General features: G+C 53.6%; 53 protein-coding genes (2 of these 53 cut by a window edge). 19 read left to right on the forward strand and 34 right to left on the reverse strand.

Going from position 1 to position 57,671, the window contains the following annotated elements; translation table 11 throughout:
- Nucleotides 1-678, forward strand: the 3' portion of a protein-coding gene (locus GW579_RS19480; RefSeq protein WP_165061605.1) for an alpha/beta hydrolase-fold protein. 504 nt of this gene lie to the left of the window's left edge; the window shows 678 of its 1,182 coding nt (coding positions 505-1,182); its start codon lies off the left edge, out of view; the stop codon is at nt 676-678.
- 63 nt (nt 679-741) lie between these two features.
- Here the strand turns inward: GW579_RS19480 and uvrA are convergent, their stop codons facing one another.
- Nucleotides 742-3,597, reverse strand: a complete 2,856-nt coding sequence (gene uvrA, locus GW579_RS19485) for an excinuclease ABC subunit UvrA (protein WP_165061258.1) — start codon at nt 3,595-3,597, stop codon at nt 742-744.
- 326 nt (nt 3,598-3,923) lie between these two features.
- Here uvrA and GW579_RS19490 point away from each other — a divergent pair, with 326 nt between their 5' ends.
- Nucleotides 3,924-4,469, forward strand: a complete 546-nt coding sequence (locus tag GW579_RS19490; protein ID WP_152327412.1) for a single-stranded DNA-binding protein — start codon at nt 3,924-3,926, stop codon at nt 4,467-4,469.
- A gap of 85 nt (nt 4,470-4,554) precedes the next feature.
- On the opposite strand, the gene GW579_RS19495 is transcribed toward GW579_RS19490, so the two are convergent.
- Both GW579_RS19495 and GW579_RS19500 read right to left on the reverse strand, forming a co-directional pair.
- Nucleotides 4,555-5,973: an amidohydrolase family protein gene (locus tag GW579_RS19495; RefSeq protein WP_165061261.1), complete on the reverse strand. Its 1,419-nt coding sequence runs from the start codon at nt 5,971-5,973 to the stop codon at nt 4,555-4,557.
- A 96-nt stretch (nt 5,974-6,069) separates the two neighbouring features.
- A complete protein-coding gene (locus GW579_RS19500) occupies nt 6,070-6,924 on the reverse strand; it encodes a LysR family transcriptional regulator (RefSeq protein WP_165061264.1) in 855 nt (284 codons plus the stop codon).
- Nucleotides 6,925-7,170: 246 nt separating this feature from the next.
- On the opposite strand from GW579_RS19500, the gene hpxO reads away from it, so the two are divergent.
- On the forward strand, nt 7,171-8,328 hold the full coding sequence (gene hpxO / locus GW579_RS19505) for an FAD-dependent urate hydroxylase HpxO (RefSeq protein ID WP_152327409.1): 1,158 nt from the start codon (nt 7,171-7,173) through the stop codon (nt 8,326-8,328).
- A 125-nt stretch (nt 8,329-8,453) separates the two neighbouring features.
- On the forward strand, nt 8,454-10,025 hold the full coding sequence (locus GW579_RS19510) for a hypothetical protein (protein WP_165061267.1): 1,572 nt from the start codon (nt 8,454-8,456) through the stop codon (nt 10,023-10,025).
- 51 nt (nt 10,026-10,076) lie between these two features.
- Here the strand turns inward: GW579_RS19510 and GW579_RS19515 are convergent, their stop codons facing one another.
- Nucleotides 10,077-10,562 carry a hypothetical protein gene (locus GW579_RS19515; protein WP_165061269.1) on the reverse strand — a complete coding sequence of 162 codons (486 nt, stop codon included), beginning with the start codon at nt 10,560-10,562 and terminating at the stop codon, nt 10,077-10,079.
- 130 nt (nt 10,563-10,692) lie between these two features.
- Between GW579_RS19515 and GW579_RS19520 the strand changes: the two genes are divergently transcribed.
- The gene (locus GW579_RS19520; protein WP_165061272.1) at nt 10,693-12,114 is read left to right on the forward strand and encodes an aldehyde dehydrogenase family protein; all 1,422 of its coding nucleotides are present in this window, start codon (nt 10,693-10,695) and stop codon (nt 12,112-12,114) included.
- Nucleotides 12,107-13,027: an AraC family transcriptional regulator gene (locus tag GW579_RS19525; RefSeq protein ID WP_165061275.1), complete on the forward strand. Its 921-nt coding sequence runs from the start codon at nt 12,107-12,109 to the stop codon at nt 13,025-13,027. The genes GW579_RS19520 and GW579_RS19525 overlap by 8 nt, the downstream gene beginning before the upstream one ends.
- Here the strand turns inward: GW579_RS19525 and GW579_RS19530 are convergent.
- Nucleotides 13,002-13,925: a LysR family transcriptional regulator gene (locus GW579_RS19530; protein WP_165061278.1), complete on the reverse strand. Its 924-nt coding sequence runs from the start codon at nt 13,923-13,925 to the stop codon at nt 13,002-13,004. The genes GW579_RS19525 and GW579_RS19530 overlap by 26 nt on opposite strands.
- A 120-nt stretch (nt 13,926-14,045) precedes the next feature.
- Here GW579_RS19530 and GW579_RS19535 point away from each other — a divergent pair, with 120 nt between their 5' ends.
- Nucleotides 14,046-14,786: an SDR family oxidoreductase gene (locus GW579_RS19535; protein WP_152327403.1), complete on the forward strand. Its 741-nt coding sequence runs from the start codon at nt 14,046-14,048 to the stop codon at nt 14,784-14,786.
- A gap of 10 nt (nt 14,787-14,796) precedes the next feature.
- Here GW579_RS19535 and GW579_RS19540 read toward each other — a convergent pair whose 3' ends face one another.
- Both GW579_RS19540 and GW579_RS19545 read right to left on the reverse strand, forming a co-directional pair.
- Nucleotides 14,797-15,177, reverse strand: coding sequence for a tautomerase family protein (locus GW579_RS19540; RefSeq protein WP_152327402.1), 381 nt, complete (start codon nt 15,175-15,177; stop codon nt 14,797-14,799).
- A 116-nt stretch (nt 15,178-15,293) separates the two neighbouring features.
- Nucleotides 15,294-16,199 carry a DMT family transporter gene (locus GW579_RS19545; protein ID WP_165061281.1) on the reverse strand — a complete coding sequence of 302 codons (906 nt, stop codon included), beginning with the start codon at nt 16,197-16,199 and terminating at the stop codon, nt 15,294-15,296.
- 188 nt (nt 16,200-16,387) lie between these two features.
- Here GW579_RS19545 and GW579_RS19550 point away from each other — a divergent pair, with 188 nt between their 5' ends.
- The 3 genes from GW579_RS19550 (at nt 16,388) to GW579_RS19560 (ending at nt 18,542) form a co-directional block, all read left to right on the forward strand.
- The gene (locus tag GW579_RS19550; RefSeq protein WP_152327470.1) at nt 16,388-17,266 is read left to right on the forward strand and encodes an AraC family transcriptional regulator; all 879 of its coding nucleotides are present in this window, start codon (nt 16,388-16,390) and stop codon (nt 17,264-17,266) included.
- 97 nt (nt 17,267-17,363) lie between these two features.
- Nucleotides 17,364-17,894 carry a GNAT family N-acetyltransferase gene (locus tag GW579_RS19555; protein WP_165061284.1) on the forward strand — a complete coding sequence of 177 codons (531 nt, stop codon included), beginning with the start codon at nt 17,364-17,366 and terminating at the stop codon, nt 17,892-17,894.
- Nucleotides 17,895-17,918: 24 nt separating this feature from the next.
- Nucleotides 17,919-18,542, forward strand: coding sequence for a glutathione S-transferase family protein (locus GW579_RS19560; RefSeq protein WP_165061287.1), 624 nt, complete (start codon nt 17,919-17,921; stop codon nt 18,540-18,542).
- A gap of 133 nt (nt 18,543-18,675) precedes the next feature.
- On the opposite strand, the gene GW579_RS19565 is transcribed toward GW579_RS19560, so the two are convergent.
- Nucleotides 18,676-19,791, reverse strand: a complete 1,116-nt coding sequence (locus GW579_RS19565) for an SDR family oxidoreductase (protein WP_165061290.1) — start codon at nt 19,789-19,791, stop codon at nt 18,676-18,678.
- A gap of 448 nt (nt 19,792-20,239) precedes the next feature.
- On the opposite strand from GW579_RS19565, the gene GW579_RS19570 reads away from it, so the two are divergent.
- Entirely contained in the window at nt 20,240-21,091 is an 852-nt protein-coding gene (locus GW579_RS19570) for a PA4780 family RIO1-like protein kinase (RefSeq protein WP_152327397.1), read from the forward strand.
- Nucleotides 21,092-21,220: 129 nt separating this feature from the next.
- Here the strand turns inward: GW579_RS19570 and GW579_RS19575 are convergent, their stop codons facing one another.
- From GW579_RS19575 to GW579_RS19585, 3 genes are all read right to left on the reverse strand, one after another.
- On the reverse strand, nt 21,221-21,961 hold the full coding sequence (locus GW579_RS19575; protein ID WP_165061293.1) for a molybdate ABC transporter substrate-binding protein: 741 nt from the start codon (nt 21,959-21,961) through the stop codon (nt 21,221-21,223).
- A gap of 49 nt (nt 21,962-22,010) precedes the next feature.
- Nucleotides 22,011-23,099 carry an ABC transporter substrate-binding protein gene (locus tag GW579_RS19580; protein ID WP_152327395.1) on the reverse strand — a complete coding sequence of 363 codons (1,089 nt, stop codon included), beginning with the start codon at nt 23,097-23,099 and terminating at the stop codon, nt 22,011-22,013.
- Between the two features lie 111 nt (nt 23,100-23,210).
- Nucleotides 23,211-23,843 (reverse strand): LysE family translocator, encoded by a 633-nt coding sequence (locus tag GW579_RS19585; protein WP_152327394.1) that lies wholly within the window; start codon nt 23,841-23,843, stop codon nt 23,211-23,213.
- Nucleotides 23,844-23,995: 152 nt separating this feature from the next.
- On the opposite strand from GW579_RS19585, the gene GW579_RS19590 reads away from it, so the two are divergent.
- Together GW579_RS19590 and GW579_RS19595 are read left to right on the forward strand one after the other, a co-directional pair.
- A complete protein-coding gene (locus GW579_RS19590; RefSeq protein ID WP_235937438.1) occupies nt 23,996-24,802 on the forward strand; it encodes an inositol monophosphatase family protein in 807 nt (268 codons plus the stop codon).
- A gap of 224 nt (nt 24,803-25,026) precedes the next feature.
- Entirely contained in the window at nt 25,027-26,595 is a 1,569-nt protein-coding gene (locus GW579_RS19595) for a methyl-accepting chemotaxis protein (protein ID WP_165061296.1), read from the forward strand.
- 19 nt (nt 26,596-26,614) lie between these two features.
- Here GW579_RS19595 and GW579_RS19600 read toward each other — a convergent pair whose 3' ends face one another.
- Nucleotides 26,615-28,708, reverse strand: a complete 2,094-nt coding sequence (locus GW579_RS19600) for a putative bifunctional diguanylate cyclase/phosphodiesterase (RefSeq protein ID WP_165061299.1) — start codon at nt 28,706-28,708, stop codon at nt 26,615-26,617.
- A gap of 266 nt (nt 28,709-28,974) precedes the next feature.
- Between GW579_RS19600 and GW579_RS19605 the strand changes: the two genes are divergently transcribed.
- The 3 genes from GW579_RS19605 (at nt 28,975) to GW579_RS19615 (ending at nt 33,780) form a co-directional block, all read left to right on the forward strand.
- A complete protein-coding gene (locus tag GW579_RS19605; RefSeq protein ID WP_152327391.1) occupies nt 28,975-29,643 on the forward strand; it encodes a glutathione S-transferase family protein in 669 nt (222 codons plus the stop codon).
- Nucleotides 29,644-30,067: 424 nt separating this feature from the next.
- A complete protein-coding gene (locus GW579_RS19610; protein WP_165061302.1) occupies nt 30,068-31,435 on the forward strand; it encodes an NCS2 family permease in 1,368 nt (455 codons plus the stop codon).
- Between the two features lie 695 nt (nt 31,436-32,130).
- Entirely contained in the window at nt 32,131-33,780 is a 1,650-nt protein-coding gene (locus GW579_RS19615; protein WP_152327388.1) for a Na+/H+ antiporter, read from the forward strand.
- Between the two features lie 65 nt (nt 33,781-33,845).
- Here the strand turns inward: GW579_RS19615 and GW579_RS19620 are convergent, their stop codons facing one another.
- From GW579_RS19620 to GW579_RS19630, 3 genes are all read right to left on the reverse strand, one after another.
- On the reverse strand, nt 33,846-35,261 hold the full coding sequence (locus GW579_RS19620) for a trehalose-6-phosphate synthase (protein WP_165061305.1): 1,416 nt from the start codon (nt 35,259-35,261) through the stop codon (nt 33,846-33,848).
- A gap of 74 nt (nt 35,262-35,335) precedes the next feature.
- Entirely contained in the window at nt 35,336-36,523 is a 1,188-nt protein-coding gene (locus GW579_RS19625; RefSeq protein ID WP_321186216.1) for a glutamine synthetase family protein, read from the reverse strand.
- A 351-nt stretch (nt 36,524-36,874) separates the two neighbouring features.
- On the reverse strand, nt 36,875-37,759 hold the full coding sequence (locus GW579_RS19630) for a LysR family transcriptional regulator (RefSeq protein ID WP_152327383.1): 885 nt from the start codon (nt 37,757-37,759) through the stop codon (nt 36,875-36,877).
- 142 nt (nt 37,760-37,901) lie between these two features.
- Between GW579_RS19630 and GW579_RS19635 the strand changes: the two genes are divergently transcribed.
- Nucleotides 37,902-38,324 carry a CidA/LrgA family protein gene (locus tag GW579_RS19635; RefSeq protein WP_152327382.1) on the forward strand — a complete coding sequence of 141 codons (423 nt, stop codon included), beginning with the start codon at nt 37,902-37,904 and terminating at the stop codon, nt 38,322-38,324.
- On the forward strand, nt 38,317-39,006 hold the full coding sequence (locus GW579_RS19640) for an LrgB family protein (RefSeq protein ID WP_165061308.1): 690 nt from the start codon (nt 38,317-38,319) through the stop codon (nt 39,004-39,006). Before GW579_RS19635 ends, GW579_RS19640 begins: the two co-directional genes overlap by 8 nt.
- Before the next feature lie 611 nt (nt 39,007-39,617).
- On the opposite strand, the gene GW579_RS19645 is transcribed toward GW579_RS19640, so the two are convergent.
- The 8 genes from GW579_RS19645 to GW579_RS19680 all read right to left on the reverse strand — a co-directional run bounded on the left by GW579_RS19645 (nt 39,618) and on the right by GW579_RS19680 (nt 47,063).
- Nucleotides 39,618-40,379, reverse strand: coding sequence for an amino acid ABC transporter ATP-binding protein (locus GW579_RS19645; RefSeq protein WP_152327380.1), 762 nt, complete (start codon nt 40,377-40,379; stop codon nt 39,618-39,620).
- Between the two features lie 8 nt (nt 40,380-40,387).
- Nucleotides 40,388-41,497 carry an amino acid ABC transporter permease gene (locus GW579_RS19650; RefSeq protein WP_420821557.1) on the reverse strand — a complete coding sequence of 370 codons (1,110 nt, stop codon included), beginning with the start codon at nt 41,495-41,497 and terminating at the stop codon, nt 40,388-40,390.
- Between the two features lie 9 nt (nt 41,498-41,506).
- Nucleotides 41,507-42,685, reverse strand: a complete 1,179-nt coding sequence (locus tag GW579_RS19655) for an amino acid ABC transporter permease (RefSeq protein ID WP_152327379.1) — start codon at nt 42,683-42,685, stop codon at nt 41,507-41,509.
- 102 nt (nt 42,686-42,787) lie between these two features.
- Nucleotides 42,788-43,813: an amino acid ABC transporter substrate-binding protein gene (locus GW579_RS19660; protein WP_152327378.1), complete on the reverse strand. Its 1,026-nt coding sequence runs from the start codon at nt 43,811-43,813 to the stop codon at nt 42,788-42,790.
- Between the two features lie 372 nt (nt 43,814-44,185).
- Nucleotides 44,186-44,872, reverse strand: coding sequence for a CTP synthase C-terminal region-related (seleno)protein (locus tag GW579_RS19665; RefSeq protein WP_152327377.1), 687 nt, complete (start codon nt 44,870-44,872; stop codon nt 44,186-44,188).
- A 145-nt stretch (nt 44,873-45,017) separates the two neighbouring features.
- The gene (locus GW579_RS19670; RefSeq protein ID WP_165061310.1) at nt 45,018-45,203 is read right to left on the reverse strand and encodes a hypothetical protein; all 186 of its coding nucleotides are present in this window, start codon (nt 45,201-45,203) and stop codon (nt 45,018-45,020) included.
- 85 nt (nt 45,204-45,288) lie between these two features.
- Nucleotides 45,289-46,209, reverse strand: coding sequence for a kdo(2)-lipid IV(A) palmitoleoyltransferase (gene lpxP / locus GW579_RS19675; RefSeq protein WP_152327375.1), 921 nt, complete (start codon nt 46,207-46,209; stop codon nt 45,289-45,291).
- A 422-nt stretch (nt 46,210-46,631) separates the two neighbouring features.
- Complete coding sequence (locus GW579_RS19680) at nt 46,632-47,063, reverse strand: DoxX family protein (RefSeq protein WP_420821558.1); 432 nt, start codon at nt 47,061-47,063, stop codon at nt 46,632-46,634.
- A gap of 418 nt (nt 47,064-47,481) precedes the next feature.
- On the opposite strand from GW579_RS19680, the gene GW579_RS19685 reads away from it, so the two are divergent.
- Nucleotides 47,482-48,561: a GGDEF domain-containing protein gene (locus tag GW579_RS19685; RefSeq protein ID WP_165061313.1), complete on the forward strand. Its 1,080-nt coding sequence runs from the start codon at nt 47,482-47,484 to the stop codon at nt 48,559-48,561.
- Between the two features lie 66 nt (nt 48,562-48,627).
- Here the strand turns inward: GW579_RS19685 and fis are convergent, their stop codons facing one another.
- From fis to msrP, 11 genes are all read right to left on the reverse strand, one after another.
- On the reverse strand, nt 48,628-48,924 hold the full coding sequence (gene fis, locus GW579_RS19690) for a DNA-binding transcriptional regulator Fis (protein ID WP_004097144.1): 297 nt from the start codon (nt 48,922-48,924) through the stop codon (nt 48,628-48,630).
- A gap of 21 nt (nt 48,925-48,945) precedes the next feature.
- Nucleotides 48,946-49,911, reverse strand: a complete 966-nt coding sequence (gene dusB / locus GW579_RS19695; protein WP_152327373.1) for a tRNA dihydrouridine synthase DusB — start codon at nt 49,909-49,911, stop codon at nt 48,946-48,948.
- A gap of 399 nt (nt 49,912-50,310) precedes the next feature.
- Nucleotides 50,311-51,048, reverse strand: a complete 738-nt coding sequence (locus GW579_RS19700) for a carbonic anhydrase (protein WP_165061316.1) — start codon at nt 51,046-51,048, stop codon at nt 50,311-50,313.
- Nucleotides 51,049-51,195: 147 nt separating this feature from the next.
- The gene (gene prmA, locus GW579_RS19705; RefSeq protein ID WP_152327369.1) at nt 51,196-52,080 is read right to left on the reverse strand and encodes a 50S ribosomal protein L11 methyltransferase; all 885 of its coding nucleotides are present in this window, start codon (nt 52,078-52,080) and stop codon (nt 51,196-51,198) included.
- A 44-nt stretch (nt 52,081-52,124) separates the two neighbouring features.
- Complete coding sequence (panF, locus tag GW579_RS19710) at nt 52,125-53,570, reverse strand: sodium/pantothenate symporter (RefSeq protein ID WP_152327368.1); 1,446 nt, start codon at nt 53,568-53,570, stop codon at nt 52,125-52,127.
- A complete protein-coding gene (locus tag GW579_RS19715) occupies nt 53,560-53,808 on the reverse strand; it encodes a YhdT family protein (protein WP_104924224.1) in 249 nt (82 codons plus the stop codon). The genes panF and GW579_RS19715 overlap by 11 nt, the downstream gene beginning before the upstream one ends.
- Nucleotides 53,809-53,883: 75 nt before the next feature.
- Nucleotides 53,884-55,233, reverse strand: coding sequence for an acetyl-CoA carboxylase biotin carboxylase subunit (accC, locus tag GW579_RS19720; protein ID WP_101074928.1), 1,350 nt, complete (start codon nt 55,231-55,233; stop codon nt 53,884-53,886).
- A gap of 11 nt (nt 55,234-55,244) precedes the next feature.
- Nucleotides 55,245-55,709, reverse strand: a complete 465-nt coding sequence (gene accB, locus GW579_RS19725; RefSeq protein ID WP_165061319.1) for an acetyl-CoA carboxylase biotin carboxyl carrier protein — start codon at nt 55,707-55,709, stop codon at nt 55,245-55,247.
- Between the two features lie 32 nt (nt 55,710-55,741).
- Nucleotides 55,742-56,194 (reverse strand): type II 3-dehydroquinate dehydratase, encoded by a 453-nt coding sequence (gene aroQ, locus GW579_RS19730; protein ID WP_152327367.1) that lies wholly within the window; start codon nt 56,192-56,194, stop codon nt 55,742-55,744.
- A gap of 241 nt (nt 56,195-56,435) precedes the next feature.
- A complete protein-coding gene (gene msrQ / locus GW579_RS19735; protein WP_165061321.1) occupies nt 56,436-57,038 on the reverse strand; it encodes a protein-methionine-sulfoxide reductase heme-binding subunit MsrQ in 603 nt (200 codons plus the stop codon).
- Between the two features lie 16 nt (nt 57,039-57,054).
- Nucleotides 57,055-57,671: the 3' portion of a protein-methionine-sulfoxide reductase catalytic subunit MsrP gene (msrP, locus tag GW579_RS19740; protein WP_165061324.1), read on the reverse strand. 385 nt of this gene lie beyond the right edge of the window; 617 of the gene's 1,002 nt are visible here — the last part of the coding sequence; its start codon lies beyond the right edge, outside the window — the gene reads right to left on this strand; the stop codon is at nt 57,055-57,057.

Genomic DNA, 57,671 nt, shown 5'->3' on the forward strand with positions numbered 1-57,671 from the left:
CCGGGGTATACCGATGCGTCACAGCCGCTGCCGGTGCTGTATTTCTATCACGGTTTTGGCGATACCGGCCGCTCGGCGCTGGATCAGGGGCGCATTCCGCAAATCATGGATAACCTGCTGGCAGAGAAAAAAATCGTACCGATGCTGGTTGTCATTCCTGATACGGAAACCGACGCCAAAGGCGTCGTGCCGGAAGATTACGTCACCAAAGATCGCCGCAAAGAATTCTATCCGCGCAACGCTGCGGCGGCAGATAAAGAACTCACCGGGGATATTATTCCGCTGATTTCAAAAAACTTCCGCGTGCGCGATGACGCGGCAGGGCGGGCGTTAGCCGGACTTTCGCAGGGCGGTTATCAGACGCTGGTCAGCGGCATGACACATCTTGATCAGTTCGGCTGGCTGGCAACATTCAGCGGGGTCAGCACGACGACCGTACCCAATGCAGATGTCGAAAAGCGTTTCGCCGAACCCGATAAAATCAACGCGCAGCTGAAAAACTTCACGTTAGTGGTAGGTGAAAAAGACGTGGTGACGGGCAAAGATATTGCGGGACTGAAATCTGAGCTTGAGCAACGCAAGATTAAGTTCGATTACCACGAATATCCGAATCTCGGTCATGAAATGGACGTCTGGCGCCCGGCGTACGCGGAGTTTGTGCAGAAGATATTTAAATAAGTTATAGCTGGAATGTGAATTGGTTTTAGCTCCTCCCCCTGGCAGGGGAGGAAGCCAAAAACATTAAGCCGTTTTCTTCGCCTGCTGGCTGTGACGTTCCAGCAACGGTTTCAGGAAACGTGCGGTATGCGATTCTTTGCATTCCGCGACGGTTTCCGGTGTACCGGCAACCAGAATCTGACCGCCGCCTGCGCCGCCTTCCGGCCCGAGATCGACAATCCAGTCCGCGGTTTTAATCACGTCCAGATTGTGTTCAATCACCACGATGGTGTTGCCCTGATCGCGCAGCTGGTGCAGCACTTCCAGCAGTTGCTGAATATCAGCAAAGTGCAAGCCGGTGGTCGGTTCGTCGAGAATATACAACGTCTGACCAGTACCGCGTTTGGACAGCTCACGCGCCAGTTTAACGCGCTGTGCTTCACCGCCGGACAGCGTGGTCGCTGACTGGCCGAGGCTGATATACGTCAGGCCGACATCGATTAACGTCTGCAATTTACGCGCAAGGGCAGGGACAGCGTCGAAGAAATCACGGGCTTCTTCAATCGTCATTTCCAGCACTTCGTGAATGCTCTTGCCTTTGTATTTAATTTCCAGCGTTTCGCGGTTATAACGTTTGCCTTTGCACTGATCGCACGGCACATAAATATCCGGCAGGAAGTGCATTTCGACTTTGATTACGCCATCGCCCTGACAGGCTTCACAGCGCCCGCCTTTGACGTTGAAACTGAAACGCCCCGGCGTATAGCCGCGTGAACGTGATTCCGGCACACCGGCAAACAGTTCGCGAACCGGCGTGAAAATGCCGGTGTACGTCGCCGGGTTAGAGCGTGGCGTACGGCCAATCGGGCTCTGGTCGATGTCGATCACTTTATCGAAATGCCCCAGACCTTCGATTTCGCGATACGGTGCCGCTTCGGCAATCGTCGCGCCGTTCAGTTCGCGCTGTGCCAGCGGGAACAGCGTGTCGTTGATGAGCGTCGATTTACCCGAGCCGGACACGCCGGTGATGCAGGTAAACAGGCCTACCGGCAGCGTCAGAGTCACGTCTTTCAGATTGTTGCCTTTCGCGCCGGAAAGCTTCAGCACTTTGGTGGCATCCGCAGGCACACGTTGCGACGGTACTGAGATTTCACGTTTACCGCTCAGGAACTGGCCGGTCAGCGACTCTTCGTTTGCCATGATGTCTTCTGCGGTGCCTTCAGCCACCACTTCGCCGCCATGCACGCCAGCGCCCGGGCCGATATCGATAATATGGTCGGCGGCGCGAATGGCGTCTTCGTCGTGTTCTACCACGATGACCGTATTGCCAAGATCACGCAGGTGGATCAGGGTTTCCAGCAGACGTTCGTTGTCACGCTGATGCAGGCCGATGGACGGTTCGTCCAGCACGTACATCACGCCCACCAGACCGGCACCAATCTGGCTCGCCAGACGGATACGCTGGGCTTCACCACCGGACAGCGTTTCCGCAGAACGGGACAGCGAGAGGTAGTTCAGGCCAACGTTCACCAGGAATTTCAGGCGATCGCCGATTTCTTTCAGCACTTTCTCAGCGATTTTTGCGCGCTGGCCGCTGAGTTTCATATTGCGGAAGAAATCCATCGCATGGCCGATGCTGAAATCAGAGATTTCCGGCAGCGTGGTTTCTTCGACAAACACGTTACGCGCTTCTTCGCGCAGACGCGTGCCTTTGCAGGACGTACAAGGGCGGTTGCTGATGTATTTCGACAACTCTTCGCGCACGGCGCTGGATTCCGTTTCTTTATAACGGCGTTCCATGTTGTGCAGCACACCTTCGAACGGATGGCGACGGATTGATGTGTCACCGCGATCGTTAATGTATTTGAATTCAATCGTGGTTTTGCCGGAACCGTGCAGGATTGCATGGCGCACGTCGCTGCTCAGTTCGTTAAACGGCGCTTCCACATCGAAATCGTAATGCTCGCCCAGTGAGCGCAGCATCTGGAAATAATAGAAGTTACGCCGATCCCAGCCGCGGATTGCGCCACCGGCCAGGGAAAGTTCAGGGTTTTGCACCACGCGTTCCGGATCGAAGAACTGCTGCACGCCCAAACCATCACAGGTCGGGCAGGCACCGGCCGGGTTGTTGAACGAGAACATCCGTGGTTCAAGTTCGCGCATGCTGTAGCCACACACCGGACAGGCGAAGTTGGCAGAGAACAGCATTTCGTCGGCTTTCGGGTCATCCATATCGGCGACCACCGCCGTACCGCCGGACAATTCCAGCGCGGTTTCGAAGGATTCTGCGAGGCGCTGCGCCAGATCATCACGCACTTTAAAGCGGTCAACGACCACTTCGATGGTGTGTTTTTTCTGCAATTCCAGCTTCGGCGGATCCGACAAATCACACACTTCGCCGTCGATACGCGCACGGATATAGCCTTGTGATGCCAGATTTTCCAGCGTTTTGGTGTGCTCGCCTTTACGGTCTTTCACGATTGTCGCGAGCAGCATCAGGCGCTGGCCTTCCGGCTGTGCGAGCACGTTATCTACCATCTGGCTGACGGTCTGCGCGGACAGCGGAATATTGTGGTCCGGGCAGCGCGGCTCGCCCACACGGGCAAACAGCAGACGCAAATAGTCGTGGATTTCGGTGATCGTCCCGACGGTGGAACGCGGGTTATGCGATGTAGATTTTTGCTCAATCGAAATCGCCGGAGACAGACCTTCAATATGGTCGACGTCCGGTTTTTCCATTAAGGATAAAAATTGGCGTGCATAGGCAGACAGCGACTCGACGTAGCGGCGCTGGCCTTCGGCGTACAGCGTATCGAACGCCAGAGAGGACTTGCCTGAACCGGATAAGCCGGTGACAACAATCAGTTTGTCGCGCGGGATAATCAGGTTGATATTCTTGAGATTATGGGTGCGTGCGCCCCGAACTTCGATCTTATCCATTCATCATTCCCGGATTAACTTGATAGCTCACCGTGCCGGTGACCGTCGGAAAGTGTGGCATCGCGCCGGTCAGCGAATCAGGCACAGAGAAGAACGTAACGCGCAATTATGACACAAATCACAGCCCATGCCACCCCAAAACCTGAATGTATATCCAGTACTCGATGTAACAGTGGAGTGTTTACTGAACATTCTGGAAAGAATGCCACAACGTTTTACATCCGTGGTACGGAGTAATCGTTTTGTGGTTATAATGTCGCGAAGTGAGTCCCCTCACATCTAACACTGTGGTTTCAACCACGACATACATCATCAGGAGAATCCACATGGCCAGCAGAGGCGTAAACAAAGTTATTCTCGTCGGTAATCTCGGACAAGATCCAGAAATCCGCTACATGCCAAACGGCGGCGCCGTTGCTAACATGACGCTGGCAACCTCCGAAAGCTGGCGTGACAAAGCCACCGGCGAGCAGAAAGAGAAAACAGAATGGCACCGCGTTGTGCTGTTCGGCAAATTAGCCGAAGTTGCCGGTGAATACCTGAAAAAGGGTTCACAGGTTTATATCGAAGGTGCACTGCAAACCCGTAAATGGACCGATCAGGCTGGCGTAGAAAAATACACCACCGAAGTCGTTGTTAACGTGGGCGGCACCATGCAGATGCTCGGCGGCCGTACCGGCGGCGGCGCACCAGCAGGTGGCGGTCAGGCATCAGCAGGTGGCGGCCAGCAAGGCGGTTGGGGTCAGCCTCAGCAGCCACAAGGCGGCAACCAGTTCAGCGGCGGCCAGCAGGCTCGTCCGGCTGCGCAAAACAACGCGCCAGCACAGAACAACGAACCCCCAATGGATTTCGACGACGATATCCCGTTCTGATTTTGTGCCTTCGGGCGTCAAAATCTGAAACTAAAAAGCCCCTCGCGGGGCTTTTTGCTTTTCTGCGCCAGACATTCTCTGACTCTTACACTTTCTCTACCGCGCCAAACACCAGTCTTCCCTGATGGAATGTCGCTTTCACGTCGGACACCCGCGCGACTGCTTCGGCTGAACAGCTGGCGTCGACCAGAATCATCTCAGCGTTGTCGTTGAGTGTGGGCCACTGGCGTTTGCCACTGTCGTCGAGCGGCAGGACGTTGCCGGTGGCGATAGCGAGGGAGCGCGTCAGGCCAAATTCGTCGGAATTGCCGTATAGCTGGGCGTACAGGCTGGCTTTTTCCAGCATGCTGCCGGTGCCGAACGGGGACCAGTGGTCGATCACGCTGTCGGTGCCGGTCATGACGAATACGCCTTTCTGGCTCAGCTGCGGCAGCGGCATGTTCAGTTTGCCGAGCGGAATGGTGGAGGCCACGGTGAACTGCTGTTCGGACAGCCCGTTGATGACTTCATCCAGCTCCGCGCCCTGCATCATTGCCAGCGCAAAACCGTGGCTGAGTGTCACTTTACCTTTCAGTTGCGGGTTTTTCTCCACGGTCTGAATCATGTATTTCACTGCGGCGATCCCGGCAGGCGTCGTTTCATGCAGATGAATATCCACGCCTTTATTCGTGTCGAGCGCGATCTGGAACATCGCGTCCAGCGACTTTTCCATTGCGCCGTCAACGTTGGTTGGATCCAGCCCGCCGACGTACTGCACGCCCATTTGCATCGCTTCACGCATCAGGCCGTCCACTTTCGAATGCAGCAAACCGTGTTGAGGAAACGCCACAATCTCACAGCTGAAATCCTGCTGATGTTTTTCCAGCGCGATTTTCAGGTGCTCGAGACTTTTTAGGCCGCTGACCGGGTCGATATTGCAGTGGCTGCGCGCCACGGTGGTGCCTTTGGAATGCAGCAACCCGATGATCGCTTCGGCGTGTTCGACCGACGTCGGCAGCAGTTTCGGGATCAGCACCTGCTCGCGGGCAATCATATCCATGATGGTTTTGCCTTTACGCGGGCGCGGCGCTTCCCATTTGCCGCCGTAAAAGGTTTTGTCGAGGTGGATGTGCATGTCGCGCGTGGCGGGCAGAAGCAACAGCCCTTTAGCGTCAAAGGCCGGTAACGTGCTGGCCGGGGCGTCTTTTGCAGGCTGGATCGCCACAATTTTGCCGTTATTGATATCGAGATTGTACAGGCCGGTTTGCGTACCAGTCACCATGTCGCCTTCGCGCTCGAAACCTTCTTCCAACCGGACATTCCGCAGCTGGTAGTGCGTGGCCGAAATCGTTGTCGCCTGACGGGGATCGTCACAGGTTTCAATGTTCTGACCGGCGCGGACGGTAGAAGCCGAGGTCATGCCGGAGGCCAGCAGGGCACCGGTGGCCGTGACTTTTGCACTGTTTGAGAGAAAGTTTCTGCGGCTTTGTTGCTGAGGGTTTTGCACGTCGAATTCCTTATTCATGATACTCAGAGGATGCTGCTTTTCTCTTCACCCTAAAAGATCTCTCCGGTTCCGGCTGCGATTTTTCCCACTGCCTGTCAGTGGGAAACGCAATGCTCAGCTGAGCTGGCAAAACTCGCGCAATTTTCCCGCCAGCGCGATTTGCGCCGCCGTGGCGTCCGGGCGGTAAAACAACGCCAGCTCGACGTTATCCACGGTGGGTAAGCCGCTATCTGCGCCGAGAATACGGTGTTCCGGCGTGACACAGCTGGCGGGCAGAAGCGTGATGCCCAGTCCGGCGGCGCTTGCGGCGACCAGCGCGGCGAGGCTGGCACTGCTGTAACTGATCCGCCAGCTGCGCCCGATGGCGTCCAGCGCCTGGCACAATTCTTCACGATACAAACCGTTGAGCGGGAACAGCACCAGCGGCACCGGGTCGCGCTCAAAAGCCGGAAACCCGGCGCTGTCGAGCCACAGCATCGGCTCGGGGCGCGACGCATTGGCTTTCTCTCCGGTCAGCTGTTTCACCAGAATAATATCCAGCATGTCCTGCTGCCACGCGCGGCGCAGTTCGTGGCTCAGGCCGCTGGTCACATCCAGCCGGATATGCGGATGTTCACGGCAAAACTGCGCCAGCAAAGACGTGGTGGCGGCGGCAAAATCTTCCGGCACGCCGAGACGCACAATGCCGTCCGGCCACTGATCGCTCAGCGCGTCGTGCGCCTCGCCGTTGAGCGCGATAATTCGCCGCGCATAGCCGAGCAGCCGCTCGCCTTCTTCGGTGAGCTGAACCTGATGCGACGTGCGCTCCAGCAAGGGTTTCCCCAGCGCTTCTTCGAGACGCCTGACCTGCTGGCTGACCGTCGATTGCGAAAGATAAACGCGGTCGGCGGCGCGGGTAAAACTGCCGGTTTCGCAGACGGCCACAAAACTGAGCAACTGTTGCGGGCTGAACATGGGATAGCGATTCATTTCATCACTACTTCTGGTTGTGGTATTTGAAATCCGAATAGCCAGAAGAGTATCAACCTTCGCGCTCACGCACCAGACTGGCTTGTTGCGCTCCGTTTGCGCTAAAAGAGTGCCTTGTTTTAGCGCATTCCAGCCTGGCGTCGGCGGGTATTTATTTGCCTTAAGATTGTATACAAGGCTTATTGCGCAAATCCGCTTTCTGGTACAGAAATTGCTTTTTCCTTGTGAGACCTCAAGGAGAAAAATATGAAAGCGATCGTGATTGGTGGCGGTATTGGCGGGGCATGTGCGGCGATTGCGCTCAAGCGTTTTGGCATCGAAACGGCGGTATACGAGGCGGTGAAAGAGATCAAACCGGTGGGCGCGGCGATTTCTATCTGGCCGAACGGCGTGAAATGTCTGAATTATCTCGGGATGAAAGAACCGTTGCGCAAGCTGGGTGGGCAGATGCGGTTTATGGCCTACAAAGATTATCAGCAGGGCCAGACGATGACGCGCTTCTCGATGGATCCGCTGATTCAGAGCGTCGGTGAGCAGCCGTATCCGGTGGCGCGCGCGGAACTTCAGTCGATGCTGCTCGACACCTATGGCCGCGACGAGGTGCAGTTTGGCAAACGCGTTACGCACGTAGAGGAATCCGCAGACAGCGTCACCGCCTGGTTTGACGATGGGTCATCAGCAACAGGCGATGTGCTGATTGCCGCCGATGGCACGCATTCTGTGATCCGTCAGCATGTTCTGGGCTACGCCACCGAGCGCCGTTATGCCGGTTACGTTAACTGGAACGGGCTGGTGGAAATCGATGAAAGTATCGCGCCTGCCGATCAGTGGACGACATTCGTCGGTGAAGGTAAGCGTGTTTCGCTGATGCCGGTAAGCGACAACCGTTTCTACTTTTTCTTTGACGTTCCGCTGCCCAAAGGCCTGCAGGAAGATCGCGCCACGGTGCGCGACGATTTACAGCGCTACTTTGCCGGCTGGGCAGAACCGGTGCAGAAACTGATTAGCCTGATTAATCCTGACACCACCAACCGGATTGAAATCCACGATATCGAACCGTTTATGCAACTGGTGAAAGGGCGGATTGCGCTGCTGGGTGACTCCGGCCACAGCACGACGCCGGATATCGGGCAGGGCGGCTGCGCGGCAATGGAAGACGCCGTGGTGCTGGCCAATGTGTTGCAAACCAATTCGTTAGGGATTGAAGATGCGCTGCTGCGTTATCAGGAAAAACGCGCGTATCGCGTGAAGGATCTGGTACTGAAAGCGCGTAAACGCTGCGATGTTACGCACGGAAAAGAAATGGCCGTGACCGAACAATGGTACGAAGATTTAAAAACCGAAACTGGCGAACGCATTCTTTCCGGCATGTGCGAAACCATTCTGGGTGGCCCGCTGGAATAGCGCAGTGACAGCCAGGAAATAACTTTTTACAATTCCTTAAAGTTTCCTGTGGTTTTGCCGAAAATAGCATCAGAAGGATCAGGGTATCCACTGGCGCTATGGCGCAAAACAAGGGAACTATCAGGATGACAATCATTTCTGCGACAGGCAATCAGTCAGCCGCTACGCTGCTGGCCGCCACCAAAACCACGGCAACGGTGACCGCTGTCGCCAGCCAGCAAGCGGCGGCGACGCAATCGACTTCCGTGACGATCGGGCAGGCGACCAGCAGCACGCCGGTTTACGCCATCACCAAACCGGCGCTGGTGTGGGAAAATGCATCTGCCGATCTTATCTCGTCGAAGCTAGCGGGAAATTTCAGTTCTGCGGGCAATGCGGCGCGTTTTGCCGGGCTGGGTGCGGCGCTGCTGGAGCGCTTTACCACGGAGGCAGGCAGTTATTCGCAATCTGTCTTAAAGCAGACGGCGGGTCAGGCTTCCTCCGTCAACATCGCGCAATCGCAACTTCATACCAAAGCGGATAACCAGATCACCCTGAGCGTAAAAACGGCCAGCGGTGCCTTGGTAGATATTACGCTGGACAGCGATGCCGACGGTCTGGGCGTGCAGGTGAACGTCACCAAAGGCACGCTCAGCGACGCCGATCGCACGGCGCTGGCCGGTCTGGCCGACGGTTTTCAGAAAGCCATCGACGGGCTGACCGCGCAACCGCCAAAGCTTGATCTGAGCGGATTAACAAAATTCGATACCTCAGTGCTGTCTTCCGTTGATTTGCATGCCACGCTGGGCACCAAAAACAACGTTCAGACGCTGGATTTCCACGCCGACGCCAGCACGCGTTCGGTGAAATCTACCGGCGAGCTGGGCACGGTGGATATCAGCGTCGACATGAGCAAACGCGCACTTCCCGGTACCGACTCACAGCAGAAACAGGCGCTGAATCAGTATCTGAAACAGTTCAGCAGTGCGGGAACGCGGGGCAACGCCGACTCTTCGCTGATGGACATGTTCAAAGACGCATTTACTGCGCTTAACAGCAATTACGGCGCGTCGGCGACAACGTACAAAAGCAGCGGACCAGAACCGGTTCACTTCTCGCTGACTAAAACCGACAAAAACATGATGTCCGGGCTGGCCGATTTCACGGCGTCAGTGACGCAGACGCCAACGGATAAAACCAACCCGATGCGCCCTGACGAAGTGGATACTTTCTCTTATCAGGTTTCGCAGGCCAGCACGATCACCGGCGACAGCACGCAGAACCGCAATATTACGCAAAAGCAGCAGTCGCATCTGGTCGCGAGCTTCCACCAGTCATTAACACCGGGGCTTCAGCTGAATCTGACCAGTGACCGGGATTCGCAGAATTATCTCTACTATCAGATTGATGATAAAGCCGAAAGCACGATGTCGGTGCAGTACCACAAAGGGGCGCTGGTGAGTGCGTCTGTGGATCAGTCGGCCAGCACCTCAACGCATATTCAGAAGTATGTGAAAGGCTGGCTGGAATCAGACACGACGACGCCGGTGGAAACGTCAAAAACCACTGATTTGCTCGGCAAGCTGCAATCCGCGTGGCAAAACGATGCGCCGCGCATGTCGTTCCGGGATTATCTGGCGCATCAGTCGCTGCCGGATCTCAGCGGTCTGGTGTTGCTGGAATCGGACCCGGTGCAGCTGAAAAACACGTCGGCCTGAATCTGAGTCTCTCAAAGTAACAGCCTCGCAGGAGGCTGTTACTCTTTCTGCTTACATCTCAAATTTCGTTCCCTGCACGGTGATTTCTGCAAATTGCAGATGGTGCATGAACTCGCGTAAAATCAGCAATGTGGCCGCGAAATCATTGCCATCCGGCAGCCCTTCAAAGTGCGCAGGACGCCCGTTAATCACCAGTGCCAGCCGGTCAAACGTCCGTTCGACGGCGTCGAGCGACAGCGTCATCACCTCGTTTTCTGCCACACCGGCAATGCGTGCCAGCGCGCGGATGTCGTTGTCGGTGCTGAACAGCGCCGCGCCTGCGGGAATGTCGTGCCGGATACGAATAATTTCATCTTCCACCACCATAATGGCGGTTTCCATTTCGTCCGGCGTGGGCGGCGTGTGGCGGAAATAGCCCACAGACGTCAGCTGTGAGCCCAGCGTCAGCGGCAAAATCTTGTCTTCAGCCGCGGAATTTCTGACGACAATTTGCGTCTCTTCGTGGCCGATATGCAGTAATACAGCGGGTGTGGTCATCGGTTTCTCCCAATCGATAGATTTCTAACATACTCCCGGCCAGCAGGATCAGGCAATTCTCAGACAGTATTGGTCTATCTTCCTTTCGCCCGCCGGTCTTAGCATGAAGACTCACAAACCGGAGGCATTCATGAAACAGATTAATCAAATCTATATTAACGGCGAGTTCGTCACCCCGCACGGCACCGAAGTGATGGACCTGATCAATCCGGTGACTGAACAGGTCGCGGCGCAGGTTCGTCTTGCCGATGAAACCGATACCCGCCAGGCGATCGCTTCAGCAAAAGCTGCTTACGTTTCTTTCTCACGGACCAGCAAAGCGCAGCGCATTCAGTATTTACAACAACTGCATGACGCAGTACTGGCGCGGGCAGACGCGCTGGAAGCAGTGATGAGCGCCGAATATGGCGGCTCGCTGGCGATGGTGCGCGGCACCGTAGCGCGGGCGTCCGGCGCATTTTTGCAGGCGATAAAGCTGCTCAGCGAGTATGAATTTGTCCGCCAGATTGGCAGGGCGAAAGTGGTGATGGAACCGCTGGGCGTCGTCGGGCTGATCACGCCGTGGAACGCCAGCTACGGTTTCATCTGCAACAAAATGGCGACCGCGCTGGCGGCGGGCAGCACGGTGGTGATCAAGCCCAGCGAGCTGAGCGCGAGCCAGACGCAGTTGCTGACAGAGTGCCTGCATGCCGCAGGTTTACCGGCGGGCGTGTTTAATATGGTCACCGGACGCGGCGACGTGGTCGGGGCAGAAATTACCCGTCACCCTGATATCGCGAAAATCTCCTTTACCGGGTCGACGGCGGTGGGCAAAGCGATTGCCCGCGGCGCGGTAGATACCCTGAAACGCGTGACGCTGGAGCTCGGCGGCAAGTCGCCTAACATTCTTCTGCCAGATGTTAATCTCGAAAAAGCTATTCCGCTGGCGCTGGCGGTTGGCACGATGAATAACGGCCAGGCATGCATCGCCGGCACCCGTTTGCTGGTGCCGGAGGAACGGCTGGAAGAAGTGAAAGCGCATCTGGTGCGCGCGGTGGCGAACGTCAAAGTGGGCAACCCGCAGCAGACGGATACGCAAATCGGCCCGCTGGTGACGGCAAAACAGTACGACCGCGTGCAGAATTATATCCGTCTGGGCATTGAAGAAGGTGCGGAACTGCTGTGCGGCGGCGAAGGGCGTCCGGAAGATTTAAACAGCGGTTATTTCGTCAAACCGACGGTATTTGTGAACGTCACGCCCGATATGACTATCGCCCGCGAAGAGATTTTCGGGCCGGTGATTTCAGTGCTGACCTACCGCACTGTCGAAGAGGCGGTGCAGATGGCGAACGATACGGTGTACGGCTTGCAGGCGTATGTCAGCGGGGAAAATCGTCAGCAGGCGCGGGAAGTCGCGGCGCAGATTGTGGCTGGACGGGTATTCGTCAACGGCATGTATGACGCGCCTGATGCGCCGTTTGGCGGTTTCAAACAATCCGGTTTAGGGCGCGAATTTGGCACTTACGGGCTGGAAGCGTATCTTGAGCCGAAGACCCTGATCGACGATGAGTGAAGAGACTATGAATCCCCTGATGTCCCTGAGCGCGCGCGTTTTGCGCGCCTTTTCAGCCCTGCCGCCGGATGAAAATTCCTGTCCGACGGCGCTGCCGTGGCTGTCGTTTATCCGTTTCACGCATCCGACGGCGCTCAATAAAGGCATGCTTTCTCCGTCGATGTGCCTGATTTTACAGGGCCAAAAAAAGGTGCTGATTGGCGCGGAAGTGGTGGAATACGGCGCGGGCAGTTATCTGCTTTCGGCGATTGATATGCCGGTTTCCGGGCAGGTGACGCAGGCGACGGAAGAGACGCCGTATCTGGGGATCCGTATCGATCTGGATCTGAAAGAAATGGCCGATCTGATGATCGACATGCGGCTCGATCCGCTCCCGGCTACGCGATCCGGCGGCGTCACGTACGTGGCAAAATCCGATGACTGTCTGGCAGACGCCTTTTTGCGGCTGGTCGTTATGCTGGATATTCCGCAGGATTTACAGGCGCTCGGGCAACTGGTGAAAAAAGAGATTATCTACCGGCTGATCACCGCACCGGAAGGCGGCCATTTTTATCAGCATTTGCTGTCGTATTATCAGGGGAAAGGCGTGAGCGAGGCGATTGTGTGGATCAAAGCCAATTTCGCGCACCCGCTGCGGATGGATGAACTGGCAAAAATTGTCGGCATGAGCGTTTCGAATCTGCATCACCGTTTCAAGGCGCTGACGGTCATGAGCCCGCTGCAATACCAGAAACAGATCCGTTTACTGGAAGCGCGCCGTCTGCTGCTGAGCGGCAATATCGACGCGGCGACCGCGGCATTTCGTGTGGGCTACGAAAGCCCGTCGCAGTTTAACCGGGAATACCGCCGCTCGTTTGGCGCGCCGCCGTTGCAGGATATCGGCCAGCTCAGACAGCAGGGTGTAACGCTGTAGTGTGCGGCGGGCTGCGCCGCGCAAACTCCTTCACCATCCAGTCAATAAACACCCGCACGCGGGGCGAAAGCTGACGGTTACGCGGATAAAGCAGCGCTACAGGCAACGCGCCGACCGGGAAATCCGCCAGAATTTGCACCAGCGTGCCCTGCGCCAGATCGTCGGTTAACCCGTAATGCGGCACCTGCATAATGCCCATTCCGCGCCGCGCCGCTTCTTTCATGCTTTCCGCACCGTTGACCGACAAACTGGTTGGCAACATCACTTCCCGCGCTTTCCCGTTCTGATGAAAAATCAGCGGCAACAGGCCGCCGGTCGCGCTTGAGCGGTAACCAATCATCCGGTGATTAGCGAGATCGTCCGGCGTTTCCGGTATACCAAAACGCGCAAGATACGCCGGGCTGGCGCAGGTGATTTCCGACAGCGTTCCCAGCGGACGCGTCACCATATCGCTGTCTTTCAGTTCGCCCGCGCGGATCACGCAGTCGATACCTTCACGAACCAGATCGACGAAGCGGTCGCCTTCGCTCAGATAAAATTCGATCTCAGGATATTGCGCCAGAAAATCCGGCAGGCCGGGCAAAAGAAAATGCCGGGCCAGCGAACCGTGGACGTCCACCCGCAACAACCCTTTGGGCTGCGCACCGGCGAAATCCATCTCGGCATCTTCCACGTCGGCCAGAATGCGCAGACAGCGCTGATAATACGCCTCGCCGTCCAGCGTCGGGCTGACATGGCGCGTAGTGCGTTGCAACAACCGAGCCTTCAGCCGCACTTCGAGCTGCTTAATGGCGTCGGTCACCGTCGAGCGTTTCAGGTTCAGATCCTGCGCGGCCTGCGTAAAACTGCGCAGCTCTACCACGCGGGTAAACAACCGCATACTGTCGAGCTTATCCATGATGATTGTTCGCCTTTTCCGGATAGTGATAACGAATATCAGGTAATTATCCGGCACCGTCAATCGGCTACTCTTTCTTCATCGACAGCAGATCCTATTCACTTAACAAGGAAACACCTCATGACGACATCCAGACAGAAAGTCGCGCTGGTCACCGGCGCATCACGCGGTATTGGCGCAGCCATCGCAGAACGCCTGGCACGCGACGGGTTTACCGTGATAGTGAACTATTCCCGCGGCGCGGCAGAAGCCGACGCGGTGGTGAGTAAAATTGAACAGGCAGGTGGAAAGGCCATCACCGCGCAGGCCGATGTCAGTGACGCGGCGGCAGTGAGCCGGATGTTTGCCAGCGCAGAACAGGCGTTTGGCGGGGTGGATGTGCTGGTAAATAATGCCGGAATTATGACGCTTTCGGCGATTGCTGATACCGACGATGCGACGTTCGAACGCCTGATCGACATCAACCTGAAAGGCACGTTCAACACGCTGCGTGAAGCGGCGAAACATTTGCACGACGGCGGGCGGATCATCAACTTCTCATCGACTGTCGTCGGGCTGTATCAGCCGACGTACGGCGTGTATGCCGCGACCAAAGCGGCTGTCGAGGCGCTGAGCCGTGTGCTGACCAAAGAAATGCGTGGCCGTCAGATCACCGTCAACACCGTCGCACCCGGCCCGACGGCAACGGATTTATTCCTCAGCGGAAAATCGGATCAACTGGTGGAAACCATCGCTAAAACGTCACCGCTTGAGCGCCTCGGTCAGCCGGAAGATATCGCCTCCGTCGTTGCATTCCTCGCCGGTCCCGATGGCGCCTGGGTCAACGGCCAGACGCTGAAGGCCAATGGCGGGATTATTTAATCTGATGAGTTCACGCGTACTGCGCTTCGCCGTTGCCGAAGGACCAGTTTTCTTTCGGCACTTCGACCAGACTGATGAATACGTCTTCGAGGCGTAGTCCGGCTTTTTCGTGCAGACCGTACGCTACGGCGTGATAGAACGCCTTTTTCATCTCTGTCGTGCGGCCTGCGTTCAGGGTTATCTGGATAACGATGCAGTTCGGGCTGCGCTGTATATCCAGATAGTCCGGTGAAATCATCATTTCTGCCGGAGAGTGTTCGGAGATAACAATAAACTTGTCGTTTTCCGGCACACTGAGTGTGTTGCGCATGGCGTCGTACACCACATCGCCAACGGTTTTGCGGTAGGTTTCGGGTTTTCCTTCAACCATATCAATACGTACAAAAGGCATTTTATTCTCCTCATTATTTTCTGTAGGGCGCGCATCTCTCAGGATGCGGCCTTTCTGGTATGCAACACGAGGAGCCGGTCTGTCGAGCGATTTTTTGTACGCACCGGTAACCTGTTTTACACCGTAGCCGCTTTGCGCCTGAACATCTCCAGCCAGGCCGGACGGCAGAACATCACCAGATTCCCCAGCAGAATAAGCGCCAGTCCGACAATGGCATTGATATGCCACTGATAGCCTTCGTAGAAGGTGGAAACGGTCAGCGCCACCAGCGGGAACAGCAGCGTGCTGTAAGCCGCCTGACTCGCGCCGATGCGTCCGACCAGCGTGAAATACATGCCAAAAGCCAGCACCGAGCCAAATACCGAAAGATAAACCAGCGAACCGAGGTATTGCGGCCTCAGGTCGATGGCGAAGGACGCGCCCTGAACCAGACTCAGTGCGCCCATCACCGCGGTGCCGTAAAACATCGCGTAAGTATTAGTGGAAAGGACATCCAGGCCGTGGCGCTGATGGCGCGAGCTGATCATATTACCCAGTGAGAAGCCGTACGTGCCGAGCAGGCTGAGGCCGATGCCTTTGAGTAATTCCGGTGCGATATGAGTCGCGCTCAGGTCGTGCCAGAACAGGGTCACAATGCCCGACAGCCCGAGGAGGGAGGCCGGAATGACCGCCGGTGCCAGTTTCTGGCGAAAAAACAGCATGCCGTTGAAGGCGTTAAATAATACCGCCATCGAGAAAATCACCGATTCCAGCCCGCTGGTGATGTACGCGGCGGCGTGGTAGAAGCAGTAAAAGTTGAAGCAAAAAACACAGCACCCCTGCACCATGCAAAACAGATGATCTTTCAGCGCCAGAAGGCGCAAACGGCGGGCGGCCAGCAGCGCCACCAGCATAATCACGGCAGAAAGCAGGAAACGGTAAAAAATCGAAACTGTCACCGGTACAGCGCCCTGTTGCAGATAAATGGCAAACCAGGTGGTGCCCCAGATAATAATCACAGAGATATACAAAAACACATTCATGGACTTCTCTCACGCAAAGTATTGATTGAACGAGATTCTGCCGGAATATGGCGCGACGGGATTTCAGCGGCTTGCGGTGAGTTGCATATTCTTGCGCATTTTTTGCGGTTCAGTGGCAGCAAAATCTGGCTCAACCTGTATCTGAAAACGTAAACTGGATCTCCTCTTTCCTCCACTCGGTGCTCATCATGGCGAAGGTTTATCAGGCTTTCGAAACGCTGCGTAAGCATAAAGCGGTTCTGCACGACAGTGTGGCGCTGGGCTCCGGCATTCAGCTGGCGGCCTGGTCGAACAAAAACGACATCGTGACGCAGGAAAGCCCGGACCATCACACGCTGAGTCTTTACGTCGCCGACGGTTATGAGTGTTATCACAAAACCCGCGGCGGCTGGCGTAACGGCGGCGGGCCAGATCGTTTTTGCCTGATGCCAAAACACAGCATGTCGAGCTGGGATGTACGCGACGATTTGTCGTTTGTGCATCTGTATTGTTCTGACGATCATCTGCGGCATCTGGTGGAGCAAACGTGGGATCGCAGCCCGGCGTCGATTCAGGTGGAAGAGCGCACGTTTGAGGAGGATCCGCAGATTACGCTGCTGTATCGCCACTTTTTGCTCAGCAGCCAGTGGCAGGAAAACAGCAATCAGCTGATGCTGAGCAGTGCGGCAAATCTGCTGATGGCGCATCTGGTCAAAAATTACACCCATCTGCAATGGGCGCTGCCGGTAGTGCGCGGCGGGCTCGCGCCGTACATTCTCAACCGTGTAAAAGACTATATCCACGCGCACCTGGCGGAGCCGTTATTGCTGCCGGAACTGGCGCTGCTGGCGGAACTCAGCGAGTTTCATTTTGCCCGCATGTTTAAACTCAGCATGGGCATGGCACCGCACCAGTATGTGATGAATGCGCGGCTGATTCAGGCGGAAAATCTGTTAAAGAACAGTACACTGGACATCACTTCCATTGCGCTGGAATGCGGATTCAGCTCCGCCAGCCATTTCAGTAACCGCTTTAAATCGGTGCGCGGCTTGACGCCTTCGGCGCTGCGAAGCGGCATTATTGTCTGATTTCCTTTTCCGGCTAAAAACCCCTCTTTCCGACCGAACAATTCCAATGCTAAGTTAATGGTCATCGGAATAAATCAGAAAAACTCAAAGGAAAATTATGCTAATTCAGGCACCCGTTCTTGAAACCGAACGTTTGATTTTGCGCGGGCATCGCGTGGAAGATTTCGACGATATCGCCGCACAGTGGGCCGATCCTGCCGTTGTGAAATATATCGGCGGCACGCCGTCCACCCGCGAGGCCAGCTGGAGCCGTTTGCTGCGTTATCCCGGCCACTGGCAGATGCTCGGTTTTGGCTACTGGATTGTGTTTGAAAAGCACAACGATGCGGAAGGGGCGTTTGTCGGGGAAATTGGTCTGGCAGATTATCAGCGCGATATCTCGCCTTCGCTGAACGGCATGGCGGAAATGGGCTGGGTGGTTTCGCCAAAATTTCACGGCAAAGGCTATGCTTCTGAGGCCGCACAGGCGGTGCTGAATTGGGCAGAAGCCAGCCTTGATCGCCAGCTGTGCTGCATTATCGAGCCGGAACATCACGCGTCAATCCGGCTGGCGGAGAAGTGCGGTTTTGTCGCGCAAACAGACACGATGTATCACGGTACAAAAACGCGGATTTTTATCCGCCGTTAATCGTTTCCACATTGAGGGGAAGTCATGCTGAAAATTCTGGGTAAATCGCCGTCAATCAACGTGCGTAAAGTCTTGTGGACCTGCTTTGAGCTGGGACTGGAGTTCGAACAGGAGCAGTTTGGTTCGGGGTTTCAGTCCACGCAGACACCGGAATTTAAGGCGCTGAACCCGAATGCGATGGTGCCGGTGGTGCTCGACGGTGAGTTTGTGTTGTGGGAATCCAACGTGATTTGCCGTTATCTGGCCGCGCGGGAAGGGCGCGAGGATTTGCTGTCTTCCGACCCGAAACGCCGTGCTCTCACGGAACAGTGGATGGACTGGCAGGCGGGTGAGCTGAATAATTCGTGGCGTTATGCGTTTCCGGCGCTGGCGCGCAACAGCCCGCAGCATCAGGATCCGGCACTGATTGATGCCGGTGTCAGCGAATGGAACCGCCACATGCAAATGCTCGAAGAACAATTGCAGCGCAGCGGTGATTACGTGCTGGGAGATAATTTTACGCTGGCAGATATTCCGCTCGGGCTGGCGGTAAACCGCTGGTCGATGACGCCGATGTCGCGCCCGGCTTTGCCTGCGGTGGCCGCCTATTATGACCGGTTAAACCAGCGTGAAGGTTTCCGGCTTTATGGAAGAAACGGCCTGGTCTGAGCCGCTCACACCACGAAAAATACGACGCCGCAATGTCCTTCGCGGCGTCGTTGTATTCTAAACCGTTCCCTTTATCTTTCGGGCAGAGATAAAAGATAAAGGGCCGTTTGATGACTCAAACAGACGCATCGGTTTATTTAAAATCAACCCTCATCAGTTCAGATATTGTCTGACCGCGGGTGGAAGAAACACATTTATCAATATAACTTTTGAAGGCGGCGGGTTTAGGAATACCCATATTCAGCAAGCGCGAATTATCAAACTTCACATTTAATTGCGCAAAGCCGCCGTAAAGTTTAATTGCACGCAAAATTATCTTGTCATTACACGGCCCGAGCACGTCTTTAAACTGTTTACGGATACCGGTAAATTCCTGATAACTGATCTGCTGATATTCACTGATAATACGCGATGTATTATTGGCTTTTGCCACTGACGTATCTATTTCATGGAATGGCGTACACATTTCTTCACCGGAAGAAATATGATAGAAACTGTGGTTCAGTTCAGCCGCAAGGCACAATTTCACCAGCACCATGGCGCAATAATCAACCGGAATAACATCTACCTGATCGTCGAGCGTACAGGTAAATTTCTTCAGTTTAATCGCCATCATGAAGACCCAGAAAATGCTGCTCGACGGCTGGCAGCCATACTGTGTGTGACCCACAATGATTGACGGACGGGCGACCACAAACGGCAGGTTCGGGCATTCGGTACGAACCAGGTTTTCGATGGCGCGCTTGGAAGCGGTGTACTGCACCAGATCTTCGTTGTGTTCGTTGTCCGGCATGCCTTCATAGAAGACGCTGTCTTTGTCCGGCATGGATGCCATCGCGGTGCCAACGTGGACAAACCGTTGCAGGCCTTTGACCTGCGCCATGCGTTTGGCGAAAATCAGTGAACCTTCAACGTTGACACGCCACATCGCCGGATTATTACCAAATGACGCAATCGCGGCGCAGTTAATAACATGTGTGACATGATCTAAACGCGGATCCTGAATAAAGTTCTCCGGTTCAGAAAGGTCGCCGGTTAATATTGATTGCTCATTAATCGCGGCAAGTTGTTCATCCGACAATTCAAACTTTCTCAAATTGTCGATAATTCTGGCGAGTCCCGTCGCACTATCGTCAGCCCTGACTAAAAGTAATAATTGGTTTTTAGAACTTAATTGTTGACGAAGAATATATTCAACAACCGCTCCGCCCACGAAACCTGTAGCGCCGGTAATTAAAATGGTGTTCATAACGATGACCTGCAACGGGAAATTAACGGCACAGTATCACCCCTATTCTAAACGGAACGTATACCAGATTTTTCCGCAAGTAAACGCAACCTCAACAGCACGAAAAGCTTAAAATATTAAAAAAGTTCCGTTGTCATGAAAATTAAATAATCGGGCATCATTACTTACAATGGGAAATAATTATCAGGTGTGAACAAAATAATGAAGTCAAATTAACGCGGGGTGTTTATGCGCTATCGGCGGGCGCCGGTGGGCATTTTCATCGCAGAATGAGAAGAACCTGTGCGCAGAAAGTATCCACTCCTGCGCCACTACGTTAAACTGTAGCCTTGAGTATAGTGAGAAAGAAGGATTAAGAAAGGATGACGCGAACGGCGTGTCTGGTGTGTAATGCAGGGAATATTGCGCAGGTCATTCCCTCATGCGCTGAAATAAGGTACAAGGCTGCATGAAAATCCCAAATAGAATCCAACCTCTGGTGGATGACGGCCTGATCGACGATGTGGTCCGTCGTTTGAAAAGTGGCAAAGAAGCCGACGTGTACACCGTTTTATGCGGTGAAGAGATTCGTTGTGCCAAAGTTTATAAAGAAGCCACACAGCGTAGTTTCAAGCAGGCCGTGCAGTATCAGGAAGGCCGAAAAGTCCGGAACACCCGCAACGCGCGTGCGATGCAAAAAGGGTCAAAATTCGGGCGCAAGCAGCAGGAAGAATCCTGGCAAACGGCAGAAGTGGATGCGCTGTTCCGTCTGGCAAACGCCGGGGTACGCGTGCCGCAGCCTTACATTTGTCTTGATGGCGTGTTGCTAATGGAGCTGATCACTGACGCTGACGGCGTGGTTGCGCCGCGTCTGAGCGACGTTATCCTGACCGAAGAAGAAGCCGTGGCGGATTTCGAAACCATGATCCGCAATATCGTGCGCATGCTGTGCGCGGGTATCGTTCACGGGGATTTGTCAGAATTTAACGTGCTGATGGATGCCGACGGGCCGGTGATTATCGACCTGCCGCAGGCCGTGGACGCCGCCGCGAACAATCATGCCGAATCGATGTTTGAGCGCGATGTGAATAACATGACCGAATATTATGGTCAGTTCGCGCCGCAGTTGCTGGAAACGCGTTATGCGAAAGAAATCTGGGCGTTATACGAAGACGGCAAACTGACGCCGGAAACGCCTCTGACCGGTCAGTTCGCCGAAGATACGCATAAAGCGGATGTGGATTCCCTGCTCGATGAAATCATCGCCGCTGAAGATGAGTACTATGATCGTCAGCGCGCAATGAAAGAACGGGATTTATAATGCCCTTCATACTTCGAGCTGCAGATGCGTTGGTTGCACTCCGTAACCCGAATCACTTACTTGTGTAAGCTCATCGGAATTACATCGTTGGCCGCCTTCCTGCAACTCGAATTATTTGGGTATTTTTGATTATTCCTGCATCACCGAATGTTTTCCGCAAAAACCGGCATTTTGCAAAATGTGCTGGCCGGTTTCTGAAAGAATAAATTCTGCCAGCGGTTTGCCCTTTTCTGTACACGTCGCGAGTGCATAGCGCGCCCGCACGTTGTAATCGGCCGGTACGTTGAACACTTCCAGCGCATCATTTTCCCGCAACAGCGTGGCATAACTGGTATAGCCGATAAACACATCGGCTTGTCCGCTGCAAATCAGCCATTCTGCCGCCAGTTTGCCTTCCGGAACTTTGGCCGATTTCGCGCCACCGACCAGCCGCAGCGCTTTATTACGCAAAGCCTCGCCCGCGCCCGGATGACGCCGCTCAATCAGCTCAAACATCTGCCAGGTGTAATCGCCGGAAGGATCACTTTGCGGCGTGGAGGTCGCCAGACGAAAACGCGAGTCGAGCAACACATTCAGCCAGTTCAGTTTTTCCAGCTCCGGCCCTTTGCGCGCCGTCACGCACAGGTTGTTTCCGCAGAAAACGTCCACTTCCAGCGCCTTGCCATGTTGCTGCAACGCCAGCGGATGCGCGGTGTTGGCCGAGGCGAATAAATCGACTTTTTCGCCCTGTTCAATTCTTTCGCGCAGCAGCCCGGCGGGGCCGAATTCGGTCACCACTTTGCCGCCGGTTTTATCCTGAAAAGCCTCACACAGCGGTGCCCATGCGCGGCGCAGGCTCCCTGCGGCCAGCACTTTGATCGAGTTTGTCATCAGAGCTCCTTGTCACATTACCCCAAAAAAGTACGGCACCGGGATGAGGTTATTTCCCCGCGTGCGTCGCTTCTGCGGCAGGTTTGAAATCTGTCCGGTAGAAGCGCTGATAATAGGCGTCAGCCTGTTTTTGCATATCGATGTCGGCGAATTTTTGCGGATACAGTTTTTTCGCCATCCACAATTCACCAATCGCCAGCGCTTCAGGCATCGGGTAGCCCCAGGCTTTGGCGTATTCCGGCATCAGATAAACGCGGTGATTTTTGACCGCATCAATGCTCTGCCATTTCGGATCATGGTTGATCTGACCGACGACTTCCGGATACCTGTCCTGCACGAAGATCACCTGCGGATTCCAGGCGATCACCTGCTCAAGTGAAACCTGTTTGTAGCCTTTCACGGTCGCGGCGGCCACGTTGAGCGCGCCGGCATGGGACATCATCAGCCCGGTATATTTGCCGGAACCGTAGGTGGTCAGGTCAGGATTGGCCATATAAGTGCGAATGCGCTGGTCAGCCGGAACGTTTTTCAGGCGCGTGCTGGTTAACTGGCGCTGAGCAAAAGTATAGTCGATCAATGACTGCGCCTGTTTCTGGCGGTTGACCACTTCCCCGATCAGCTGGATCCCTTTCTTCAAACCTTCGGTATACGCCTGATCTTCATCCGGTAGCACCGGATTCATCTTATGTTCCTCACCTTTCGGATCATCACGTAAAGAAACGGCGACGACTGCGATGCCGGTCTGGCTGATCTGGTCGATCATTTCCTGCGGCGCATAGTTGGTGACGAATACCACCTGCGGATGCAGGGCAACCACGCTTTCCAGATTCACGCTGGTTAAATCGCCCACCACCGGCGTTTTTTCCAGAGATGGCGCGAGACGCACATAACCACTGCCCAGTTGCTGTTGCCAGTTGTTGAGCACGCCGACGATATCTTTGGTCGCATCAAGCTGAACCAGAAGATTGAGCGTCTGGTGTTGCAGCACAACCACGCGGTCAACCTGATCGGGAAGGGTTACCTGACGCCCGAGCTGATCGGTGATCTGGCGTGAGGCCAGAGCGGATTGTGAGGAGAAGCTCAGGACAAGGCCGAGCAGCAAAGCGGATGGCAGTAATTTGGATGAAAATGCGCGCACGAAGGAATTCCTCTGTTTTCGTTGTGCAGAGGATTATATAGCGTTAATAAAGGACTGAATATGACCACAGACAAAGCCGCTTTCAGAAACGGCTTTATCTGTTTTATGGCGCTATTTACGTCCTTCGAGCAGCATACGCACCGCCAGTCCGCCCAGCACCGCGCCCATAAACCAGCGCTGAAGCACCATCCACAACGGGCGACCGGCCAGAAACAGGGCAATATATCCCGCTGAGAGTGCGATCAGGGCATTGAAGGTAAAGCTGACGATGATTTGCGTGATGCCCAGCACCAGAGATTGTGTGAGGACGTGGCCTTGCTCTGGAACGATAAATTGCGGCAATAAGGTCAGGTACAACACTGCGGCTTTCGGATTCAGTAAATTGGTCACCAGCCCCATGGTAAACAGCTTTCTGTTGCTGTCGCGCGGCAAATCTTTGACCTGAAACGGCGAGCGCCCGCCGGGTTTCACTGCCTGCCACGCCATATACAGCAAATACGCCGCACCGCCGATCCGCAGGGCGTCATAGGCAAACGGCACCGCCATGAGCAGCGCGGTAATGCCGAGTGCCGCAAACAGCATATAAAACAGAAAACCCAGCACCACGCCGCCAAGGGAAATCAGCCCGGCTTTCGGGCCCTGACACAGCGAGCGCGAAATCAGGTAAATCATGTTTGGGCCGGGCGTTAACACCAGACCAACACAAATCAGTAAGAAGGGGATCCAATGGGCGGCGTCTGGCATGGTTTTCTCCGGCATCACGCTGAAAAGTTAAGCACACAGATATAGAAGGTTTTACGCTGTTTTGGCAAGCGGCAGGTTGTCATTTTTTATTCATCAATTCCGGTGCATTCTATGACCGTGTATTTTTTCTTCAGACTGAAAAATCAGGATTTATGATGACTCACACTACGATGTCCGCAAAACTGGTGTTAGCCAGCCAGATTACGGCTCAGGCGGCAGAACTGGCGCTGGGTTTTTTCAACCGCCGGGACAGTATCGAAGTCAGCAGTAAACGAACGCAGGATTTTGTTTCAGAAGCCGACGTGGCGGTAGAGCAGTTTATCCGCGCGCAGCTGGCGCAGCATTTTCCGCAGGACGCGATTATCGGCGAAGAGCTGGGCGGCGTGCTGACTGATGCGTCCTGCTGGGTGATTGATCCAATCGACGGTACGTCGAATTTCCTGCGCGGTTCGCCGCTGTGGGGCGTTTCGCTCGGGCTGGTCGAACGGAAAAAACCGGTGATCGGCGTGGTTGCGTTGCCGGTGCTGAACGAACTTTTTGCCGCAGGATCCGGACAGGGCATTTTCCATAACGGCAAACCTTTCCGCCGTGACGACCGTTTTGGCGATGTCCAGATCGTGTCGCTGGGCGACAGTTCGGATGACAAACTGGATGAGGCGTCATCGTTTTATCAGGGGCTGCGTGCGGCAGAATGGTCGGTGCATTGTTACCGCTGCACCACCGTCGGCATGGTGTTTGCCGCCAAAGGAATTATCGACGGGCATCTGCAACGCCGCACCACGCTGTGGGACATCGCCGGCGGCGCGGTGATATGTCAGGAAGCCGGGCTGGAAACTAGGGTGAATTTCACTCAGTTGCCGGACGGCACCGATAATTACCGCCACATGTCCGTGGCCGCCGGAACGGCAAACCTGCTGTCCGTGGTTCAGCCGTTATGGCCGGATTTCTCCCCGAAATAACCTTCTGGCGTTATTCTCCGCATAAATGAGCGTAACGCCAAAAATGCCTGCCACATCAAGTTTTCAGCCCCTGGGGGTAACACGAAAAATTCGTCCGGTAACCCGCGAATTACATTTTGAAAGTCAGTGTTTAACAAACTGAAATATAGTTTCATTTATCCTAAAGTTATCCCTTCGCTTGCCGTTATCAGAGTTTCAAGTCACTGAATTAACGAAGTGTCCGAATGAAAAAAATAACCAATCTCTCTGTCCTGACGCGTTTACTGGGGGCGTTCGCGCTCGTACTGGGTCTGATGCTGATCCTCGCGGCGATGTCCGCCTGGCTGCTCAACAGCAGCAATCAGCAAATTGAAAGTTACCGCGCCTACCGGCTTCCCGGCGTTCAGTATCCGCTGGTAATGCGCGGCACGCTGGCCGAACTGCGCCTGCAACAGGTGCAATACATTGCCTCACCGCAAGGTGCGCCGCGCGACGGTCACCGGAGTGAAATCATGCAGGCCGTGGCGACGTTTAAAGAAGCCGAAAACGCCTATCAGAAGCTGGACAGCGGCGGCAGTAAATCTGCGCTGTTTACGCAAATCATGAATAACTTTGCGCAGTTCTCGCTGGCGAACGACGCCGTCATTGCTGCCGTTGAGCGCAACGATATTGCGCAGGCGACGCAAATCAGCGGCGATAACTCACGTAAATACCGCACGCAGCTGATGGCTGATCTGGCGACGCTGGTCAGCGACGAGCTGGCGAACAGCGAAAAGGCCGCCGCGCAGGCCCGCAACAGTTATCACAATGCCAGTATGATGTTCCTGGTGCTGGTGGGATTTGCTTTCCTGGTTTCGCTGGCGATGGCGTTACTGCTGGCGCGTAATCTGGTGAAACAACTGGGCGGCGAACCGGCGTATGCGGCGTCGATCATGCGTGAAATCGCCGCCGGAAATCTGGCGGCGAAAATTGAGTTGAAACCGGGCGATACCGGCAGCCTGCTGGCCTCGCTGGAAGGCATGAATCAGCAGCTCAATAAAACCATTAATCAGATTATGGAAGGCAGCGAATCCATCAGTCACGCGGCGAGTGAAATCGAGCAGGGCAATACTGATTTGTCGCAGCGCACGGAAGAACAGGCGGCGTCGCTGGTGCAGACCAGTTCAAACATGCAAAACCTGACGACGACTGTCAGCCAGAACGCCGAAAATGCCCGCGAAGCCAGCGCGCTGGCGCATGAAACCTCGAAAACGGCTTCTCAGGGCGGCGCGATTGTGACCGGCATGCAGGCGCATATGCGCGATGTTTCCGGCAGTTCCCGCGAGATTATCAACATTATCAGCGTGATTGAGGGCATCGCGTTTCAGACCAACTTGCTGGCGCTGAATGCTGCCGTTGAAGCCGCCCGTGCCGGAACGCAGGGGAAAGGGTTTGCCGTGGTCGCCAGCGAAGTGCGCGTGCTGGCGCAAAAAAGCGGGCAGGCGGCGAAAGAAATAAAAGACCTGATCCAGGGGACGGTCAGCAAAATCGCCGAGGGGTCGCAGCAGGCAGATCGCGCGAGTAAAGCGATGCAGGAAATTGTCAGCTCGGTGAATAAAGTTGCCGGTATCGTCAGTGAAATTTCGACCGCGAGTTCGGAGCAGCACACCGGCATTCATGAAGTGGGAATTGCGGTCGACCAAATGGATCAGGTCACGCAGCAGAATGCGGCGCTGGTTGAACAGGCCGCTGCCGCCGCGCAATCCCTGACGGAACAGAGCATCGAGTTGCGCAATGCCGTGCGTTATTTCCGCACGGCGGCGCTTCAGGGCTGAACGTCAGGGCAGAACACCATCAGACTTTATCGATGATGTTCAGCCGGGGTTCCCAGTCAGAATCGGGATGCTGGGCAATCTGTTGTGGTGTCATCGGACGCCCCAGCAGATAGCCCTGCAACGTGTCACAACCCAGTTGCGTCAGGAAATCCTGCTGCTGGGTAGTTTCCACGCCTTCGGCCACGACCTTAAGATTCAGCGTCTGGCCCAGCGCAATAATCGCCGAAACAATGCTGGCATCTTCACTTCCGGCAATCAGATCGTTAATAAACGCGCCGTCGATTTTCAGCTCGCTGGCGGGAAGTCGTTTGAGATACAGCAAGCTGGAATAGCCGGTACCGAAATCATCAATCGACGCTTTGACGCCGTACTTCGTCAGGCGTTCGAGGATTTCTACGCTGACATCCGGGTTGCGCATCGCCGTCGTTTCGGTGACTTCCAGCGTCAGCATTTCCGGCGGGATCTGATGACGCTCAACGGTATCAATCACCATTTCCACCAGATTGGCCTGCTCAAACTGCAAAGTGGAGAGGTTTACGGCAACGGTCCAGTTTGTGTGTCCGGCAAGATGCCATTCACGCAGCTGGCGGCACGCTTCGTTAAGCACCCATTCGCCAATCGGAATGATCAGACCGGTTTTTTCCGCCAGTGGCAGGAAAACATCCGGGCTCAGCGTGGTGCCGTTGCGTTCCCAGCGCAGCAGTGCTTCAAACCCGCAAACCGGCCCGTAAGGCGCAATAAATTTCGGCTGATAATGTAAGCGCAGTTCGTGGTGTTCAATCGCCAGACGCAAATCATTGAGCATCTGTAACTGATTTTGCGCATTAGCGTTCATCGACGGCTGGAAGAAACTATGCCCGTTACGGCCTGAATTCTTGGTGTGGTACATCGCCGCATCGGCATTGAGCATCAGCTCGCGCTCGTTTTCGCCGTCGCCCGGATACACCGCAATACCGACACTGGCCGACACCAGCAATTCATAGCGGGAAACGTAAAACGGACGCGCAATCAGATGCACCAGCCGGTCGGCCAGCTGAGAAGCGTCACCCGGTTCGGTGATTTCCACCAGCAGGATAAATTCATCGCCACCCAGACGCGCCAGCGTATCCGTCGCGCGCAGCTGAGATTGCAGGCGTTCCGTCACCGAGATCAGCAACTGGTCGCCGATATGGTGGCCGAACGCGTCATTGACCGCTTTAAAACCGTCGAGATCGAGAAAAAGCACGGCAAACTGAGATTCACCGCGTGATGCTTTCTGAAATGCCTGGCTGAGACGGTCTTCCAGCAGCAAACGGTTTGGCAGCCGCGTGAGATTGTCGTGCAGCGCCAGCTGCGTCAGTTCGCGGTTTGCCTGTGCCAGCGACGACGCCAGAATGGAGGTGCGCGCCTGCATACGGCCGTCGAGAATCGAAATAATAAGCGTGATCGCCAGAATCGCCAGCGTTACCACGATCACCAGCAGCGCCAGCCAGTTGTTATCTACGCCACTGAACGCTGCCATACTGTGGCTGTCCATCGGAAATTGCGCCGCCGCCATGCCGATGTAATGCATGCCGACAATCGCCGTGCCCATGATCACCGCCGCGCTGATGCGCAACAGCCGGACATTCGGGGATTGCTGACGAAGATGAAACGCCATCCACAGCGCCGCGCCCGAGGCGACAATCGCCACAACCACGGACAGCGCAACCCACCAGTAATCGTAAACAATGGGTGGCATCATCAGCATCGCGGCCATGCCGGTGTAATGCATGGCGGAAATTCCGCCGCCCATCAGCAATGCCCCGGCCAGTAAACGCCCGGTCGGTAAATTCGGCAGGCAAACCAGCCACAGCGCAAAGACGGAAGAGATAATGGCGATGACCATGGAAAGCAGCGTAATAACCGGGTCGTAACCCATTGGCATGGCCGAATTAAAGGCCAGCATGCCGATAAAATGCATGGACCAGATACCGATGCCCATCGCAATGGCGCCCCCGCTCAACCAGAGACGGGAAGCCTTTCCCTCTGTCGTGGCAACCCGGCCCGCCATATCAAGCGCGGTATAAGAGGCAAGCATTGCAACAATGAACGAAAACATTACAAGCACATTGTTGTAATTACTGGAAAACATGTAAGGCTCCACACAGGCAGGGGGTCTATTTTAGATTCGGCGATAATGGCATTAAGATTTATTAAAGGCGAATGAAGTTACGATAATTTTTTTCGTGTAATTAAGATTAATCCGTAAGTGATTTTAATCAAATAAAAATAATTTCCGGCTTAATCTGCGGCTAATAAACCCGATAAACATCATGGTTTTTAAATGAATATGTTCCGGCTATTCAGGCCTTGTCTATAGTTAACAAATAATTAAATGAAACAGAGCGGAAGGTATTTATGATCACAGTGCATCATTTGGATAATTCACGTTCGCAGCGAATCTTATGGATGCTTGAGGAATTGAGTGTCCCGTATGAAATTCAGCATTATCAACGGGATAAAAAGTCGATGCTGGCGCCTGCTGCGCTGAAAAAAGTGCATCCTCTGGGCAAGTCGCCGGTGCTGGAAGACAACGGGCTGATCCTTGCGGAGTCCGGCGCCATCATTGAATACTTGCAGGAAGTTTATGATGAAGGCAGCACGCTTAAACCGTCGGCCTTCGCTGAACGTCAGCAATACCGCTACTGGATGCATTATGCGGAAGGTTCCCTGATGCCGTTGCTGGTGATGAAACTGATTTTCAGCCGCTTAGGCAAACCGCCGATGCCGTGGCTTATCCGTCCGCTGGCGGGCGCAATCGGACAGGGTGTGCAGAAAAATTATCTGGATAAACAAATTTATACCCATATGGATTATCTGGAGAAACATCTCGCCACCCATCCTTATTTCGCCGGGTATCAGTTCAGCGCGGCGGATATTCAGATGAGTTTCCCGATAGAAGCTATAAATGCCCGCGCCGGACTCGGACAATACCCACACTTAAATGCATGGTTATCGAATGTGACCGCGCGTCCGGCTTATCAGAAGGCGCTGGAAAACGGCGGACCTTTCACGATATTGCGTTAAGTCCGGGGTATTTTGTTGCGCTCGTGCGTGCCGTGATTGTCGTCATGAGCGCAATATCATCAGCCCGTGAAATCATCCTGTTCTTGTCCGTTTTGCTTTTGCCGTTCATCGCGGAAAAAAATTGATGCGCAACCGATACCGCACAGCAAATCGCCAGCCGGCTGAATTTACATCACAACCGCGTTTTTATTGACCGAACAACGGTAAATTGTCGTCGATCGTAGTTGAAATGTGGGGTTTAAAGGCCGGATAATCGTTTGCTTAATTTTTCAGACCCGCCATACGCGATGTGAGTTAAACGTTTGCCTTGTAGATCTGACGCTGCTTTCGGCGGTTTCAGGTTACGGGTAAGGAAGCGAACGTGCAGAAACGATTTCATAATGACCACGCCGGCTAATCAGTAAAGACATTCAGAGGATTTTCCATGTCGAGTCAACACCCTCAGACGGGCAGCGCTGTTGCGCCAAAAGGCCCGTTTGATGCATTTTTCAAAATCAGTGCGCGTGGCAGCAACGTCCGTCAGGAAGTGATCGCCGGTTTAACGACGTTTCTGGCGATGGTTTATTCGGTGATTGTGGTGCCGTCCATGCTGGGTAAAGCCGGATTTTCGCCGAGCGCGGTGTTTGTCGCGACCTGTCTGGTTGCCGGTTTTGGCTCGCTGCTGATGGGCTTGTGGGCGAATCTGCCGCTGGCGATTGGCTGTGCGATTTCACTGACGGCGTTCACGGCATTCAGCCTGGTGCTCGGCCAGCACATCAGTGTGCCCGTGGCGTTAGGCGCAGTATTCCTGATGGGCGTGCTGTTCACGATTATCTCGGTCACCGGGATCCGGTCGTGGATTTTGCGCAATCTGCCGACCGGCGTTGCGCATGGCACCGGCATCGGTATCGGCCTGTTCCTGTTGTTAATCGCTGCCAACGGCGTCGGCCTGGTGGTGAAAAACCCGCTGGACGGTTTACCGGTCGCGTTGGGCGCATTTACCTCTTTCCCGGTTGTGATGACCTTACTCGGCCTGGCGGTGATTTTCGGCCTTGAGAAACTGCGCGTTCCCGGTGGCATTCTGCTGGTGATCATCGCGATTTCCGTGATTGGTTTGATTTTCGATCCTGCGGTGAAATATCAGGGCCTGTTCGCGATGCCTTCCCTGGCGGGCGCAGACGGCAAATCGGTCATTTTCGATCTCGATATCATGGGCGCGCTGAAAGCCGCCGTGCTGCCAAGCGTTCTGGCGCTGGTCATGACGGCGGTCTTTGATGCTACCGGCACCATCCGCGCCGTTGCCGGGCAGGCAAACCTGCTCGACGAAAACGGCCAGATCATCAGCGGCGGCAAAGCTCTGACCGCGGACTCCGTAAGCAGCATTTTTGCCTCTCTGGTCGGCGCATCACCGGCAGCGGTCTACATTGAATCGGCAGCGGGTACAGCGGCAGGCGGCAAAACCGGCCTGACCGCCACCGTCGTCGGAGTTCTGTTTCTGCTGATGTTGTTCCTGTCACCGTTATCTTATCTGGTTCCGGCTTACGCGACCGCGCCAGCGCTGATGTACGTCGGCCTGCTGATGCTCAGCAACGTGACCAAACTGGATTTCAACGACTTCGTTGATGCGATGTCCGGCCTGTTGTGCGCGGTATTCATCGTGCTGACCTGTAACATCGTCACCGGCATCATGCTGGGCTTCAGCGCGCTGGTGATTGGCCGTATCTTCTCCGGAGAATGGCGCAAGCTGAACGTCGGAACGGTGGTTATCGCTGTGGCGCTCGTGGTGTTTTATGCGGGCGGATGGGCGATCTGAATGCCAGGCCGGGCATCAGGCGGCTTTGGCCGGTTGCACCGGCGGGCTGACTGAGAAAATTTCGGTTTCTCACATGCGGTGATCGCTTAACGCGCTGCGCCCAAACCGCCCAAAGGAGGAAAGTGCTTTTCCTCCTTTGGATTCCTCCTCGCTTTTTTACTTCGCGCTGTCGCTCGCTGGCTATGTTTCAGCAACCGCTGCGACAGGCTGGAAACCTTGCCGCTGCGCGGTTCCCTCTCTCGGTCCTGAAGCCCTGGGTCTTCAGGCCGCTCCGTTCGGCAAGATTTCTGAATCGCCCGCACAATCTTAAATTCAAAACCGATCTGCTTTTCAGAGAGTGAAATGGCGTGATTAAAAATTTTGCTGAACGGAGCGGCTTCGAGACCTGTGGCTCGAAGACCGAGAGAAGGAACCGCGCAGAGGCAATATTTTGCGCCACACACTAATGTACCGAGACATGTCCATCGACCCAGCGATAGCGCGCAGTTTAAAAACGCAGGATTCCAAAGGGTTTCGTTTAAAAGCCTTTGTGCCAGTTTGGGCGGCGAGCCCAAGGTTTTGACCTTGTCATAAACGTCAGTGCGTCGTAACCGCACGCATCGATTTAAATCATGTCCTCTTTTGATCTACTATTCCCTCTGTATGTGTCAGACCCCGTCTGATTGAAATCATAAAAACAAGAGTCTAAGGAAAGCATGGAAATCTTCTTTACCATTCTGATTTTGATTCTGGTGGTGTCGCTCTCCGGTGTCGTCACCAGAATGTTGCCGTTTCAGGTTCCTCTTCCATTAATGCAGATTGCTGTCGGTGCTTTGCTGGCCTGGCCGAATTTTGGTTTGCATGTGGATTTCGATCCGGAACTGTTTCTCGTCCTCTTCATCCCGCCGTTGCTGTTCGCCGATGGCTGGAAAACTCCGACCCGTGAATTCCTCCACCACGGGCGCGAAATTCTCGGGCTGGCACTGGTGCTGGTGTTGCTCACCGTCGTCGGTATCGGTTATCTGATTTATATGATGGTGCCGGATATTCCGCTGGTTGCGGCGTTTGCGCTGGCGGCGGTGCTGTCTCCGACCGATGCCGTGGCATTAGGCGGAATTGTGGGCAAGGGCCGCATTCCGAAGTCGATCATGGGCGTGCTGGAAGGTGAAGCGCTGATGAATGACGCGTCCGGCCTGGTGTCACTCAAATTTGCGATTGCCGTGGCGATGGGCACCATGATTTTCACCGTCGGCGGCGCGACCGTTGAGTTCCTCAAAGTCGCCATCGGCGGCCTGATGGCGGGTGTCGCGGTGACGTGGCTGTACAGTAAATCGCTGCGCATCATGAGCCGCTGGAGCGGCGATGACCCGGCGACACAAATCGTTTTCCTGTTGCTGCTGCCGTTCGCGTCTTATCTGATTGCTGAACACATCGGCGTGTCGGGCATTCTGGCCGCCGTGGCTGCCGGTATGACCATCAGCCAGTCGGGCATTATCCGTAACGCGCCGCTGGCTATGCGCCTGCGCGCGAACAGCGTCTGGGCGATGCTGGAATTCGTATTCAACGGCATGGTGTTCATCATGCTGGGCCTGCAATTGCCGGGCATTCTGGAGAACTCGATTGATCAGGCCACGCATGACCCGTCAATCGTCACCTGGCACCTGTTTGCGGACGTCGGGATTATCTATTTTGCGCTGCTGATCCTGCGTTTTGTCTGGCTGTGGGTGATGAAGAATTTCAGCAACCGTTTCCTGAAAAAGAAACCGCTGCTGTTTGGCAGCTACAGCACGCGTGAGTTGTGGGTGGCGTCGTTTGCCGGTGTTCGCGGGGCGATTACGCTGGCCGGTGTGCTGTCAATTCCGTTATTCCTCGCGGACGGTTCGGCCTTCCCGTCGCGTTATCAGCTGGTGTTCCTGGCGACGGGCGTCATTTTGTTCTCCCTGATTGCCGGTGTGATTGCTTTGCCGTTCCTGCTCAAAGGCGTGGTCGTGGCCGACGGAACGACCTATCGTGAAGAAGAGCGCATGGCGAAATCCATCGCGGCAGAAGTGGCGATCGAAAGCCTGCATAAGATGGAAGAACGTCTGGCGGCGGATACTGAAGAAAACATTGATGAACAGACGCTGAAGGAAATCAGTTCCCGCGTGATAGGCACACTGCGACGGCGGACGGCGAATCGCGATGATATGGAAACCGCGCTGAAGCTCGAAAACTTAGAGCGTCGCTTCCGTCTTACCGCACTGCGGGCCGAACGCGGTGAGCTTTATCATCTGCGCGCAACCCAGAAAATCAGCAATGAAACGCTGCAAAAACTGCTGCACGACCTCGATTTGCTGGAAGCGTTGCTGGTCGAAAAAGAAGTCTGAAACAACGGTTTTCCGGCGTTAATCTGCCATAAAAGGCTTCCCGCGAACGTTGCGGGAAGCCTTTTTTAATAGAGATTATGCGGGGCGTAAGTGCCGTGGTGAGACGTTCTGAACACCGTACGCTGCGGACGTTCTGCCTCAGCGCGTAAAAACGCCAGAAACTCCGTCGCCCACCAGTGGCAATCATAGCGATTTACCTTGTTCAGCAACTGGCTGTGCCGGCGCTTTCTTTCATGCAAAGGCATGGTGAGTGCGGAATGGAGGGCTTCGCTGGTCTCGTGAGCATCGTACGGATTGATCATTAACGCTTCCGTCAGCATCTCCGCCGCGCCGGTAAATTCCGACAGCAGCAAAACCCCCGGATCCTCCTTATTCTGCGCAAGAATAAACTCTTTTGCCCCCAGGCTCATGCCCTCAGAAAGCGGCGTAAACATCGCCACCCGCGCTTTGTTATAGAGCGCAAAAATCATCGCCCTCGAGCACTGGTTATTGTGGATGTAGTTGACCGGATACCACGATAAATCGCCATATTGCCCGTTAATTTCTCCGCATAGCCGCTCCAGACGCGAACTCATGTCGCCCGTTGACGCCGGATATTCGCCGGAAGGATCTGAAATCTGGAGCAAACTGACATCGCGAAGGTATTGCGGATAGAGCGCCAGAAACTTTTTCATGGCGTTCAGGCGGCAATCTACGCCGCTTATTTCATTTACGATGTCGTTGCTGATAATGATCTGCCGGTGATAATGACGAACATTCTGTATCTCCTGCTGATTTTGAAATTCGGTATTCTTATCGATACCGCACGGCAAAACGCAGACTTTAATAATCCGGCCATTCACTTTGATCGCGTCTTTCGAAATTTGTCCGGCGCGGTAATGACGTAATGCATAGGAAATAAAGTTATTAATATCGCCGGACGACTGAAATCCAATGCAGTCATAATGCAGCAATGACTGAAATAGCCAGTCGTGTTCCGGCACAGACCGTAATACATCTCCCGGCGGAAAGGGCTGATGCAAGAAGAAACCGATCTTATTCCGGTGGCTGTCTTCCTGAAGCATTTTAGCGACAGGGAGTAAGTGATAATCATGAACCCATATCACATCATCGTGCGTTATAAAGGGAGAAACCCTGTTTTTAACATCATTATTATAGTTTTTCCAGGTGATGAAATATTCTCTTTTATAGGCCGTTAGATCAGGTCTGTTATGGAAGACGGGCCACAGCACGTTGTGTATATAACCCTGATAAAAATTATCATATTCGTTAGGGGATAAATCCCATGACACTTTTCCGACGCCTTCACTTTTTATCTGACGATAAGGTTCTTTTCTTTTACGCGCAGAGACATTCCCGTTCCATCCAAACCACAGAGCAGCATGCTGTCGGGATATTTCAGAAAGGGTATGAAATAACATGTCATCCGAACTGCCGGTATAGGGTTCACAGCGATTAGATAAAATGATCAACCGGGACATAATCACCTCAGCGAAATAAATAACAGAGCGGTAGGGGCTTCATTAATTAGTCAATTGTTTAATAAAAAAAGGGTTTAATAAGAAAATACGCTTTCCTCCGGAGTGACGATACTTTCGAACCACGTCAGTTCAGAGAGTTTGGTTTGGATCCACTGTTGGGAAAATGCCTCGCCCAGCGCCGCGGTTAAATACGGACATTGCCGGAATTCATCAAGGGCGTGCTGCTGGAATAAAGGCAAAACGGGCGAGCAGGCCGTCAGATCGGCAACCGGGTCGTCCTCTATTTTTTCCAGCCCGTAAAGCATGCCCGTCAGTAGGGTGGCCATCGCCAGATAAGGGTTGGCATCCGACCCCGCCAGACGGTATTCAATGCGGCGATGCGCTTCGCCTGAACAGGGAATGCGTAATGCCGCAGAGCGCTGATTAAAGCCCCAGGAACTGAACAGCGGCTCATTGAGGTTTTTCCTCAACCGTCTGAATGAATTGACGTTGGGAGCCAGAATCGCCATAGACGCGGGCATCAGGTTAAGCATGCCGGCGAGACACAGACGCATCATTTCATTCAGGTTTTTGTCGCCGGAGGCAAAAACATTATTGCCCTGTTCGTCGTTCAGGCTGATATGAAAATGCAGGCCGCTGCCCGACATCTGCGAATACGGTTTAGCCATAAAATTGGCGTTGAATCCAAACCTTTGGGCGACGGTGCTGGTTAAGCGGCGAAGCGCCAGCACGTTCTCGCAAATGTCGACGACCTGCCCGGAGTGTTGCAGGTTTAATTCAAACTGACCGGCTTCTGCCTCACATACAATGCCCGATAAAGGCAGGTTTTGCCGCGTCGCCATCGTCTCAAGTTCTTCAATAAACGCAGTATGTTCTGACGGAACCGCCAAATGAAAACACCCGGAATTCTGAATGTTACGGTTCTGGGCGTCTTCGAGATAAAACTCAATTTCGGGTGCAATCACCGGGTATAAACCATGCTCATGGAATTTACTCAGCACGTTTTCCAGGATAACGCGCGGCTCAAGCGAATAGGGATTTCCCTGATCGTTTTTCATCGTCAGTAATATTTGTGCATTTTCAGCCGGATGATGGCCGCACGGACGCAGGGTGCCTGCGACAGGAAAACATATTCTGTCCGGCTCATTCACAGCCAGATCATCATTCAGCGTACTCTGCACTTTGCCTTCTTTATCCATGGAGTAAACTGACTGAGGAAAATACGCGCCTTTTTCCAGTGAAAGCAGCGAGGTGATATTCATCCTTTTCCCCCTGAACGAACCGTTGATATCATTAAGATAAATATCAATATGTTTCGTGTTCGGGTTGTTTGATAAATAACGTTCTGCTTCCTGACGGAAAATACTATTATTTCTCAGCGTCGTATTTTCAAGCGTCAGCTGGCTTTCATTGGCCACTGATTTTGAAATTACCGGAGAACTGAATAAAGCAGATGAGTGTTTTAATAATGAAGGCTTGAATGTCGGATTCATATTTTTCTTTCACGCATACCTTTCGGCGATAAATTGAGATTAATTTATGCGCAGAAAAAAGGATATATCGGCAACATAAAGATTAAAGTTGCCGCCGTAAAAAAAGTATAAATACCGCGTTCAGGGCTGCGGCCAGTAATCCCGGCACAGCGCAATCCACGCCTGTGCGCTGTGGGAAAGATAACTCCCCTGATGCCAGATCAGCCCCAGTTGCCACGGCATCAGCGGTTCAAGCGGCAGCCACAGCAACGTGTTTTTATCCAGCCGCTGACAGACAGGTTCCGGTAAAATCGCCACGCCCATGCCGGTTTGTACCATGGCGGCTAAAAAATCCCACTGGCCGCTGCGGGCGGCAATTTTGGGCGTAAAACCGTGTGCGGAAAAGGCGTCCATCAGCTGGCGGTATAGTGCGAAATCTTCGTTGTAAATCAGGATGCTTTCTTCTGCCAGTTCGCTGAGAGCGATGCGCGTCCGGTTCAGCCAGTGCGGCGTGCGCGGAACCACCACGCACAGCGGATGGCTGAAAAGTAGCAATGAAGCGATCGAAGGCACCGCGTCGGCGGGCAGTGCGGTCAGCGCCAGATCCAGCTCACCGGAGATGACCGCCTGCTGAACGGTCAGCCCGCCAAATTCGGAAATGATCAGCTCGATACCCGGATATTGCTGGCGGAAACTGCCGATCAGCGGCGCGATTTGAGTACCCACCATCGGCGGGATCCCCAGCCGCAAATGGCCGAGCTTAAGCGTATTAATGTCTTCCAGTTCGGCTTCGAGCTGGCGGAATTCTTCCAGGATATTTAGCCCGCGCTGGTATAGCGCCTGTCCGCTGTCGGTGAGCCGCAAGCGCCGTCCTTCGCGGATGATCAGCGTGCATTCCAGCTCTTCTTCCAGATGGCGCAGCATCTTGCTGATGGTCGGCTGCGTGACGAATAATTTTTCCGCCGCGCGGGTGAAGCTCTGCTGGCGTACCACTTCGACAAAATAGCGTAATGTGCGAACGTCCATTCACTGACTTCCCCGCTGAGATTGGTAAGTAACGAAGTATTCCAGATTGGAATTATTTTTATGATTTTAATTCATTTCTTTACCGGTTTCCTGCGAGCGTATACTGAATCTTGTCCCTTTTTTGTCCTCTGAGGTCGTTCCCATGTTGCTGGCGTTGCGCACGAAAGCGCCGTCCCTGCTGACCCGCTGTCAGATCCCCGTTCAGGTGGTGCTGTATGCGGTGTTATTTGTTATCGCCGATCGTCTTGTCACTTTCCTGCATCTGCCTTTACCGGCCAATATCGTCGGTATGCTGATGCTTTTGTTGCTGATTATGTTCCGCGTTCTGCCGGTAAAATGGGTGAAAGCCGGTTCCCGCTGGTTGCTGGCCGAAATGCTGCTGTTTTTCGTTCCGGCGGTGGTGGCCGTAGTGAATTACGCCCAGTTGCTGATGATCGAAGGCTGGAAAATCTTTCTGGTGATTGGTGTCAGTACGATTCTGACACTCGGCGCTACGGCGCTAGTTGTCGATAAAATGTACCGGCTGGAGCAGCGTCTGGCGGCGAGGAAGGCATCGCGTGACTGATCTTCTTATTAGCATTTTATGTTTCGTGATCACGCTCGGGCTGTATTACGCCAACAAAAAACTCTACCGCCAGCGCCGCACGTTGTTGCTGATGCCGCTGGTGTTTACGCCCATCGTGCTGGTGATGTTACTGGTCGTGACGCACACGTCGTATCAGGATTACATCGGCGAAACGCACTGGTTGCTGTGGCTGCTTGGCCCGTCGACTATCGCGTTTGCTGTGCCGGTCTATGAAAATATGGCAGTCATCCGCCGTCACTGGTTATCGCTGAGTGCGGGCGTGCTGACGGCCATTGTGGTGGCCGTCAGCAGTTCGGTCTGGCTGGCGAAAATACTGACGTTGCCGGAAGAAGTGCAGCGCAGCCTGGCGGTGCGGTCCATCACCACGCCGTTTGCGCTGGCGGCGGCGAAGCAAATGGGCGGGCAGCCGGATCTGGTGGCGCTGTTTGTGGTGATCACCGGCGTATTCGGTATGGCGGTCGGCGACATGTTATTCCTGCGGCTTTCGGTGAAAAGCGGTCTGGCGAAAGGCGCCGGGTTGGGTGCGGCGTCCCACGGCGCGGGGACGGCGCGCGCTTATGAATTAGGAGCCGAAGAAGGCGTGGTGGCGAGTCTGGTGATGATGCTAGCGGGGGTTGTGACGGTGGTGACGGCTCCGGTGATCGGGGTAGTGATGTGGTGATGATCTTTTGAAAAAGATCTGAAACTTTAAGTTCAAATTCAAATTCAAATTCAAATTCAAGGTCGTGGGCGTCGGCCCACACCGACCAGAGACCCGGTAACGCGCGGGCCTCTGGACTCCGCGCTTTTTTAACTGCGCGCTTCGCTCGCTGGCCATGTTTCAGGTACCGCAGCGACAGCCGCAAAATCCCGCCGCTGCGCGGTGCCCTCCGTTCGGGTTACAACCCGCGCAAAAAGACGCGCGGTTTTCCACCTCTCCTCCGGCGATATTTTGGAACCGGCCTCAACGTTAACTTCACAACCTCACTGATTTTGAATCTAAGAACGTGCGGGCGTTTCAGAAAGCTTGCTGAATGAGAGGTTGCAGACCTGAGGCTGCCATCCCGAAATGAAGGAACCGCGCAGCGGCAAGATTTCCAGCCTGTCACTGTGGTGGCTGAAACATAGCCAGCGAGCAATAGCGCGTGTTGAAAAAGCGAGGGGAAATCCAAAAGGGGAAAAGCACTTTCCCCTTTTGGGCGGTTTCGTCGGCAGCCGCTAAGCGAACAGCGCTATCGAGAAACCGAAACCTTCACCATTCCGTTCAGATGCCGGTCAAGCTGGGGCCTCAGCTTAATGAATAACCTGCGATAAGAACTCCCTCGTCCTCGCTGACTTAGGATTGGCAAAGAATTCCAGCGGCGGCGCCTCTTCGACGATCTCCCCGCGATCCATAAAGATCACCCGGTCGGCTACCGTTCTGGCAAAGCCCATTTCATGCGTAACACACAGCATGGTCATGCCTTCTTCGGCCAGTGTGATCATGGTGTCGAGCACCTCTTTCACCATTTCCGGATCGAGCGCAGACGTTGGCTCATCAAACAGCATGATTTTCGGTTTCATGCAAAGCGAACGGGCGATCGCCACGCGCTGCTGCTGACCGCCGGAAAGCTGGCCGGGGAATTTATTGGCATGTTCGGCAATACGTACGCGTTTGAGATAATGCATCGCCAGTTCTTCGGCTTCTTTCTTCGGCATCTTGCGCACCCAGCAAGGGGCCAGTGTGCAGTTTTGCAGAACGGTCAGATGCGGGAACAGATTGAAGTGCTGGAAGACCATTCCGACTTCGGTACGCACGCGTTCGATATTGCGCAAATCGTCATTCAGTTCGGTGCCGTCGACCACAATGCGCCCCTGCTGGTGCTCTTCCAGATGGTTGATGCAGCGGATGGTGGTCGATTTCCCTGAACCTGAAGGACCGCACAGGACGATACGTTCACGCGGTTTGACGCTCAGATTAATGTCTTTCAATACGTGGAACTGTCCGTACCACTTATTCACGTTTTCCAGCGTGATCATCATATTTTGTTTTTCAGTGACGTGATGGTCGCTCATGGTTTACCTCAGTGTGCGGAACGTCCGGTGTGAAAGCGTCTTTCCAGATGCTGGCTATAACGCGACATGCTAAAACAGAAAATCCAGTAGACGGCGGCGGCGAAGACGTAGCCTTCGGTCGACATGCCGAGCCATTCAGGATCGACGGTGGCTTGCTGAACGCTGCTGAACAGGTCAAACAGGCCGATGATGATCACCAGACTGGTATCTTTAAACAGCGCGATGATGGTGTTGACCAGACCCGGTATCACCATTTTCAGCGCCTGCGGCAGAATGACTAAACCCTGCGTTTTCCAGTAACCCAGCGCCAGTGATTCGGCGGCTTCGGTCTGGCCTTTCGGCAGCGCCTGCAAACCGCCGCGCACCACTTCCGCGACATACGCCGACTGGAACAGCACCACACCCACCAGTGCGCGCACCAGTTTGTCGATATTGGTTCCTTCGGTCATAAACAGCGGCAGCATCACCGAGGACATGAAGAGCACGGTAATCAGCGGCACGCCGCGCCAGAATTCGATGAAAATCACCGACAGAATGCGCACGATCGGCAGACGGGAACGGCGGGCCAGCGCCAGCATAATTCCCAGCGGTAAAGCTCCGGCAATGCCCACGGCAGCGATGATCAGTGTCAGCGTCAGGCCGCCCCACTGGCGGGTTTCGACGCGGCTCAGGCCAAAGAATCCGCCATAAAGCATGAACCAGGTGAAAATCGGGAACAACACCATCCAGCAGGCGATATAACGTCCCCGGCGTGGTGTGGCTTTAAAGAAGATTGGCGCAAGGGTCAGCAGACCGACAATCAGCGTGACGTTGATGCGCCAGCGTTGATCAAACGGATACAGCCCGTACATGAATTGCCCGAAACGTGCGTGGATAAATACCCAGCAGGCTCCGGCTTTGGTGCAGTCCGTTCTTGCGGTCCCGACCCAGTTGGCCTGGAAAATCACCCAGTTCAGCAGCGGAGGGATCACCAGCCACATCAGCCATAAACAAAACAGCGTCAGCAGGCTGTTAAACCAGCTGGAGAACAGGTTTTTACGCGCCCAGAGCACGGCGATACCCAGTGGCGTACCGGGCTTCACGGCTCTGACTCCGGGAGGAAGAGTTGTCATCGTCATGGGTTTCCCTTAACGCTCGACCAGCGCAATACGCCGGTTGTAAATATTCATCAGGAACGAAATCACCAGACTGATGATCAGGTAAACCGACATCGTGATGGCAATGGTTTCAATCGCCTGACCGGTCTGATTGAGCACCGTACCGGCGAATAACGACACCATATCCGGATAGCCAATTGCGGCCGCCAGAGAGGAGTTTTTCACGATATTCAGATACTGGCTGGTCAGCGGCGGGATGATCACCCGCATCGCCTGCGGCAAAATCACCTGGCGCAGCGTGACCGGATTCGGCAGGCCGAGCGAACGGGCGGCTTCATGCTGACCGTGCGAAACAGACTGAATGCCGGAGCGGATTACTTCGGCGATAAACGTTGAGGTATAGACCGATAACGCCAGCGTTAACGCCGCCAGTTCCGGAATAAGCACCATGCCGCCACGGAAGTTAAAACCGCGCAGTGCAGGAATATCCCAGTGCAGGGCCGGCCCGAAAATCAGGTGCGCCAGCGCCGGAAAGACAACCAGCATGACAATCGCCCACGGCCAGATATGCCAGACGCGTCCGGTGTGGATCTGGCGGAAATGGTTGTAACGTTGCAGCGCGACGATACCGAAAATGGCCAGCAGCAGGGCGATAAAGCCTGCCAGGCTGCCGGGTGCCAGTTCCGGTGACGGCAAATACAGGCCGCGGTTGCTGACGAACGCCAGATCAAATGCGTTCAGGCTCTGACGCGGGCCGGGCAGGTTACGCAGTACGGCGAAATACCAGAAGAAGATTTGCAGCAGCGGGGGAATATTACGGAAAGTCTCGATGTAGACCGTCGACACTTTACGGATCAGCCAGTTATCGGAAAGACGTCCTAACCCGATAATGAACCCGAGAATCGAAGCAAAAACGATACACAGTGCGGAAACCAGCAGGGTATTCAGCAGACCGATAACAAAAACGCGGGCGTAAGTGTCGCCTTCCTGGTAGTCGATAAGATGCTGAACAATGCCGAAACCGGCACCTTTTTCAAGAAAGGCAAATCCCGAGGTGATCCCTCGTGTAGTCAGATTGGTAATGGTGTTGTGGAGCAGGTAACCCAGACAGGCTACCAGCAACACCACCGCGAAAATTTGGTAAATCCAGGCACGTACCGCTGGGTTGGTCAGCGAGAACGAGACTTTTCCGGTTGGGCGTTGCGACATTTTAACCTCGACCTGCAGGTAAAACAGGGGAAGTGATGCACCGGGGAACGACCGGTGCATCAGCTTCCTTAAACACTTTTCAACTTCTTGTAGAAAGGATATTTAGCGGACAGGTGGTGCGTACTGGATGCCGCCTTTATTCCACAATGCGTTCTGACCACGTTTGATTTTCAGCTCGCTGCCCTGACCGACGTTACGCTCGAAGCTTTCGCCGTAGTTGCCGACCTGTTTAACGATTTTCACTACCCAGTCATTAGGCACTTTCAGGTCAGCGCCATAAGTGCCGGTTTTGCCCAGCAGGTTGCTCATGTCAGGCGTGGTTGGATTGGCAGCCAGCTGATCGACGTTGGCAGAGGTGACGCCCATTTCTTCGGCGTTGAGCATCGCGAACAGAGACCAGCGCACGATAGCCAGCCAGTCTTCGTCGCCACGACGAACAACCGGCCCCAGAGGTTCTTTAGAAATGACTTCTGGCAGAACGATGAAGTCATCCGGTTTGCCCAGTTTGATACGCAGTGCGTACAGCTGAGACTGGTCGGAAGCCAGGGTATCGCAACGGCCGGAGTCCAGCGCTTTGGCGCTTTCATCTGAACGGTCGAAGGTGACCGGAGTGTAGGTCATTTTGTTGGCTTTGAAGTAATCGGCTACGTTCAGTTCAGTATCCGTACCGGCTTGCAGGCAGACGGTTGCGCCATCCAACTCTTTCGCGCTTTTCAGACCGGCTTTCTGGTGTGTCAGGAAGCCGATACCGTCGTAATAGTTTACGCCGGCGAAAATCATGCCCATGCCCGCGTCGCGGGAAGAGGTCCAGGTGGTATTACGGGACAGGATGTCCACTTCGCCAGACTGCAGGGCGGTGAAACGCTCTTTTGCGGTCAGCGGGGTGTATTTCACTTTCTCAGAATCACCAAACACGGCAGCAGCCACCGCGCGACAGACGTCAACGTCGATACCGGTGAATTTGCCTTTGGAGTCAGCGTAGGAGAAACCTGGCAGGCCATCGCTGATACCGCATTGAACAAATCCTTTCTTTTTAACAGCATCCAGAGTGGTACCTGCGTGGGCCTGACCAGCCAGTGTCACGAAGCTTGCTGCGGCAATCAGCGTTGAGAGCAATATTTTTTTCATAAAGCGTCCTGTGAGACAAAACTGAGAATTATTATTGTGTGAGTGCCGGAGCACCCTGTCTGTTTATGGGGCAATGCCCTCTGCACCTGTCTTTGCAAAGGGAGTGCCAACATGGAAAACGCCCGATCAATCAAGTCACGCACTGGAATTGCACAGTAACATTGACGGGCGTTATAAAATTTATTGCCCTGTTTGAGTGCGCGGTCAATGTGACTGCTTTAAAAGGGGGCGGATTATTTCAATATTGGAGTGCAGATCGCGGTCTTTGAAGGTAAGGGAAATGCGGTGACATATTTGGTAAAAAAATGAGGCAAAACGGTGAGTAAATCCCTCAGACCGGATGGCCTGAGAGACATTTAGAAAAGGAATGACTCAGAGCAGGGACTTTATCAGTGCAGCTATCAGTGGCGGAAGCTGACCTTTTAGTGCGGCGCGCTCCGGCTGAAACAAGGTCGCGACAAAAAATGGATGACCGGGTAATTCGATAGCGCGAACTTCGCCGGTGGCATCGTGACCGACCATTTTCAGCGGCTGTGCGTCCAGCGCGGCCTGAAACTCAGTATTGATGCCATAGCGGCAATGGTAGCCTTCTTCCACTTCCAGCTTGCCGTAAGCGCGCGCCGGAATACTGCCCGGCACAAAGGTAATTTCGCTTTTGACTTCCACCATTTCACATGACAGCGCGCTGATGACCAGACGGCCTTCGGTGTCGGTTTCGCCGTGTCCGGCATCCTGCCAGTCCATCACATTTCGCGCGTATTCAATGATGGCGTGCTGGAATCCTCCACAGGTTCCCAGAAACGGTTTGCGATTTTCCCGGGCAAAACGGATGGCACTCAGCGCACCTTCGGTTGAGCGGTACGGGCTGCCGGGCACACACCAGAAGGCATCGTAATTCTTGAGAATTTCAGGGGTGATTGTGTCGGTTGCGATCCAGTCGGCGTGGATTTCAATGCTGAAATTTTGTGCTGCGAGGTCGATGGCAAGGGGAATGGCTTGGTGGGCAGTGATCGCGGAGTGGTAGTCTCCGACCAGCGCCAGACGTACAGAGTTTTTCATCACTTCTCTCCAGGGCAGGTAAAAAGAGAGGTTACAGAAATGTCATTACATTGTCGTTTGAAAAATTCTCATCAGGCATTTTGCCGGTACGAAAGGCATTAAAAAACCCACGCGAGGTGGGTTCGCCGGGCGCGGTTTTACATCTTCATTCGGCCTGCATTTTACTGCCTTTAATCAGTTTACGCGCGGCGGCAATCTGCTCATTGTCCGGTGCTTTCGGTTTGGCTTTATTGAGCGCTGTGCTGAGGCCTGAACGGCCCCACAGATCGAAGCTGTCGTCATCTTTGAGGTGATCAAAGATGGAAGGTGTCGCATCGGGTTTTTTAGCCATAAGAAGAGGTATCTCGCGTTGAAGGTTTCTCAAAGAAAAAGCCCGATGCGGGGGCACCGGGCCTGATATCTTATTGCGTTTGCGGCTATCGATAAAGCGAAGGTGTTCCCGCCGGTCGCGTTTTGAAGCGGCGGTGCAGCCAGAGATACTGGTCGGGCGCACGCATGATTTCTTTTTCAATGACGCGGTTCATGTAAGCCGCGGCGGCCATTTCGTCGTCAATCGGGTAATCTTCTAACTGTGGCTGAATCACCAGTTCGTAACCTTTACCGCCGGCTTTACGCACCAGAACCACGGTCACCAGCGCAGGTTTTGCCAGACGTGCCAGCATGAAAGTCCCGCTGGTCGTTGCGGCCTGATCAACGGCAAACAACGGTGCGAAGACGCTGCCGCGCGGGCCATAATCCTGATCCGGTGCAAACCAGACGGCTTCGCCCTTTTTCAGCGCGTGAACCATACCGCGTAAATCTTTGCGATCGAGCATGGCTTTGTTGGAGCGCATACGCCCCCATGTCTGCACGAATTCCATCGCTTTATTGTTGTGCGGGCGGTACATCGCCATCATCGGCTGACATAACCCCATCGCACGGCCACCCAGTTCCAGTGACATAAAATGTACGCCGATAACCAGCACGCCTTGATTGTTTTCCTGCGCCTTTTTCAGGTTATGCAGGCCGCTGACGTCAAACCAGCGTTTAACGCGGGCGTCAGACCAGAACCAGGCCATGCCGGTTTCCAGCAAGCCCATGCCGAGAGATTCAAAGTTACTAATGATCCGGGCTTCAACCTGATCGGCAGGCAAATCCGGGAAACACAGTTGCAGGTTGCGGCGGGTGATCGACACGCGGCGTTTGAGAAAGCGCATAGACGTGCGGCCAAGCCAGATGCCCAGACGGTAAAGTACCGGATAGGGAAGCTGAACCAGCAGGAACAGGACACCGAGCCCAAACCAGGTGAGCCAGTAGCGTGGATGTAAGAACGATGCACGAAAGCGAGGAGAAGTCATAAAAGCCTAATCATCTGCATAAAAAAACTGGGGGTAACGCGTAACGAGATAGCTCAGCCGCGGTACGGATTGTCTGGTAAATATTGGGACAACTGACGATCAAAAATGTTTTGAGAAAGACACAAGTTGACGCAATTTTTACTGTCTACAGACACTGTTAAAAGGCGGGATCGCGAAGCTGAAGGGCTATCCGTAGGCGTTGAGCGGGGCGAATACGACTCTTGATGTGAGTATAACATGGCGGACTCTCTAACCAGAGAGGGGAGTTGTCCTATAAACCCCCTCTTTACCGTTTTTTTACGTCCATTATTGGATGTTTCAATGAAAACCCAGTGGAAAGAAGGGGCTGGGTTTTTGGAAAGGTGAATCACATTTACAGAAACTCAGCGTGCCTCGTTAGCGAAACACGCTGAGAGAGAAAATCAGCGGTATAACGGGTTACTCATCACGGAATAACGGCCACTGCCGAACAGCGCAATAACGACGGCTGCCATGAAGTAATACACGATATCTTCAATCGCCCAGGCGCCGACCGGTGACAGCGCAAAAGTATGGTGGATGCCGACCATCAGCCACGCAACAACCATGGTGGCTGCGGCTGACAGCGCGGCAAGACGGGTGAAAATCCCTAACATCATCATGATCGGGGCAATCACTTCACCGATGATCACGCCATACGCCACGAACGCCGGAATGCCGTAGCCCGCCAGCATGCCCTGAATGCCCCCGAGCCCGTCATGTAGCTTATGCCAGCCATGAAAAATCAGCAGGCCGTAGGTGATCCTCAGCAGTAAAATGGCCACATCAGGTTTGTTCAGCGCTGTGGTAAAACGGATATAAAGTTGTTTCATCATTGTCACTCCCAGAGACGTTTTCTTGTCTCTATAAAGTAATTCCTAATCGCGAAACGAGTGGAGAATTATTCTCATTTGGGTTGATCTGGGTTAAGTTTTGTTCAGTTAATTCGCAGGCATAAAACGGCATCAGAACGAGCGGGGATTTTGCGGGGCTGGCGCACTGGGGAGGGACTAAGACTTCCGGTTATTAAGAAGCATTTTTAGACTTTCGACTTATTTATTTTTGGAATGCATATCAGAAATACGGCAGGACTATTAAATAAAACGATCGACAGGATTTAAACTATTTATTGTCATTGCAATTAATATCGATGTCTAATGCCGGGTCCCATAATTATTGTTTTTTTTGATTATTATTTTATATGAATTGGTGTTTAAAACGGAATGAAATAAATAACATGTAAAGGATTATTCAATGAATAATGATGTTTTGCCTATGATAACGAGCTCAATTCATATCATCAGCGTGGTCTATTTTGCTCTTTCAATTCCTTCTCTGTATCTGATGGCGCATAAGAAAGTTGACTCTCGAGCGTGTCAGATAGCTATTGGAATTTTCAGCGGGTTGATTGCGAACTACATCTACAAGAACACGCTCCTTAGCAGCGATGCCCTGCTGGGCCTGACGCTATGCCCTATTGTTCTCGTGTCGCTGATTTTTGGTCCGTATGCATTGTTCTTCGGCGGGTTAGTCCATCTGTTAAGGGTTGTGAATAATTCACCGCACTATACGTTATTTTTACTCTCATTTATTGCGCTGTCATTCATTTCAGAAATATGGAAGGGCAGGAAATATACAAAGTTTTTGTTAGTTATTGCGGTCTCGGACGTATTTTCAATTCTTCTGAATTGGCAGTTTTTGCACGAAAGAGAGATACTTAATTCTTCAATAATTCGGGCGCTTTTCAGTATTTTTTTCTTATCTTTGTTATATGTTTTTTTCGCGAAAATTATTCAAATATTTCTGAATATAAAGGTACTGGAGAAACGTGCGCAAACCGATCAACTGACCGGCCTGCCAAACCGTTTCGGCATTATCGATCATATTAATCATATGAAAATTGGCAGGGAGCGGTTTTATCTTTCCTTAATAGATGTCGATTTCTTTAAAACCGTTAACGATACCTACGGACACCTCACGGGCGATAAGATTTTGGTGGAGATCGCAACGCTGATTGGCGATAACATTCGCGGCAGCGATTATCTCGGACGTTTCGGCGGCGAAGAATTCATGCTGATCATAGATGCCCCGGACATGAAAACCGCGGAAAGCACGCTGGAAAGGCTGCTCAGTACCGTGCGCAGTAACGAATTCATCAACTTTGAGGGCGATAGAACTTTCCGCCTAACTATCTCCGCCGGTGTGGCATTGTGCGAAAAAACCTGTATGCCGGACACGGTGATAAACAGTGCTGATGCGGCGTTATATAAAGCCAAAGAGGGCGGTCGTAACCGGGTTGAGTTCGGTGTTTCCTGCTATCCGGTGAATCTTTGAGGTAACAAAAAGGCGCTAATCCAGTTAAGGAAAAGCGCCTTTTTTCAATAGGTTGACTGATTAGTATCAGTTCATGCCGTATTTTTTCAATTTCTTACGCAGCGTACCGCGGTTGATACCCATCATCAGGGCCGCACGAGTCTGGTTGCCACGGGTGTACTGCATCACCATGTCCAACAGTGGCTGTTCAACTTCAGCCAATACCAACTCATACAGGTCATTCACGTCCTGACCATTCAATTGAGCGAAATAGCCCTTAAGTGCTTGTTTTACCGAGTCACGCAGAGGTTTTTGAGTCACCTGGTCTTGTGAGTTTACGGTAGAAACGGTCAGTACGTCAGAATTCACGCGTTGTTCGAACATAGTTCTGTCAGCTCTTTTTTGTTACGCAAGATTTTCGAAATATGCTTCCAACGCCTCCAGCTGTTCGCTGGCATCCTCTATGGCGTTGAAGGAGCGCCGAAACTGGTCATTCGGGGCATGCTCCTGGAGATACCAGGAAACGTGCTTACGGGCGATACGGAATCCCTTGCCTTGACCATAAAAGTCGTGCAATTCCCGTACGTGCCCTATTAACAAGCGCTGAACCTCACCCATAGGCGGTGGAGGTAACAGCTCCCCTGTGTCCAGATAATGCTGGATTTCCCGGAAGATCCAGGGTCTCCCCTGAGCGGCACGTCCTATCATCAGAGCATCAGCTCCGGTGTAGTCGAGCACCGCCCTGGCTTTATGCGGGTCAGTTATGTCGCCATTCGCGATAATCGGAATGGAAACACTCTGCTTAACTGTCCGAATACTGTCGTACTCTGCCTCTCCATTGAAGAGACAGGCACGGGTTCGGCCATGAATAGTCAGGGCCTGAATTCCACAGTCTTCAGCCAATTGGGCAATTTGTACACAGTTACGGTGTTCCGGTGCCCAACCAGTACGAATTTTCAACGTGACTGGCACATCTACCGAATTCACAACGGTAGTGAGGATTTGTTTAACCAAATCCGGATACTGCAATAATGCAGAACCTGCCAGTTTGCGGTTCACTTTCTTGGCCGGGCAGCCCATATTGATATCAATGATTTGCGCACCGCTTTCCACGTTAATTCGTGCAGCCGCCGCCATATCTTCGGGGTCACAGCCGGCAATTTGCACGGCACGGATCCCGGGTTCATCGTTATGTACCATGCGCAAACGTGACTTATCCGTCCGCCATACCTCCGGATTGGAGGAGAGCATTTCAGATACTGCCATTCCAGCCCCCATCGCATGACATAAGGCACGAAATGGTCGGTCAGTGATACCGGCCATTGGGGCCGCAATCAGGCAATTTGTGAGCTGGATGTGTCCGATGCGCATGAACTAGGAATGACCATACTGATGTCCGCAAGGGCGCGTATATTACGCATTTTCGTCGCGATATGAAAGGCCAAACTTTGAGCAATTGGATAAGAAAATACCTTGCCAATGGTGAAATTCAGCGCAACTAGATTTTTTATCTTGGTTTTACATTGGGTTATGTGACAACGGTCAAATTGTGCGCTTGTGCAAATTCCTGACATCTCTCTGAAACATCCTGTTATATCAGTTGAATCTAAGGGTAGATTTGTCGTTTTAAGCAGCAACTACCACAAAATTCTGTGATGCAGATCGTCTTTTGGTCAGAAAGTGACTTATTTTACGTTCGGATGATTTCTTGTTTTCAGAAAGGTTTCAGGGCGACAAAGGCCGGTTCTGTGGCCCTGATGTTCTGAGGTTTTATTCCGCGACAATCACGCGACCGTGAAGGCTTTGTACGGGGCGGTTATTTGCATGATGAAGAACATGCTGAAATTTCTCTAACTGCTGCTCAGAGAGCGTCAGAGGCTGTTTAATGACCAGCCAGCGAACACCTTCTGTACAAGGTGGCGTAGTCAGCGATCCGCTAAAACGGTAATGCGCCAGATTTTTCGGCAGTAAGCCGGACAGCGCGACGTTGCTTTTCAGCGTTACCGTTTCACCCATTTTTTCCGGCATCTGTTGCCAGATTTTTCCCAGCTCAGGATTGGCGGCACCGGTTTCAAACATCACGGCCACCACGGCAATCTCGCCGTCTGCATCCATGTGTACAAAATGCGCTTCCATCGGGAAGGATTTGCCATTGATGGTGTTTTCGCTTGGCGCATGGAAATGGAATTGCTGAAGCACGAACTTCTCGCCATCGAGGGTAATAAAATCACCTTCCCGGACATTCACCTGCACGCTGTGGCCGTTATTGACTACGTTCACCGGCGGTAAGGTGTAGCTGAGTTCCAGCGGGTGCGGATGCACTTTCATGGCGTCTTTGATATCGACGGGGGACTGCATTTTACCCTGCTCGCAAAGATGAAAATCCGGGCTGAGTTTTGACCAGTTTTGCGGGGCTTCGTCGCCATTGTAAGACCAGTGCGGGGTTTCACTGGCGTAAGCCGAAAATGTCAAAGCGGTCAGCACAACTGACAGTAATGCGCGTTTCATGAAATATCCCTTTCATAACATTGAGTAAAAAAACCGTGCTTATTTTAAGGGTTTTAGCCGGAAGGGAACAGAGTGACAGGAGGGCAGGGAGGATTTTCGGATAAAACTAACCCTTTCTGCAAAACAGAAAGGGTTGTACGGAACAAATCAGGCTTTTTTAACGCCTGTAATACGGCACCATTCTTCTTTCTCAGCAACCGCATCCAGTTCGAACCTATCACGGTAAGCGTCAGCGACGCTTTGCGCCTGACTGGCCAGAATGCCTGATAATCCCAGATGGCCACCAGCAACTGGCAGCACGCTGATAAGCGGGGCAAGCTCGCGCAGCGGGCCTGCCAGAATGTTTGCGACAACGACGTCGGCAGACAGGTTCTCCGGCTGGTCTTTTGGCAGAAACAGCGACAGACGCTCGGAAACGCCGTTACGTTCTGCATTATCACGGCTGGCCTGGATCGCCTGCGGATCGATGTCGATCCCGACGACATGTTTAGCGCCGAGTTTCAGGGCGGCGATCGCCAGAATGCCTGAGCCGCAACCGAAGTCGATCACTGTTTTATCGGTCAGATCCAGACTGTCGAGCCATTGCAGGCACATGGCGGTAGTCGGGTGAGTGCCGGTACCAAACGCCAGACCCGGATCGAGCATGACGTTCACGGCGTTCGGATCCGGCACATCGCGCCAGCTCGGGCAAATCCACAGACGTTCGCCAAAACGCATCGGGTGGAAATTGTCCATCCATTCACGTTCCCAGTCTTTGTCTTCCAGCTGTTCGATTTTGTGCACAAAACCTTTGCCCAGCAGCGGTTCGTTCTCCAGCATGGCAACCACTTCTTCCATGTCGGTTTCGGCGTCGTACAGGCCGATGGCATCGGTATCCCCCCACAGCAGGGTTTCGCCCGGCAGCGGCTCAAATACCGGATTATCGTGTGTATCCTGGAAGGTGACGGACACTGCGCCACTTTCGATAAGTGCGTCACTCAGCGTTTCCGCGTTTTCACCGGTAGTATTAATTTTCAGTTGGATCCAAGGCATAGCCATTCTCTTCTTAGCAATCTGTAAAAATCAGTACCGCCCGCTCAGGACGGCTTCAGTGCGGTTTCGCGCGCCGGGGAGCCAAATCTGTTGCCGATATAAAACGCCAGCAGACTTAGCGAAAGCGACGGCACAATCGGATGCAAACCGGCGATGTGCAGGTCGATACTGGCGAGCAGGGTATAACAAACCGCGCCAACAATCATTGAGCTCAGCGCACCCGTCGCGTTCGCGCGTTCCCAATATAAACCGAGTACCAGCGGCCACAGGAAGACCGCTTCCAGCCCGCCGAAAGCCAGCAAATTCAGCCAGATAATCATTTCTGGTGGGCGCCAGGCGGCCAGCAGAACCAGTAAACCCAGCACAAACGTCGCCCAGCTCGAGAAGCGTTTTAGCTTGCGCTCGTTCGCCAGCTGGTCCGGTTTGATGCCAAGGTATAAGTCTTTAACGATAGTCGCAGATGACTGTAACAGCTGCGCGTTGATGGTCGACATAATCGCAGCCATCGGTGCGGCAAGGAAAATACCGGCAGCGTAAGGCGGAAGCACCGTAATCATCAGCGTCGGGATCACCTGATCCGGAATCTTCAGATCCGGCAATACTGCGCGCCCGAGTGCACCGGCAAGATGCATACCGAGCATCAGGACCGCGACGACAATCGTACCGAGCACAATCCCGCGATGTACTGCTTTACTGTCTTTGTAGGAAATACAGCGGACGGCGGTATGCGGCAGGCCGATAACGCCAAAACACACCAGTATCCAGAACGATGCCATAAACGGCAGTGAAAGAACGTCATCTCCGCCGTGAACGGAAACAAGTTTCGGGTCAATCTGTTGCAGTTTATCGATGGCAGTATGCAGGCCACCGGCGGCGTGGATCACGGCAAACAGCAGCAAAATGGTGCCCAGCAACATCACCAGCCCTTGCATGGCATCGTTGAGCACGCTGGCGCGGAAGCCGCCAAATGCAGTGTACAACGCGATGCTGATACCAAAAATTAGCAGACCGGTGTCGTAGGGAATTCCGGCGGCGGTTTCCAGCAGGCGGGCGCCGCCGATGAACTGCACGGTCATCGCACCCAGAAACGCCACCAGCAAGCTCAGGCTCGCCAGCCAGACCAGCAAACGGCTCTGGTAGCGCGCAAACAGCATGTCATTGAGCGTAACCGCATTGTAGCGGCGCGCCAGAATCGCGAATTTTTTACCCAGAACGCCCAGCGACAGCCACACGGCTGGCAACTGGATCATCGCCAGTAATACCCATCCGAGGCCAAATTTATAAGCTGCACCGGGGCCGCCGATAAAAGAACTGGCGCTGATATAGGTGGCGGTCAGGGTCATGGCCAGCACAAAGCCACCCATCGAGCGGTTACCGAGGAAATATTCGGTCAGAAAATTGCCCTGCTGGCGGCGGGTATAGGCATATACCGACAGGCCGAAAACCAGCAGCAAATAGGCGATCAACGGCAATAAAACTTCAGTTTGCATCTTGATCCTCCAGCGGAATATCGCGGTAAATCACGCGAACCATCAGCCAGCTTAAAAGAATGAAGACCAGAGGCACCAGCAGACAGGCCATCTCGAACCAGTGCGGTAACCCTGTAATGCCCTGTTTATCATCAGGAATATAGGCGGCGAAACACCACGCCAGCAGATAGGCAATCGTCAGCCCAAAGGCCCAGCGGGCTTCGCGGTTAGCTTGCAGAAAACGCTTATCAGTGATCATTTTCCTGTCCCCCCAAAACGTAAAAAAGGCCGGAATATCCGGCCTTGATAAGAGAGTACGCAACGGTACGGTCTTTTATTTTTCCTGCAAACCGAGTTTCTTTTCCAGATAGTGGATATTGGTTCCACCGTGCTGGAAGTTCTCGTCGTCCATGATACGCATTTGCAGTTCAATGTTGGTTTTGATGCCGTCGATGATCAGCTCAGCCAGCGCATTTTTCATGCGGGCAATGGCCACTTCACGGGTTTCGCCGTAAGTGATCAGTTTACCAATCATGGAATCGTAGTACGGAGGTACAGTGTAGCCTGCGTAAATGTGCGATTCCCAACGAACACCGAAGCCGCCTGGTGCATGGAAGCGAGTGATTTTGCCCGGGCTCGGCAGGAAGGTGTTTGGATCTTCCGCGTTAATACGGCATTCCACCGCGTGGCCTTTGACATGCACATCGCTTTGTTTGATTGACAGTGGCTGGCCGGACGCAATGCGCAGCTGCTCTTTAATCAAATCCACACCGGTGATCATCTCGGTAACCGGATGCTCAACCTGAATACGGGTGTTCATTTCGATGAAGAAGAACTCACCGTTTTCGTACAGGAACTCGAAAGTACCCGCACCGCGGTAGCCGATATCCACACAAGCTTTGGAACAACGTTCGCCGATGAAACGACGCAGTTCTTCCGTAATGCCTGGTGCTGGCGCTTCTTCCACCACTTTCTGGTGACGGCGCTGCATGGAGCAGTCACGTTCAGCCAGATAAACGGCGTTGCCCTGACCATCTGCCAGTACCTGAATTTCCACGTGACGTGGGTTTTCCAGGTATTTTTCCATGTAAACCATGTCGTTGTTGAAAGCCGCTTTGGCTTCCGCACGGGTCATGTTGATGGACTGCTCAAGGTCTTTGTCGCTGCGCACAACACGCATACCACGACCACCGCCGCCGCCAGAGGCTTTGATGATGACCGGATAGCCGATGCGTTTTGCGAAGCCACGGTTTAAATCCATGTCGTCGCCCAGCGGGCCGTCAGAGCCTGGTACGCAAGGTACGCCGGCTGCTTTCATCGCGTGGATCGCAGAAACTTTGTCACCCATCAGGCGGATAGTTTCAGCTTTCGGGCCGATGAAGATAAAACCAGAACGTTCAACCTGCTCTGCGAAATCCGCATTTTCGGACAGGAAACCGTAGCCAGGGTGGATAGCCACCGCGCCAGTGATTTCCGCCGCCGCGATGATGGCAGGGATGTTCAGATAGCTTTTTACTGAAGGTGCAGGGCCGATACAGACGGTTTCATCTGCCAGCAGCACGTGTTTCAGGTCGCGGTCAGCGGTGGAGTGCACAGCAACGGTTTTGATGCCCATTTCTTTACAGGCACGCAAAATACGCAGGGCAATCTCACCGCGGTTCGCGATAACAATTTTATCTACCATGGTACGCCTCGTTATTCGATGACGACCAGCGGCTCGTCGAACTCAACCGGTTGGCCGCTTTCTACCAGGATTGCTTTAACAACACCGGATTTGTCTGCTTCGATTTGGTTCATCATTTTCATCGCTTCAACGATACACAGGGTTTCGCCCGCGGTGACTTTCTGACCCACTTCGATGAAGGCTTTCGCGTCAGGGCTTGGCGTGCGGTAGAACGTACCCACCATTGGAGAACGAACGATGTGACCACTGATTGCAGCTGGAGCCGCTTCTACAGGCGCAGCAGCTGGCGCAACCGCAGCAGCCAGACCTGGCTGTGGTTGTGCAGGCATTGCGTAAGCCTGTTGCATCATAGGATAAGCCTGCACAGGTGCAGCACGGCTGATACGAACTGACTCTTCACCTTCAGAAATTTCCAGTTCAGAAATACCTGATTCTTCAACCAGTTCGATCAGTTTTTTAATTTTACGAATATCCATGGGTGTGATTCCGTACTCTTTTTGCGTAGAAACTAGTGGGTTTTTGACAAGCGGTTAACCGCTGCCTGTAATGCAAAGTGGTAGCCATCTGCGCCAAGTCCGCAAATAACGCCCACTGCGATGTCGGAAAGATAGGAATGATGCCGGAACGCTTCACGGGCATGTACATTCGACAGATGGATCTCGATAAACGGAATCGACACCCCCAGTAATGCATCGCGCAGCGCCACGCTGGTATGGGTAAAGGCCGCGGGATTGATCAATATAAAATCGACATTACCGCGTGCCTGATGAATGCGTTCAATCAGGACATGTTCTGCGTTCGATTGCAGATGGCTCAGTGCGACCTCAGCGGCAGCAGCCTGAACTTCCAAACCTTTAACAATATCGTTGAGCGTGGTGTGTCCGTACGTTTCGGGCTCACGGGTGCCTAACAAATTCAGGTTAGGACCGTTAAGTAGCAAAATGTCAAACTTATGCGCCATTGTGAGCCTATCTCCGGCAATTAGACAAAGATTGTAGAAAATACCCTGATGTCACCGATTTGTCACCTATTTCGCGGCAAATCGACCCGACTCTTCGGCATGAGGTCGGGCATTATAATGATATCGTGGCAATTCGCAGCTAAATACTGGTCTTATCAGCGAAGATAATCAACCCTCGTCCTGAGAATGAGGGGGGGATTACCCGAATTATGAGGGGCTGAACACAGAAAAATTCCGGCACTTATCTCAGCCACTGGCGGAATTTTTTATAGCGAAATGCCAGCAAGATGATGGCAAGTGTTGCGTAAATGATCGGTTGTGGCGACAACACTTTCACCGACCAAAGGTAGTGGATCGGCGCAAGAATTGCGATCAGGTAAATAAAGTTATGCAACTTTTGCCAGGATGCGCCCATTTTACGCTGCGCCCACAGTGTTGAGGTGCAGGCCAGTGCCAGCAGCAATATCCAGCAAATAATTCCCAGCGTGAGGTACGGGCGCGAAATCAGTTCGCTACCGAGCAGACGGATATTGCTGATGCCCAGTTCCAGGAACGAATAGCTGAGAAGGTGCAGCGTTCCCCACGCAAAACACCACAAACCCAGTAAACGGCGGGTGCGGATAAGCAGCGGCTGTTTGCCGTAGCGCGCCAGGGGCGTGATCAGCAACGTCACCAGTAAAAATTTCAGAGTCATCCTACCGGTAAAATGCTGAATATCTTTCGCGGGATCGGCGCTGAACCAGCCCTGATCGACGGAAAGCACGAGCCAGAAAAACGGCAAAATGGCAGCAAGCCAGATGATGACTTTCAGCCAGGTGATATTTGCAGGGCGTAAACGACGCATAATAAAGTGGCCTTCCTTAATAGAACTTGCGCAAATCCATACCGTGATACAACGAGGCGACCTGTTCGGCATAACCGTTGAAGAGCAGCGTCGGCTGGCGCTGAACGTCGAGCAATCCGCCTGAACCGATAAACCGTTCCGTGGCCTGCGACCAGCGCGGATGATCAACATGCGGATTCACGTTGGCGTAAAAACCGTATTCATTGTTCGCAATCTGGTTCCAGGTCGTCGGGGGTTCGTCGTGGGTGAATTTGATGCTCACGATCGACTTAATCCCCTTGAAGCCGTATTTCCACGGCACCGTCAGGCGAATGGGCGCACCGTTTTGCGGCGGTAATGCTTTGCCGTAAACGCCGACGGTCAGCATGGTCAGCGGATGCATCGCTTCATCTACACGTAATCCTTCGACATAGGGATAATCCAGCCCGCCGCCGATAAACCGGTCTTTCTGTCCCGGCATATGCGCCGGATCATAAAGGGTGGTGAACGCGACATAGCGCGCATTGCTGGTCGGTTCGGCCAGTTTGAGCAGAGAGCTCAGCGGGAACCCGACCCACGGCACGACCATTGACCAGGCCTCCACGCAGCGCATGCGGTAGATTCGCTCCTCCAGCGGGAAGCGCTTCATGATGT

The sequence above is a fragment of the Rahnella contaminans genome (genome assembly GCF_011065485.1).
Classification (GTDB): domain Bacteria; phylum Pseudomonadota; class Gammaproteobacteria; order Enterobacterales; family Enterobacteriaceae; genus Rahnella; species Rahnella contaminans.

Bases quoted from the DNA above. Each gene is read 5' to 3' on its own strand.
- GW579_RS19680 (WP_420821558.1), bottom strand. From the start codon at position 47,063: ATGATGAAACAACTTTATATCCGTTTTACCACAGCGCTGAACAAACCT.
- GW579_RS19585 (WP_152327394.1), bottom strand. From the start codon at position 23,843: ATGCCAGACGCCGCCCATTGGATCCCCTTCTTACTGATTTGTGTTGGT.
- prmA (WP_152327369.1), bottom strand. From the start codon at position 52,080: ATGCCTTGGATCCAACTGAAAATTAATACTACCGGTGAAAACGCGGAA.
- GW579_RS19490 (WP_152327412.1), top strand. From the start codon at position 3,924: ATGGCCAGCAGAGGCGTAAACAAAGTTATTCTCGTCGGTAATCTCGGA.
- GW579_RS19525 (WP_165061275.1), top strand. From the start codon at position 12,107: ATGAGTGAAGAGACTATGAATCCCCTGATGTCCCTGAGCGCGCGCGTT.
- hpxO (WP_152327409.1), top strand. From the start codon at position 7,171: ATGAAAGCGATCGTGATTGGTGGCGGTATTGGCGGGGCATGTGCGGCG.
- lpxP (WP_152327375.1), bottom strand. From the start codon at position 46,209: ATGACTTCTCCTCGCTTTCGTGCATCGTTCTTACATCCACGCTACTGG.
- aroQ (WP_152327367.1), bottom strand. From the start codon at position 56,194: ATGGCGCATAAGTTTGACATTTTGCTACTTAACGGTCCTAACCTGAAT.
- GW579_RS19510 (WP_165061267.1), top strand. From the start codon at position 8,454: ATGACAATCATTTCTGCGACAGGCAATCAGTCAGCCGCTACGCTGCTG.
- GW579_RS19665 (WP_152327377.1), bottom strand. From the start codon at position 44,872: ATGAAAAACTCTGTACGTCTGGCGCTGGTCGGAGACTACCACTCCGCG.
- GW579_RS19535 (WP_152327403.1), top strand. From the start codon at position 14,046: ATGACGACATCCAGACAGAAAGTCGCGCTGGTCACCGGCGCATCACGC.
- GW579_RS19595 (WP_165061296.1), top strand. From the start codon at position 25,027: ATGAAAAAAATAACCAATCTCTCTGTCCTGACGCGTTTACTGGGGGCG.
- GW579_RS19540 (WP_152327402.1), bottom strand. From the start codon at position 15,177: ATGCCTTTTGTACGTATTGATATGGTTGAAGGAAAACCCGAAACCTAC.
- GW579_RS19660 (WP_152327378.1), bottom strand. From the start codon at position 43,813: ATGAAAAAAATATTGCTCTCAACGCTGATTGCCGCAGCAAGCTTCGTG.
- GW579_RS19555 (WP_165061284.1), top strand. From the start codon at position 17,364: ATGCTAATTCAGGCACCCGTTCTTGAAACCGAACGTTTGATTTTGCGC.
- GW579_RS19610 (WP_165061302.1), top strand. From the start codon at position 30,068: ATGTCGAGTCAACACCCTCAGACGGGCAGCGCTGTTGCGCCAAAAGGC.
- dusB (WP_152327373.1), bottom strand. From the start codon at position 49,911: ATGCGCATCGGACACATCCAGCTCACAAATTGCCTGATTGCGGCCCCA.
- GW579_RS19620 (WP_165061305.1), bottom strand. From the start codon at position 35,261: ATGTCCCGGTTGATCATTTTATCTAATCGCTGTGAACCCTATACCGGC.
- GW579_RS19630 (WP_152327383.1), bottom strand. From the start codon at position 37,759: ATGGACGTTCGCACATTACGCTATTTTGTCGAAGTGGTACGCCAGCAG.
- GW579_RS19515 (WP_165061269.1), bottom strand. From the start codon at position 10,562: ATGACCACACCCGCTGTATTACTGCATATCGGCCACGAAGAGACGCAA.
- accC (WP_101074928.1), bottom strand. From the start codon at position 55,233: ATGGTAGATAAAATTGTTATCGCGAACCGCGGTGAGATTGCCCTGCGT.
- GW579_RS19600 (WP_165061299.1), bottom strand. From the start codon at position 28,708: ATGTTTTCCAGTAATTACAACAATGTGCTTGTAATGTTTTCGTTCATT.
- GW579_RS19670 (WP_165061310.1), bottom strand. From the start codon at position 45,203: ATGGCTAAAAAACCCGATGCGACACCTTCCATCTTTGATCACCTCAAA.
- GW579_RS19575 (WP_165061293.1), bottom strand. From the start codon at position 21,961: ATGACAAACTCGATCAAAGTGCTGGCCGCAGGGAGCCTGCGCCGCGCA.
- GW579_RS19550 (WP_152327470.1), top strand. From the start codon at position 16,388: ATGGCGAAGGTTTATCAGGCTTTCGAAACGCTGCGTAAGCATAAAGCG.
- GW579_RS19530 (WP_165061278.1), bottom strand. From the start codon at position 13,925: ATGGATAAGCTCGACAGTATGCGGTTGTTTACCCGCGTGGTAGAGCTG.
- GW579_RS19500 (WP_165061264.1), bottom strand. From the start codon at position 6,924: ATGAATCGCTATCCCATGTTCAGCCCGCAACAGTTGCTCAGTTTTGTG.
- panF (WP_152327368.1), bottom strand. From the start codon at position 53,570: ATGCAAACTGAAGTTTTATTGCCGTTGATCGCCTATTTGCTGCTGGTT.
- accB (WP_165061319.1), bottom strand. From the start codon at position 55,709: ATGGATATTCGTAAAATTAAAAAACTGATCGAACTGGTTGAAGAATCA.
- GW579_RS19545 (WP_165061281.1), bottom strand. From the start codon at position 16,199: ATGAATGTGTTTTTGTATATCTCTGTGATTATTATCTGGGGCACCACC.
- GW579_RS19715 (WP_104924224.1), bottom strand. From the start codon at position 53,808: ATGATCACTGATAAGCGTTTTCTGCAAGCTAACCGCGAAGCCCGCTGG.
- GW579_RS19700 (WP_165061316.1), bottom strand. From the start codon at position 51,048: ATGAAACGCGCATTACTGTCAGTTGTGCTGACCGCTTTGACATTTTCG.
- GW579_RS19625 (WP_321186216.1), bottom strand. From the start codon at position 36,523: ATGAATATCACCTCGCTGCTTTCACTGGAAAAAGGCGCGTATTTTCCT.
- GW579_RS19650 (WP_420821557.1), bottom strand. From the start codon at position 41,497: ATGACGATGACAACTCTTCCTCCCGGAGTCAGAGCCGTGAAGCCCGGT.
- GW579_RS19520 (WP_165061272.1), top strand. From the start codon at position 10,693: ATGAAACAGATTAATCAAATCTATATTAACGGCGAGTTCGTCACCCCG.
- GW579_RS19495 (WP_165061261.1), bottom strand. From the start codon at position 5,973: ATGAATAAGGAATTCGACGTGCAAAACCCTCAGCAACAAAGCCGCAGA.
- GW579_RS19560 (WP_165061287.1), top strand. From the start codon at position 17,919: ATGCTGAAAATTCTGGGTAAATCGCCGTCAATCAACGTGCGTAAAGTC.
- fis (WP_004097144.1), bottom strand. From the start codon at position 48,924: ATGTTCGAACAACGCGTGAATTCTGACGTACTGACCGTTTCTACCGTA.
- GW579_RS19615 (WP_152327388.1), top strand. From the start codon at position 32,131: ATGGAAATCTTCTTTACCATTCTGATTTTGATTCTGGTGGTGTCGCTC.
- GW579_RS19565 (WP_165061290.1), bottom strand. From the start codon at position 19,791: ATGAACACCATTTTAATTACCGGCGCTACAGGTTTCGTGGGCGGAGCG.
- uvrA (WP_165061258.1), bottom strand. From the start codon at position 3,597: ATGGATAAGATCGAAGTTCGGGGCGCACGCACCCATAATCTCAAGAAT.
- GW579_RS19570 (WP_152327397.1), top strand. From the start codon at position 20,240: ATGAAAATCCCAAATAGAATCCAACCTCTGGTGGATGACGGCCTGATC.
- GW579_RS19655 (WP_152327379.1), bottom strand. From the start codon at position 42,685: ATGTCGCAACGCCCAACCGGAAAAGTCTCGTTCTCGCTGACCAACCCA.
- GW579_RS19590 (WP_235937438.1), top strand. From the start codon at position 23,996: ATGATGACTCACACTACGATGTCCGCAAAACTGGTGTTAGCCAGCCAG.
- GW579_RS19685 (WP_165061313.1), top strand. From the start codon at position 47,482: ATGAATAATGATGTTTTGCCTATGATAACGAGCTCAATTCATATCATC.
- msrQ (WP_165061321.1), bottom strand. From the start codon at position 57,038: ATGCGTCGTTTACGCCCTGCAAATATCACCTGGCTGAAAGTCATCATC.
- GW579_RS19645 (WP_152327380.1), bottom strand. From the start codon at position 40,379: ATGAGCGACCATCACGTCACTGAAAAACAAAATATGATGATCACGCTG.
- GW579_RS19605 (WP_152327391.1), top strand. From the start codon at position 28,975: ATGATCACAGTGCATCATTTGGATAATTCACGTTCGCAGCGAATCTTA.
- GW579_RS19635 (WP_152327382.1), top strand. From the start codon at position 37,902: ATGTTGCTGGCGTTGCGCACGAAAGCGCCGTCCCTGCTGACCCGCTGT.